The 56,993-nt window shown below is 54.7% G+C and carries 54 protein-coding genes and 8 pseudogenes (1 of these 62 running past the window's edge); 34 read left to right on the forward strand and 28 right to left on the reverse strand.

Translation table 11 applies throughout. The features are described from left to right. Positions 1-109 precede the first annotated feature (109 nt). A complete protein-coding gene (locus ACR0DS_RS12595) occupies positions 110-955 on the reverse strand; it encodes an EamA family transporter (RefSeq protein ID WP_480483616.1) in 846 nt (281 codons plus the stop codon). A gap of 129 nt (positions 956-1,084) precedes the next feature. Here ACR0DS_RS12595 and ACR0DS_RS12600 point away from each other — a divergent pair, with 129 nt between their 5' ends. Further along, positions 1,085-1,534, forward strand: coding sequence for a group II truncated hemoglobin (locus tag ACR0DS_RS12600; RefSeq protein WP_480558950.1), 450 nt, complete (start codon positions 1,085-1,087; stop codon positions 1,532-1,534). Between the two features lie 69 nt (positions 1,535-1,603). Here the strand turns inward: ACR0DS_RS12600 and glnT are convergent, their stop codons facing one another. The 6 genes from glnT to ACR0DS_RS12630 all read right to left on the reverse strand — a co-directional run bounded on the left by glnT (position 1,604) and on the right by ACR0DS_RS12630 (position 7,725). After that, positions 1,604-2,932, reverse strand: a complete 1,329-nt coding sequence (gene glnT / locus ACR0DS_RS12605) for a type III glutamate--ammonia ligase (RefSeq protein WP_480558952.1) — start codon at positions 2,930-2,932, stop codon at positions 1,604-1,606. Between the two features lie 81 nt (positions 2,933-3,013). Beyond that, positions 3,014-4,342 (reverse strand): FMN-binding glutamate synthase family protein, encoded by a 1,329-nt coding sequence (locus ACR0DS_RS12610; protein WP_480483619.1) that lies wholly within the window; start codon positions 4,340-4,342, stop codon positions 3,014-3,016. A 20-nt stretch (positions 4,343-4,362) separates the two neighbouring features. Beyond that, positions 4,363-5,046 carry a protein GlxC gene (locus ACR0DS_RS12615; protein ID WP_480483614.1) on the reverse strand — a complete coding sequence of 228 codons (684 nt, stop codon included), beginning with the start codon at positions 5,044-5,046 and terminating at the stop codon, positions 4,363-4,365. Between the two features lies 1 nt (position 5,047). Further along, entirely contained in the window at positions 5,048-5,977 is a 930-nt protein-coding gene (locus ACR0DS_RS12620; protein WP_480558954.1) for a class II glutamine amidotransferase, read from the reverse strand. 147 nt (positions 5,978-6,124) lie between these two features. Beyond that, on the reverse strand, positions 6,125-6,340 hold the full coding sequence (locus tag ACR0DS_RS12625) for a hypothetical protein (protein ID WP_480483612.1): 216 nt from the start codon (positions 6,338-6,340) through the stop codon (positions 6,125-6,127). 11 nt (positions 6,341-6,351) lie between these two features. After that, positions 6,352-7,725 (reverse strand): ammonium transporter, encoded by a 1,374-nt coding sequence (locus ACR0DS_RS12630; RefSeq protein WP_480483611.1) that lies wholly within the window; start codon positions 7,723-7,725, stop codon positions 6,352-6,354. Between the two features lie 340 nt (positions 7,726-8,065). Between ACR0DS_RS12630 and ACR0DS_RS12635 the strand changes: the two genes are divergently transcribed. From ACR0DS_RS12635 to ACR0DS_RS12655, 5 genes are read left to right on the forward strand one after another with little or no spacing between them, the layout of a single operon-like run. Further along, complete coding sequence (locus ACR0DS_RS12635) at positions 8,066-9,211, forward strand: aminomethyl transferase family protein (RefSeq protein WP_480558956.1); 1,146 nt, start codon at positions 8,066-8,068, stop codon at positions 9,209-9,211. A gap of 55 nt (positions 9,212-9,266) precedes the next feature. Beyond that, complete coding sequence (locus ACR0DS_RS12640) at positions 9,267-9,863, forward strand: dimethylamine monooxygenase subunit DmmA family protein (protein WP_480487939.1); 597 nt, start codon at positions 9,267-9,269, stop codon at positions 9,861-9,863. After that, positions 9,860-10,822: a PDR/VanB family oxidoreductase gene (locus ACR0DS_RS12645; protein WP_480508325.1), complete on the forward strand. Its 963-nt coding sequence runs from the start codon at positions 9,860-9,862 to the stop codon at positions 10,820-10,822. The genes ACR0DS_RS12640 and ACR0DS_RS12645 overlap by 4 nt, the downstream gene beginning before the upstream one ends. Positions 10,823-10,835: 13 nt before the next feature. Next, positions 10,836-11,903, forward strand: a complete 1,068-nt coding sequence (locus tag ACR0DS_RS12650) for a heme-dependent oxidative N-demethylase family protein (RefSeq protein ID WP_480558958.1) — start codon at positions 10,836-10,838, stop codon at positions 11,901-11,903. 28 nt (positions 11,904-11,931) lie between these two features. Beyond that, positions 11,932-12,429 (forward strand): GNAT family N-acetyltransferase, encoded by a 498-nt coding sequence (locus ACR0DS_RS12655; RefSeq protein WP_480483606.1) that lies wholly within the window; start codon positions 11,932-11,934, stop codon positions 12,427-12,429. Here ACR0DS_RS12655 and ACR0DS_RS12660 read toward each other — a convergent pair. The 7 genes and pseudogenes from ACR0DS_RS12660 to ACR0DS_RS12690 form a co-directional block, all read right to left on the reverse strand. Then, complete coding sequence (locus ACR0DS_RS12660; protein ID WP_480483605.1) at positions 12,407-13,036, reverse strand: helix-turn-helix domain-containing protein; 630 nt, start codon at positions 13,034-13,036, stop codon at positions 12,407-12,409. The two genes, ACR0DS_RS12655 and ACR0DS_RS12660, sit on opposite strands and share 23 nt — an antisense overlap. 550 nt (positions 13,037-13,586) lie before the next feature. Further along, a pseudogene (locus ACR0DS_RS12665) lies at positions 13,587-13,718 on the reverse strand (IS481 family transposase); the annotation flags it as partial. Positions 13,719-13,988: 270 nt separating this feature from the next. Beyond that, positions 13,989-14,588 carry a short chain dehydrogenase gene (locus ACR0DS_RS12670; protein WP_480483604.1) on the reverse strand — a complete coding sequence of 200 codons (600 nt, stop codon included), beginning with the start codon at positions 14,586-14,588 and terminating at the stop codon, positions 13,989-13,991. Then, positions 14,585-14,947, reverse strand: a complete 363-nt coding sequence (locus ACR0DS_RS12675; protein WP_480558960.1) for a MerR family transcriptional regulator — start codon at positions 14,945-14,947, stop codon at positions 14,585-14,587. The genes ACR0DS_RS12670 and ACR0DS_RS12675 overlap by 4 nt, the downstream gene beginning before the upstream one ends. A gap of 197 nt (positions 14,948-15,144) precedes the next feature. Continuing rightward, the gene (locus tag ACR0DS_RS12680; protein WP_480558962.1) at positions 15,145-15,855 is read right to left on the reverse strand and encodes a transporter substrate-binding domain-containing protein; all 711 of its coding nucleotides are present in this window, start codon (positions 15,853-15,855) and stop codon (positions 15,145-15,147) included. Next, positions 15,852-16,217 (reverse strand): MerR family transcriptional regulator, encoded by a 366-nt coding sequence (locus tag ACR0DS_RS12685; protein ID WP_480558964.1) that lies wholly within the window; start codon positions 16,215-16,217, stop codon positions 15,852-15,854. Before ACR0DS_RS12685 ends, ACR0DS_RS12680 begins: the two co-directional genes overlap by 4 nt. Before the next feature lie 321 nt (positions 16,218-16,538). Further along, positions 16,539-17,450, reverse strand: coding sequence for a PLP-dependent cysteine synthase family protein (locus ACR0DS_RS12690; RefSeq protein WP_480558966.1), 912 nt, complete (start codon positions 17,448-17,450; stop codon positions 16,539-16,541). Between the two features lie 126 nt (positions 17,451-17,576). On the opposite strand from ACR0DS_RS12690, the gene ACR0DS_RS12695 reads away from it, so the two are divergent. Together ACR0DS_RS12695 and ACR0DS_RS12700 are read left to right on the forward strand one after the other, a co-directional pair. Further along, positions 17,577-17,954, forward strand: coding sequence for a winged helix-turn-helix transcriptional regulator (locus ACR0DS_RS12695; RefSeq protein ID WP_480539157.1), 378 nt, complete (start codon positions 17,577-17,579; stop codon positions 17,952-17,954). 87 nt (positions 17,955-18,041) lie between these two features. Next, positions 18,042-18,170, forward strand: a complete 129-nt coding sequence (locus ACR0DS_RS12700; RefSeq protein ID WP_480616754.1) for a hypothetical protein — start codon at positions 18,042-18,044, stop codon at positions 18,168-18,170. Between the two features lie 148 nt (positions 18,171-18,318). Here ACR0DS_RS12700 and ACR0DS_RS12705 read toward each other — a convergent pair whose 3' ends face one another. From ACR0DS_RS12705 to ACR0DS_RS12730, 6 genes are all read right to left on the reverse strand, one after another. Next, positions 18,319-18,996, reverse strand: coding sequence for an aspartate/glutamate racemase family protein (locus ACR0DS_RS12705; protein ID WP_480483598.1), 678 nt, complete (start codon positions 18,994-18,996; stop codon positions 18,319-18,321). 7 nt (positions 18,997-19,003) lie between these two features. Continuing rightward, complete coding sequence (locus tag ACR0DS_RS12710; RefSeq protein ID WP_480483597.1) at positions 19,004-19,726, reverse strand: ABC transporter ATP-binding protein; 723 nt, start codon at positions 19,724-19,726, stop codon at positions 19,004-19,006. A gap of 3 nt (positions 19,727-19,729) precedes the next feature. Then, a complete protein-coding gene (locus ACR0DS_RS12715; protein WP_480558968.1) occupies positions 19,730-20,512 on the reverse strand; it encodes an ABC transporter ATP-binding protein in 783 nt (260 codons plus the stop codon). Then, positions 20,509-21,480, reverse strand: coding sequence for a branched-chain amino acid ABC transporter permease (locus tag ACR0DS_RS12720; protein WP_480483618.1), 972 nt, complete (start codon positions 21,478-21,480; stop codon positions 20,509-20,511). The genes ACR0DS_RS12715 and ACR0DS_RS12720 overlap by 4 nt, the downstream gene beginning before the upstream one ends. A 19-nt stretch (positions 21,481-21,499) precedes the next feature. After that, positions 21,500-22,369, reverse strand: a complete 870-nt coding sequence (locus ACR0DS_RS12725) for a branched-chain amino acid ABC transporter permease (RefSeq protein WP_480483595.1) — start codon at positions 22,367-22,369, stop codon at positions 21,500-21,502. A gap of 97 nt (positions 22,370-22,466) precedes the next feature. Next, positions 22,467-23,654, reverse strand: a complete 1,188-nt coding sequence (locus tag ACR0DS_RS12730; protein ID WP_480483594.1) for an ABC transporter substrate-binding protein — start codon at positions 23,652-23,654, stop codon at positions 22,467-22,469. Between the two features lie 228 nt (positions 23,655-23,882). Here ACR0DS_RS12730 and ACR0DS_RS12735 point away from each other — a divergent pair, with 228 nt between their 5' ends. Continuing rightward, on the forward strand, positions 23,883-24,593 hold the full coding sequence (locus ACR0DS_RS12735; protein WP_480483593.1) for a GntR family transcriptional regulator: 711 nt from the start codon (positions 23,883-23,885) through the stop codon (positions 24,591-24,593). A 57-nt stretch (positions 24,594-24,650) separates the two neighbouring features. Here the strand turns inward: ACR0DS_RS12735 and ACR0DS_RS12740 are convergent. Beyond that, a pseudogene (locus tag ACR0DS_RS12740) lies at positions 24,651-25,330 on the reverse strand (IS6 family transposase); the annotation flags it as partial. 83 nt (positions 25,331-25,413) lie between these two features. Further along, positions 25,414-25,617, reverse strand: a pseudogene (locus ACR0DS_RS12745) (transposase); the annotation flags it as partial. A gap of 72 nt (positions 25,618-25,689) precedes the next feature. On the opposite strand from ACR0DS_RS12745, the gene ACR0DS_RS12750 reads away from it, so the two are divergent. The 4 genes from ACR0DS_RS12750 to ACR0DS_RS12765 all read left to right on the forward strand — a co-directional run bounded on the left by ACR0DS_RS12750 (position 25,690) and on the right by ACR0DS_RS12765 (position 28,160). Further along, the gene (locus ACR0DS_RS12750; RefSeq protein ID WP_480558970.1) at positions 25,690-26,010 is read left to right on the forward strand and encodes a hypothetical protein; all 321 of its coding nucleotides are present in this window, start codon (positions 25,690-25,692) and stop codon (positions 26,008-26,010) included. Positions 26,011-26,093: 83 nt separating this feature from the next. Continuing rightward, a complete protein-coding gene (locus ACR0DS_RS12755; protein ID WP_480558972.1) occupies positions 26,094-26,768 on the forward strand; it encodes a phosphatidylserine decarboxylase in 675 nt (224 codons plus the stop codon). A 12-nt stretch (positions 26,769-26,780) separates the two neighbouring features. Continuing rightward, positions 26,781-27,527 carry a CDP-diacylglycerol--serine O-phosphatidyltransferase gene (pssA, locus tag ACR0DS_RS12760; RefSeq protein ID WP_480558974.1) on the forward strand — a complete coding sequence of 249 codons (747 nt, stop codon included), beginning with the start codon at positions 26,781-26,783 and terminating at the stop codon, positions 27,525-27,527. 9 nt (positions 27,528-27,536) lie between these two features. Beyond that, on the forward strand, positions 27,537-28,160 hold the full coding sequence (locus ACR0DS_RS12765) for a class I SAM-dependent methyltransferase (protein WP_480558976.1): 624 nt from the start codon (positions 27,537-27,539) through the stop codon (positions 28,158-28,160). A gap of 104 nt (positions 28,161-28,264) precedes the next feature. Here the strand turns inward: ACR0DS_RS12765 and ACR0DS_RS12770 are convergent. Further along, a pseudogene (locus ACR0DS_RS12770) lies at positions 28,265-28,733 on the reverse strand (DDE-type integrase/transposase/recombinase). Positions 28,734-28,994: 261 nt separating this feature from the next. Then, positions 28,995-29,678, reverse strand: coding sequence for a DnaA N-terminal domain-containing protein (locus ACR0DS_RS12775; RefSeq protein WP_480483588.1), 684 nt, complete (start codon positions 29,676-29,678; stop codon positions 28,995-28,997). A gap of 469 nt (positions 29,679-30,147) precedes the next feature. On the opposite strand from ACR0DS_RS12775, the gene ACR0DS_RS12780 reads away from it, so the two are divergent. The 7 genes and pseudogenes from ACR0DS_RS12780 to ACR0DS_RS12810 form a co-directional block, all read left to right on the forward strand. Then, a complete protein-coding gene (locus tag ACR0DS_RS12780; protein WP_480483587.1) occupies positions 30,148-31,455 on the forward strand; it encodes an AAA family ATPase in 1,308 nt (435 codons plus the stop codon). Next, entirely contained in the window at positions 31,452-32,561 is a 1,110-nt protein-coding gene (locus ACR0DS_RS12785) for a ParB/RepB/Spo0J family partition protein (RefSeq protein WP_480558978.1), read from the forward strand. The genes ACR0DS_RS12780 and ACR0DS_RS12785 overlap by 4 nt, the downstream gene beginning before the upstream one ends. Positions 32,562-33,092: 531 nt before the next feature. Continuing rightward, positions 33,093-33,325, forward strand: a pseudogene (locus ACR0DS_RS12790) (IS6 family transposase); the annotation flags it as partial. A 68-nt stretch (positions 33,326-33,393) separates the two neighbouring features. After that, the gene (locus ACR0DS_RS12795) at positions 33,394-34,038 is read left to right on the forward strand and encodes an IS110 family transposase (RefSeq protein WP_480483585.1); all 645 of its coding nucleotides are present in this window, start codon (positions 33,394-33,396) and stop codon (positions 34,036-34,038) included. Further along, a complete protein-coding gene (locus ACR0DS_RS12800; protein ID WP_480483584.1) occupies positions 34,038-34,418 on the forward strand; it encodes a transposase in 381 nt (126 codons plus the stop codon). The genes ACR0DS_RS12795 and ACR0DS_RS12800 overlap by 1 nt, the downstream gene beginning before the upstream one ends. Positions 34,419-34,650: 232 nt before the next feature. Further along, positions 34,651-35,100: pseudogene (locus tag ACR0DS_RS12805) on the forward strand (IS6 family transposase); the annotation flags it as partial. A 92-nt stretch (positions 35,101-35,192) separates the two neighbouring features. Further along, positions 35,193-35,324, forward strand: a pseudogene (locus ACR0DS_RS12810) (IS110 family transposase); the annotation flags it as partial. A 315-nt stretch (positions 35,325-35,639) separates the two neighbouring features. On the opposite strand, the pseudogene ACR0DS_RS12815 reads toward ACR0DS_RS12810, so the two are convergent. After that, positions 35,640-35,786 (reverse strand): annotated as a pseudogene (locus ACR0DS_RS12815) (IS6 family transposase); the annotation flags it as partial. Positions 35,787-35,863: 77 nt separating this feature from the next. On the opposite strand from ACR0DS_RS12815, the gene ACR0DS_RS12820 reads away from it, so the two are divergent. Beyond that, entirely contained in the window at positions 35,864-37,717 is a 1,854-nt protein-coding gene (locus ACR0DS_RS12820) for a caspase family protein (RefSeq protein WP_480558980.1), read from the forward strand. A gap of 25 nt (positions 37,718-37,742) precedes the next feature. Here the strand turns inward: ACR0DS_RS12820 and ACR0DS_RS12825 are convergent, their stop codons facing one another. Then, on the reverse strand, positions 37,743-39,659 hold the full coding sequence (locus ACR0DS_RS12825; RefSeq protein ID WP_480483582.1) for a CHASE2 domain-containing protein: 1,917 nt from the start codon (positions 39,657-39,659) through the stop codon (positions 37,743-37,745). After that, on the reverse strand, positions 39,656-40,306 hold the full coding sequence (locus tag ACR0DS_RS12830; protein WP_480558982.1) for a DUF928 domain-containing protein: 651 nt from the start codon (positions 40,304-40,306) through the stop codon (positions 39,656-39,658). The genes ACR0DS_RS12825 and ACR0DS_RS12830 overlap by 4 nt, the downstream gene beginning before the upstream one ends. Positions 40,307-40,528: 222 nt before the next feature. On the opposite strand from ACR0DS_RS12830, the gene ACR0DS_RS12835 reads away from it, so the two are divergent. Together ACR0DS_RS12835 and ACR0DS_RS12840 are read left to right on the forward strand one after the other, a co-directional pair. After that, the gene (locus tag ACR0DS_RS12835) at positions 40,529-42,304 is read left to right on the forward strand and encodes a caspase family protein (RefSeq protein WP_480559117.1); all 1,776 of its coding nucleotides are present in this window, start codon (positions 40,529-40,531) and stop codon (positions 42,302-42,304) included. 134 nt (positions 42,305-42,438) lie between these two features. Further along, complete coding sequence (locus ACR0DS_RS12840) at positions 42,439-44,136, forward strand: caspase family protein (RefSeq protein ID WP_480483579.1); 1,698 nt, start codon at positions 42,439-42,441, stop codon at positions 44,134-44,136. 397 nt (positions 44,137-44,533) lie between these two features. Here the strand turns inward: ACR0DS_RS12840 and ACR0DS_RS12845 are convergent, their stop codons facing one another. Beyond that, positions 44,534-45,187, reverse strand: coding sequence for a GntR family transcriptional regulator (locus ACR0DS_RS12845; RefSeq protein ID WP_209506749.1), 654 nt, complete (start codon positions 45,185-45,187; stop codon positions 44,534-44,536). A gap of 208 nt (positions 45,188-45,395) precedes the next feature. On the opposite strand from ACR0DS_RS12845, the gene ACR0DS_RS12850 reads away from it, so the two are divergent. The 11 genes from ACR0DS_RS12850 to ACR0DS_RS12900 form a co-directional block, all read left to right on the forward strand. Further along, on the forward strand, positions 45,396-46,478 hold the full coding sequence (locus tag ACR0DS_RS12850) for a Gfo/Idh/MocA family protein (protein ID WP_480483578.1): 1,083 nt from the start codon (positions 45,396-45,398) through the stop codon (positions 46,476-46,478). Between the two features lie 100 nt (positions 46,479-46,578). Continuing rightward, a complete protein-coding gene (locus ACR0DS_RS12855; protein ID WP_480483577.1) occupies positions 46,579-47,589 on the forward strand; it encodes a sialic acid TRAP transporter substrate-binding protein SiaP in 1,011 nt (336 codons plus the stop codon). A gap of 30 nt (positions 47,590-47,619) precedes the next feature. Then, positions 47,620-48,195: a TRAP transporter small permease gene (locus ACR0DS_RS12860; protein WP_480483576.1), complete on the forward strand. Its 576-nt coding sequence runs from the start codon at positions 47,620-47,622 to the stop codon at positions 48,193-48,195. Continuing rightward, positions 48,192-49,487: a TRAP transporter large permease gene (locus tag ACR0DS_RS12865; RefSeq protein ID WP_170753386.1), complete on the forward strand. Its 1,296-nt coding sequence runs from the start codon at positions 48,192-48,194 to the stop codon at positions 49,485-49,487. The genes ACR0DS_RS12860 and ACR0DS_RS12865 overlap by 4 nt, the downstream gene beginning before the upstream one ends. Continuing rightward, positions 49,487-51,373 (forward strand): bifunctional sugar phosphate isomerase/epimerase/4-hydroxyphenylpyruvate dioxygenase family protein, encoded by a 1,887-nt coding sequence (locus ACR0DS_RS12870; RefSeq protein WP_480558984.1) that lies wholly within the window; start codon positions 49,487-49,489, stop codon positions 51,371-51,373. The genes ACR0DS_RS12865 and ACR0DS_RS12870 overlap by 1 nt, the downstream gene beginning before the upstream one ends. 1 nt (position 51,374) lies before the next feature. Next, a complete protein-coding gene (locus ACR0DS_RS12875; protein ID WP_480487954.1) occupies positions 51,375-52,247 on the forward strand; it encodes a shikimate dehydrogenase in 873 nt (290 codons plus the stop codon). Then, the gene (locus tag ACR0DS_RS12880; RefSeq protein WP_480558986.1) at positions 52,244-53,059 is read left to right on the forward strand and encodes a citryl-CoA lyase; all 816 of its coding nucleotides are present in this window, start codon (positions 52,244-52,246) and stop codon (positions 53,057-53,059) included. The genes ACR0DS_RS12875 and ACR0DS_RS12880 overlap by 4 nt, the downstream gene beginning before the upstream one ends. After that, positions 53,049-54,236, forward strand: a complete 1,188-nt coding sequence (locus ACR0DS_RS12885; RefSeq protein ID WP_480558988.1) for a Gfo/Idh/MocA family protein — start codon at positions 53,049-53,051, stop codon at positions 54,234-54,236. The genes ACR0DS_RS12880 and ACR0DS_RS12885 overlap by 11 nt, the downstream gene beginning before the upstream one ends. Further along, positions 54,226-54,900: a hypothetical protein gene (locus tag ACR0DS_RS12890; RefSeq protein ID WP_480558990.1), complete on the forward strand. Its 675-nt coding sequence runs from the start codon at positions 54,226-54,228 to the stop codon at positions 54,898-54,900. The genes ACR0DS_RS12885 and ACR0DS_RS12890 overlap by 11 nt, the downstream gene beginning before the upstream one ends. Next, positions 54,893-56,083 carry a Gfo/Idh/MocA family protein gene (locus ACR0DS_RS12895; protein WP_480483570.1) on the forward strand — a complete coding sequence of 397 codons (1,191 nt, stop codon included), beginning with the start codon at positions 54,893-54,895 and terminating at the stop codon, positions 56,081-56,083. The genes ACR0DS_RS12890 and ACR0DS_RS12895 overlap by 8 nt, the downstream gene beginning before the upstream one ends. 152 nt (positions 56,084-56,235) lie before the next feature. Continuing rightward, positions 56,236-56,993, forward strand: the 5' portion of a protein-coding gene (locus ACR0DS_RS12900; RefSeq protein ID WP_352996563.1) for a sugar phosphate isomerase/epimerase family protein. 157 nt of this gene lie beyond the right edge of the window; 758 of the gene's 915 nt are visible here — the first part of the coding sequence; the start codon lies at positions 56,236-56,238; its stop codon lies beyond the right edge, outside the window.

Below are 56,993 nucleotides of genomic sequence, written 5' to 3' on the forward strand. Positions count from 1 at the left end.
CATCGCCTGCCTGCTGGCCAACACCCTCACCGCCTGCTGCCGCGCAAACAAACTCCCAGAACCAGAAGGTCTGACCGCCTGATAAACACGGGGGCCGGAGGGGGGCGTTTCAGAGTGCAAGGTACCCTATACCTGCAAATGCAACACAACACCCAAGCCACTGCTGAAGAGCCATTTTTTCCTTCAATATGGCCCAGGCCAGAACTACGGTTAACAACCCAAAAACGGATGCCGAGACCGAGGCAAATTGTGCATTGGGCAAACCACCCGCTGAGACCACGCAAAGGATGGCAACTGCATCCAGAACACCCATCACACATAACAGGGGCATCGCTTGGGGTCCGGGCCAAATTGCTTTTCCAGATGCCACAGCAACCATCCCCAGAGTCAGGATTGCCGCCAATCGGCTGACCAGCGAGACCGAGTACTCGTTGCTAAGCTCGGTTGCATATTGTCCTAGGGCAAAGGCCGCCGCGAAGCCGACGGCCGCAACCAGCGACAGCAGTATTGTTGGGCCTGTTGCCGGATACACCACCGCATCCCGTTCGGACTTGGCTGCGACCACGGAAACCCCGATGCCAATCGCAATGACGGCAAGCCAATGCAGCGGGCTGATAGTTGCACCCCGCCATATGGCCAGCAACACCGACAAGACCGGGTAACTCGCGACAAGTGGCGCAACCAACCGAACCGGGCCACGCTGAAAAGCGGCATACATGCTGATACCCGCCAACAGATAAAACCCGCCCGCGGCGACAGCGGTGAACACTGCGGCACCAGAAATCGAGTCAAATGTACCCAGCGTCACCGTCAGACCAAACTGAAGCACCGCGCCCGATATCAGCACGACCATCAGCGATGCGATCACGCTGACAGACTGGCTGACATAACGTACTGCCAGATCGTGTATCCCCCAGCAAAGTGCCGCGACCAGGCCAAGCGCCAGAGCAGTCATTTTGTCATCACCATCATCGGCTTAGTTTCAATCCGCTTGAGACCATGCATACGTCAAACTGTCACTGGTGTTAAACTTATTTTCCTGATATGCAATAATATTGAAGCCAAAGGCAGTAAGAGGCAGCACATGACGTCTGCATTAGAGCAACTTGGCGGTGAGAGCCGGCTGCGCAGTCTGGTTGAGCGTTTCTATGATCGGATGGAAACGGATCCGGCAGTTTATTCCTTGCACAGGCTGCACTTTCGCGGCCATGGGCTGAACCATACCAGACAGGCCCAGTTCGAATTTCTCAGCGGTTTTCTGGGAGGGCGGACCTATTACCGCGAACGATTTGGTCATATGGACCTGCGCGAAATTCATGCGCATGTCCCTATCCGCGAAGCTGATGCCGAGCTTTGGCTGGAGACGTTTGACGCCGCGCTGGCGGATTGCGGCATGTCCGGCCCGGTTGTCGACAGGATGCGCGTGACGTTGCGCAGAGCGGCGCTCATGCTGGTCAATGACGTACCTGACTGGCGGCTGGAGGCGGATGCGGGCGCAGATGCCCGTGACACACAGCGTGAAAAGAGCGACTAACTTCGCGTGGCCATCGCAGAAACAGGGCCGCCTATGGCGCGGCCCCGATATGCAATCCTGCAATCCGACTTAGATATCGAGCGTGTTGTCTTTTTCCCAACGCGAGAAATGGGAAACAAAAGAGTTCCATTCCTGATGCTTCATTTTCAGGAAAGCTGACGAGAATTCGGCACCCATCATCGCCTTCAGCTCTTTGTCCTTGTCGTATTCGCGCAGCGCATCAAGCATGTTCAGGGGCAGTTTCGGTGCACCGCGTACCTTATGGCCTTCGGCATACATATCGATGTCCCAGCGCTTGCCGGGATCGGCTTTGGACCGGATACCTGACAGCCCGGCCGCGATGATGACGGCCTGTAGCAGGTAGGGGTTGGTTGCGCCATCGGGCAAGCGCAATTCGAAACGTCCGGGGCCGGGAACGCGCACCATGTGCGTGCGGTTGTTGCCGGTCCACGTCACCGTGTTTGGCGCCCAGGTTGCGCCAGACATCGTCCGTGGCGCGTTGATGCGTTTGTAGCTGTTCACCGTGGGGTTGGTGATCGCCGCCAGTGCCGAGGCGTGTTTCATGATCCCGCCGAGGAAGTGCTTGCCGCGTTCTCCCAGACCAACCTCGCCGGTTGGGCCGTCACCCTCTCCTGCGAATACATTGGTTTTGGCGGCATCACCCGGCGCATCCCAGACCGAGATATGGGCGTGGCAGCCATTGCCGGTCAGTCCTTCGACCGGTTTCGGCATGAATGTCGCCCGAAGCCCGTGTTTTTCCGCGATCGATTTTGCCATGAACTTGAAGAAGGAATGCTTGTCTGCTGTGCGCAGGACATCATCAAATTCCCAGTTCATCTCGAACTGGCCGTTGGCATCCTCGTGGTCGTTCTGGTACGGACCCCAGCCCAGGTCCAGCATGTAGTCACAAATTTCGCGCACCACATCATAACGGCGCATCACGGCCTGTTGGTCATAACAGGGCTTTTCGGCTGTATCAAACGGATCACTGATCTGTTCGCCATCCGGGGTCATCAAAAAGAACTCGGCCTCGATCCCGGTTTTGACATGCATGCCCTCGCTTGCCGCTTCGCCAATCAGGCGGCGCAGAACATTGCGCGGGGCTTGCGCGACGTCCTTGCCTTCCATCACACAGTTGCCCGCAACCCATGCCACCTCTGGCTTCCATGGCAGCTGGATCACCGATGACGGGTCCGGCACCGCCAGCATGTCAGGATGCGCAGGGGTCATATCCAGCCAGGTGGCAAACCCGGCAAAACCAGCGCCATCTTCCTGCATCTCGGCAATGGCTTGCGCTGGCACCAGTTTGGCCCGCTGTCCACCAAACAGATCGGTGAACGAGATCATGAAGTATTTGACGCCTTTTTCTTTTGCGAAAGCTGCGAGATCTGTCGTCACGATTGCTTTCCTTTCCCTGTTGAATTTTCGGTTTTCAAAGCAAGAACGCGGCCCCCATTCAGGAGGCCGCGTCGCATATGTTCAGAACCCTTCCTTGCCCGGGTACCAACTGGTTCCCGCTAAGGGCACCCGCGCCATCGCGGCGGCCTCCATGGTCAGGGCACACAGGTCCTCCGGCTCGAGGTTGTGCAGGTGGTTGTGACCGCAGGCGCGCGCAATGGTCTGCGCCTCTAACGTCATGACCTTCAGGTAGTTGCGCAGCCTGCGACCCGCTTCGACGGGGTTCAAGCGCGCGGCAAGCTCTGGGTCCTGCGTTGTGATGCCAGCGGGGTCGCGCCCTTCGTGCCAGTCATCATAGGCCCCTGTGGTCGTGCCCAGTTTCTGATACTCGGATTCCCATTTGGGATCGTTGTCGCCAAGGGCCACCAGAGCGGCGGTGCCAATAGCGACCGCATCGGCCCCAAGCGCCAATGCTTTGGCCACATCTGCACCTGTTCGTATGCCACCCGAAATGACCAACTGAACTTCACGATGCACACCTAGATCCTGCAACGCCTGCACGGCGGGGCGGATACAGGCCAGTGTGGGCAAGCCAACATGTTCGATGAACACATCCTGCGTGGCAGCTGTGCCACCCTGCATCCCGTCCATGACCACGACATCAGCCCCGGCCTTTACCGCCAGTGCAGTATCATAATAGGGGCGCGTCGCGCCGACCTTGACATAGATCGGCACCTGCCAACCGGTGATTTCGCGCAACTCAAGGATCTTGATCTCCAGATCGTCCGGCCCGGTCCAGTCCGGATGGCGACAGGCCGAACGCTGGTCGATGCCTTTGGGCAGGGTCCGCATTTCGGCCACACGGTCGCTGATCTTCTGACCCAGAAGCATCCCGCCACCGCCGGGTTTAGCGCCTTGCCCGACCACGACTTCAATCGCATCCGCCTTACGCAAATCATTCGGGTTCATGCCGTAGCGCGAGGGCAGATACTGGTAGACCAGCTTGGATGAATGACCCCGTTCTTCCGGGGTCATGCCGCCATCACCGGTTGTGGTCGACGTGCCCGCAGCAGATGCGCCACGGCCCAAAGCCTCTTTGGCAGGACCAGACAACGCGCCGAAACTCATACCCGCGATGGTGATCGGAATGTCCAACTTGATCGGATTTTTCGCAAAACGTGTGCCTAGCGTTACCGAGGTATCGCAGCGTTCGCGATATCCTTCCAGCGGATAGCGCGAGATGGATGCGCCCAAAAACAGCAGATCGTCGAAATGAGGGACCCTGCGCTTGGCTCCGCCACCGCGAATATCATAGATGCCGGTCGCAGCAGCGCGTCGGATCTCGGCATTGATGGGGTTGGAGAACGTCGCCGACTGGATCGGCAGGGTGCGGGGGATCTGATCGTCCATATCTTTCATACCCTTCTTCCTCAGTATGCGGCGGCGTTGTCGATGTCGAAATTGTACAGCTGCCGAGCCGAGCCGTAGCGTTTGAACTCTTCCGGTTTGGCATCACAGCCCGCCCGGTCCAGCAGGTCTTTCAGTATCTCCAGATGTTCGGGACGCATTTCCTTCTCGATACAATCGGCACCAAGACTTTTGACCGAGCCGCGCACGAACAGCCGCGCCTCGTAGAGTGAATCCCCCAGCGCATCGCCTGCGTTTCCGCAGACCACCAGGTTTCCGGCTTGCGCCATGAAGGCGGACATGTGGCCGATATTGCCGTGCACGACGATGTCGATGCCTTTCATCGAAATGCCGCAGCGCGAGCTTGCATTGCCCTTGATCACCAGCAATCCGCCATGGCCGGTCGCGCCGGCATATTGGCTGGCGTCACCATCGACGATGACCTGACCGGACATCATGTTCTCTGCAACACCCGGCCCGACGGACCCTTCGACCTTGATAGTTGCCTGCTGGTTCATCCCCGCGCAGTAATACCCGGTCGATCCCTTGACCGTCACCTCGATCGGCGCGTCCAGCCCAACGGCAATCGCATGGCTGCCCTTGGGATTTACAATTTCCCAACGGGTCTGGTTGGTCTCGGAATTTTGTGCCTGCAAGCAAGAGTTCAATCCGCGCAGCCCGTCTGCCTCTAGATCATAGGTCTGCATATCAGGCGGCCTTTTCGTGGGTTGTGGGGCTGTCGTTGTGCGACCAGAAATAAACGGTGGACGGTTCAGGTTCCCAAACTCGTGCATCTTCGATGCCGGGCAGGTTCACTAGGGCGCGATACTCGCTGCCAAAAGCCACATACTGATCGGTTTCAGCCATCACGGCTGGTTTACACGCGATCGGATCACGCACGACGCCAAAGCCGTCCTTGGTTCCCACGACAAAAGTGAAGAAACCGTCCAGATCATCGATGCTGGATTCCAGAGCCTCGCCCAAGGTGGCACCATTCATCATCTTCCAGGTCAGGTAGGCTGCGCCAACTTCGGTGTCGTTCTCTGTCTGGATCGTTACACCCGCGCGGCGCAGTTTGCGGCGCAACGAGTTATGGTTGGACAGCGACCCGTTATGGACCAGACATTGGTCGGACCCTGTATTGAACGGGTGGGCACCCATTGTGGTCACCGCAGATTCCGTCGCCATGCGGGTGTGTCCGATGCCATGCGTGCCGCTCATTCCGCTGAGGTTAAAACGCTCGGCAACATCCTTCGGCAGGCCGACTTCCTTGTAGATTTCAAGGCTGTCACCACGGCTCATCACCCGGACCGACGGGCGGATCTCAGCCAGAGCGGACCGTGCAGCTTCGAACTGACCGGCGGGAACTTCCAAAACGGCGTGTGTGTCGTTGTTTCTTTGACCAACAGATGTGCCCAGGCTTTTGCCCAACTCGTCCGCAAGGTCGACAAAATCGGTTTCGGGGTTGGGGGACTGAACCGTAATCTTGGTTTTACCCGCCGATTCTGCGCCATAAATCGCAATACCGGCACTGTCGGGGCCACGATCTGTCATCGTGATCAGCATGTCTGTCAGCATATTGCCCAGTTGAGGAGCAAGGGACTGATCTTTGAGGAATAATCCAACAATTCCGCACATGGCTGGCAGATCTCCTTGTGTGTTTCGTTATGATTCGACGGTACCAATTATTCTGCAGGATATCAATAACGGTAGGAAAGTTTTTTTCCTGTCAGGCAATGGACGCATCCATTGATCTTGCGCCCATTGCCGGTTCTCAAAACCGGATCAATAACGATCCAGCTGTGCTTTTACTCTGTCTTCGTCTCCTGCGTGGCGGGCTTTTTCAAGATGCTCGCCCTCGCGGACAAATTGGATACGGTGCCAGCCGATCCAGAAGACGACGCCGATGATGACCATCAGAATTTCGTACCCCTGGAAGGGATAGACCGGGCCGACTTCGGCAAGATCAACGGCCCAACTTGTATATCCGATTGTAGACATAACGTTCTCCTCTATTTCGCGGCTGCGCCGCGGGCGGCCAGCTCTTCTTTGTCAGCCGCGATAATCGCTGCTTTGGCATCTTCGTAGGCATGGTGTTCGGCGTAATCGAGGCCCTGAAGCTCAACCTCTTCCGGTATGCGAAGAACACCGGCAGCCGCTTGCAACTTGGCCACGATCCAACCAGGCATGAAACCCAGAACAAAGAACATGATGACTGCACCGGTGACCTGTCCGACCGGATTGATCGTCGCATATCCTTCGTAAGGCGAAGACGGGACACCCCACAGGACAAACCCAGCAATGATGAGGCCAATAACACCTGAGTACCCGTGCACTGCAACCGCCCCGACAGCATCATCCAGCTTGAACCGGCGTTCGACCCAGTAGTGCAGCTTGTAGACAATCACGACACCGATCGCGCCGATGATCATCGCCTGGATCGGGTGGTACAGGTCATTCCCTGCGGATGCTGTGATAACACCGGCCAGCCCGCCCGAGAACGTCCAGAAGGCATCGCCTTTTGAAACCACATACGCCGCCATCAATCCACCAGACAGAGACATCAGGAAATTGAAGGTAATCGCCGAGAGAGTCGTCGGAGCCAGATAGATGTTTGTTGCCGTCCAGGTCACGCCAGTGATCTGCCCGTCAATCGCCTCGGGAGAGATCACCGGAACGTTGCAGGCAGCGTAGAAACCCCAGAAGCCGGTGTAGATCAGGAAAATCCCGATCGTCAGCATCCACGGATTGTGAGGTGGAATATCCCGAGGAGTTCCGTCCTTAGCAAACTTGCCAAGGCGAGGACCCAGAACCATGATCACACCAAGCGCATACCCACCCGCGATCGCGTGAATAACGCCGGATGCATAGGCATCATGATACCCCAGAACACGCACCATCCAGCCGGCATAGTGCCAACCCCATGCGGCATCGATGATCCAGAAGACCGACCCGATCAGCACCGCATGTACCCAAAGGGCAGAAGATCTGATCCGCTCGATCACCGAGCCGGAAACGATCGAGGCCGCGGTCCACGAAAACAGCAAGAATGCGGCCCAGAAGACCCCTGTGATTCTGTCGCCAAGGTTGGTGGCCATTGTGTCGGCCCAAGGCAGATTCGCGGCACCCGCTTCTGCATCCAGACCGCCCCAGAACGGAAAGTTTGGAAAGGCCCAATAGATCCACCATCCAAAGAAGAAGAACGTGACCGTCACCAGCGGGATGATCATGATGTTTTTCATCAATGTGTGCATGTGGTTACGCGCTCGGCTTGCGCCGACCTCGTACATGCAAAAGCCCACATGGATGAGGAACATGAAGACGACCGTTACCCAGTAATAAAACTCGGTAAAGACCGTCGTGAGTGCGTTTAGATTACCATCCACTTCGTAGTCTCCCTGTTGTTGCAGCAGGAGGTCCGCCCGCGCAGAATTTCCTGCTGGGAATATTTATCTACTCAGAGGACATTTTCATTTGCGACCTGTCAATAGATATGTGGGGCAAACACCTTTTAGGCCTGTCCGCGACCTACGCTTTGGCACACCAAAAACGGACCTAAACATTTGACAAACAACTAACAAATTCCTTTCTCAGGAGTGTTTTCAGGGTGCAAAAATTGCAGGCAAATATTCCCAGCAGGAAAATTTTCTGCACTCAGGTGTTGATTTTCAATCCAACATCGGCCTCAATGTGGCCAACAAAAACGATCAACGGGAGACCTGAACCATGGCCATTCTTTGGAGGACGTCGGCCCTTGCGCAGCGCCATGCCGAGATCGGCGGCGAGCTTGAGGACTGGAACGGAATGGGGACCGCTTGGTTCTATGACCACAGCCCTGAACGTGCCAAAGCGGACTACGAAGCCATCCGCACCAAAGCTGGTCTTATGGATGTGTCCGGTCTGAAAAAGGTTCATGTGGTTGGCGAGGATGCCGCCTATGTTATTGATCGCGTCACCACGCGGAATGTGGAAAAAATCATGCCGGGCCGATCGACCTATGCCTCGATCCTGAATGCTGAAGGCAAGTTTGTTGATGACTGCATCATCTATCGTCTGTCGGTGAACACGTGGTTGGTGGTGCATGGCACCGGAACAGGTATGGAGCAGCTGACATCCGTGGCGGCAGGCAAGAACTGCTCGGTCATTTTTGACGACGACATGCATGATATGTCGCTGCAAGGGCCAGTCGCCGTTGATTTCCTGGCAAAGCATATCCCCGGCATTCGTGACCTGGCTTATTTCGGCATCATGCAGACTAAGCTTTATGGGTGCCCGGTGATGGTTTCGCGGACCGGGTATACCGGTGAGCGTGGGTACGAGATTTTCTGTCAGGCCAAACATGCTGTGCATCTGTGGGACAGCATTCTGGCTGACGGCAAGGACATGGGCATCGTACCAGTCCAGTTCTCGACACTCGATTTGCTGCGCACCGAAAGTTACCTGCTGTTCTATCCGGGCGATAATTCGGAAACCTATCCGTTCGATGGTGAGACATGTGGCGATACGCTGTGGGAACTGGGTCTGGAATTCACTGTCTCGCCCGGCAAGACCGGCTTTATCGGCGCCGAGAACCATTATGCCTCGAAGGGCAAGGAACGGTTCAAGATCTATGGCGTCAAGTTGGACGGCACGACACCAGCGAACGAGGGCGCGGACCTGCTGCAAAACGGCGAGAAGGTCGGTGTTGTCACCTTTGGCATGTATTCCGAAATCAACGGGCATAACGTGGGTATCGCGCGGATGCCGGTTGCCTGCGCATCGCCCGGAACCAAGCTGACGGTGCGCAACGGAGATGGAACGGAAATAGCGGCGACTGCGGAAGAGATGCCGTTCTACGATCAGGATAAATCGATCAGAACCGCAAAGGGCTGAGTTTCAGGGGGCGCAACGGGCATACCGTGGCGCCCTTTTCCTATTTGAGGGTACAATGTCAAAGTTCGAATTTCCCAAGTCAATCACAAGCCGACCGATCTGGGGCACGCTGGAAGCTCGCAAGGGTGACCATCATCTCATGATCGCAGAAGCCGAAGGCGCAGAAGCCGTTCTCGACATCGCGACGCCTGATCTGATGGCCAAAACGCACCTGATCTATATCCCCAAAGGGACGGACTACTCGGAAAGGTTGCAGGCGCTGAACCCCGCGCAGTTCTACGAAGGACCTTCCTATGCGGCCGCGCTGCAACGCATCCGCCGCGTACTGGAGGACGCGCATATGGGACTGCAGGTCTATCTGAGCGGTACTGAGGGCATGATGGGCCAGGCCATGAACGAGGTGACAGCAGTCGGCCTGCCACACACGGCAATACAGACCGAGCATCGCGGTTCAGTTGCACGCCGGATGCAATGTGTGCACTGCAAAGGCATCACCGAAGATGTCGAGGTTGATCCATTTGTCTGCTCGCATTGCGGGCTGAATCTGTTCGTGCGCGATCACTACTCCCGCCGGCTTGCCGCCTATCAGGGTGTCCGCGTCGACGCCGAAGATCATGGCAACGTGCCCGAGCCGAAAGGGATTTACGAATGAGCGGTGCCGAGAAAATTCAGGTCAAAGTGACCGAAATCACCCCGCTGAATGAACTGGTGACGCGGTTCCGGTTCGAACGCATCGACGGCGGTCAGTTGCCAACATTTTCCGGCGGGGCGCATACCGTTGTCGAAATGAAGGATGGCGGTATCACACGGCTTAATCCTTATTCCCTGATGTCCGACCCGTTTGATCAGTCATCCTATACGATCTCGGTCCGCCGTGATGATGAAGGCAGGGGCGGTTCTTTGTTCATGCACCGTCAGGTCAAGCTGGGTGATGAAATGACCATCAGCTACCCGGTCAACCTGTTCTCGCTTGACTTGCGCGCCCGCAAGCACCTGTTTCTGGCCGGTGGCATTGGCATCACGCCCTTTCTGGCGCAGATCAAGCAACTCGAACTGCTGCACGGGCACTGGGAACTGCATTACGCGTGCCGCAACACGGCATTGGCGTCTTATGCCGAGCAACTGACAGACAGGCATCCGAATGAAACCCATCTGTATTACGACGACCAAAACCAGCAGATTGATCTGAAAAACCTGCTGAGCGGGCAACCCTTGGGAACGCATGTTTATGTCTGCGGTCCCAAGGGCATGATTGATTGGGTGCGCAACACCGCTGCTGCCGAGGGCTGGCCCGAGGATTGCGTCCATTACGAAGAGTTTCTGGCACCGCGACCCGGCAAACCGTTCGAAGTGCGGTTGGCCACATCGGACAAGGTTATTCATGTGGGCGAGAATGAAAGCCTGCTGGAGGCGATCGAACGTGAAGGGGTGGATGCTCCGTATCTGTGCCGCGGCGGGGCCTGTGGCCAATGCGAAACAGTTGTGCTGGATCATGATGGCAATTTCGTTCACCGCGACCACTGGCTGACCGATGAGGAAAAGGCAGCGGGCAAGAAAATCATGCCCTGTGTATCGCGTTTCGAGGGCAAGTCCCTCGTGCTGGACCGCTGAGAGGAGGCCCAACATGACCATTCAATTCAACGACGAGTCCTTCCGCGACGATTATACGTTTCATAACTCGGACTGGGCGATAAATCGCTTTCCGTTTCCGTTCCACGAAGACAGCTACATGTATTCGGTCAACATGGAACAGCATCGCGGCGGGCCCGAAGGGTCAGTCTATGAAAAGCGGTTCGATGTGGACGAACATTACGTTTCGGAAATGAAAGACCGCGCCATCGTTCTGGATCAGGACCCGCTGCGTTGCCAGTCTTTGCCACACATGACATTGGCGGGTTGGGACATTCTGGAACTGATTATGGTTTGCAAGTCCGAGGATTACCCGGATCTGTTTGAACTGCACCGCAACGGCAACCAGTGGCGCTGGATCAACAAACCATTGGGGATTGATCACAGCTTTACCTTCATGGATGAAACCACCCTGCCCTGCGGGCCGATGGAATATATCACCCGTCAGGCCCAGGGTGACTATGCGGTGCTTGATCAACGTGACGACATGCTGTGGATGGATGCCGGAATGGTGACCACCCAGGCCGACTGGAGCCTGGATTTCGACATTGGCATGAACTTTTTCGAATGGCACGCCCCGGTACCACTGGCCCACGAGATGGGTATCTTTCAGCGTGCGCTGAAATTCTTGCTGAGTATTCAGCAGGGCGCACCCGCACGCCGCCTGAACTGGACCATGACGGTCAACCCGCTTTTGGATACCAGCCCGGAGAACTACCATAAATGGGGTATTCAGAAAACCACACTGACACCGGAGAATATTGGCCAAAAACAACATCTTCGGGTCGAGTTGCAGACATTCTTCCGACTACCGCGTTCAAACGCGCTGTTATTCCCAATCCGCTGTTATCTGTGTAGTTTTCAGGATCTGGTGACTGTACCGAAATGGGGTCGTCGCCTGCATCGTGTTGTTCGTGATCTGCCAGTGGAACTGGCAACCTACAAAGGGTTCATCGACAACCGGCCGCTGATGCTGGACTATCTCAGCCAGTTCGACGACGGGTTGCCCACCTCGCCCGGGATCTGGCCGGATCTGGAAACGGAACCCCCCTTGTCAAAGTAAACCGGCAATGTCAGGTGTCTTGGCTGTTATGACTGATCCAGACAGAACACCGTGGCTCATCCCGAGCGATGACTTCGCTCTGTATGACGCTCTGGCGCTGCTGCGCGAGTCCTTTCGGTACATGGATGCTCGGATCGACCCTCCGTCGTCCATCCATCGTCTGAACGTGGACGGAATGCTTGCGCATTGTCAAAGTGGCGGAGAAATCTGGGCCATCGGCCGACCGCTTTTCGCCTGCATGTTTCTAACGCCCAAGCCCGACAGCTTGTACCTTGGAAAGCTGGCAGTGAAGGACGGATTGCGAGGACAGGGTATTTGCCGGTCCTTGGTGGATCATGCTGCAATCCGCGCAGCGCAGCTTGGCCTGCCCGCGCTGGAACTGCAAACGCGCGTGGAGCTCACTGAAAACCATCGCATATTTTCCAGGCTTGGGTTCACGATTGTCAGCACGGGCAGCCATGAGGGGTATGACAGACCCACAGATTTCCTGCTGCGCAAGCCGATCAGTTTGTCTGCGGATAGCTGATCACTGAAAGATAGCGTGCCGGCAGATTGACCAACCGTTCCGGGCCGTGGGGTGCGTCGGCGTCAAAGAACAGGGTATCGCCGGGCTTCAGGGGATAAATCTGGTCCCCGTGGCGATAGTCTACCTCGCCTTCAAGCATGTAAATCGTCTCAATTCCGCCATGTTGGAACGTTGGGAACACATCGGATTCAGCAGTCAGTGTGATCAGGTAAGGTTCCACGATTACACCTGATCCATTGGCGCCGATATGCCCAAGCAGGTTGTACTGATGGTTGGCGCGAGTTCCCTCGCGCTCCAGTTCGACCCCTTCACCAGCTTTCGTATGAACCGCCTCGCGGCGTTCTTCAAACTGACGGAAAAAGCTAGTCAGAGGAACCGAGAGCGCATCCGCCAGCAATTGCAGGGTTGTCAGAGAAGGTGACGTGTTGCCGTTTTCGATCTTCGACAACATGCCGATTGACAACCCAGTTAGCTGAGCCAGGTCTGCAACCGTGATGTTCTGCTGTTTACGAAACGCTCGAACCTCGCGACCAATGGCGACTTCGAGAACTTTTTCCCTGTCACCCGAACGAACCGAATGCGGGTCCTGACTCAGATTTATCGCCATGTCTTTGTCTTTTTTTTTCAATTTCACTCTTTCAACGTCTTGCTACACTTGTCCAAACCGGTTCTGCAACCAGGCGCGGTGCAATAGCCCATCCAATTCGGACCACAATAGCACCAAGCTTTCCTGATAGTAAAATAATCATGCTGACAGAGAATATGAGCACACTGTTCAATCGCAGGAACCGTTCCGCTGCACGCAGGTGTTTTGCCAAAACGCTGGACTGCCAGGTTTCACTGCATCAATCTGAAATCTCGGCTAAATCGACCCAGCGATTTACTTGGGTCGATTTCAGTACTGCGCCACAGAATCGCATTTCGTAGCGACCGTCTTCAAATGTCGCCAGTTGCGTAAAGTGCGACATGCTGCCTGTCGTCAGGGAATTTGGGACAGTTGGCCGCCTGAACTAAGAGAGGATCAGGCTCACCTGGTTGTTTTGATTATGCGGCGGATTCGAGGTGGAGCAAGCGCCGGGTTTCGATTGTCTTTTGTTTGGTCCTTCCTCGTTGTCTTAGTATGGTCTGCCCGCGTCCGAAGTAGACATCGGCCGGGGTTAGGTGTTCAGTTTCGGCATCTGGTGGATTGGATTTAGGATGGATCGATCTGGTTTTGATGTCCAGATTTTGCAGATGTATTCATATGGTGCGAGACCGCTGAGCGTCTTCAGTCTGAGGGCAAAGTTGTAGGGGTCAATTGCGGAAGAGTGTGGAATCCAACGCTAAGAAAACAATGACGCCATTGCGGGACGGGGCGAAATGACACTCTGAGCGATTTCGTGTTGCGCGCGCTCACAGCACCTGTATGCCGCAGGGACGGAAATTTCGGCGCCGCGGTGCAGCGCGGAGACCGGCCATTCATCGACTGCGCAGCAATTTTCGGACACCCAATTTACGAGTCGCGGACGAGAGTCCTATTTCGCTGCGGTTGCACCAACGTCCGGTCGCACGACGGGTTTCTAGTCAACGATCACCACCTGCCCTGTGAGAGCACCCTCGACACATTTCGCATATGCCAATCCAACATGATGGGATGAAACCGGTTTGTGGCCGTGAAACCATGCGCCGTAACGTGGCGCGGACACGTCCAACATGCCCGGACTGACAACATTGACTCTCAACCCGCGCGGCATCTCGATTGCAGCGCTCTTTACGAAGCCTGCCAATGCTCCGTTAGCGGTTGCCGCATTTGAACCCATTCTGATCGGATCGCGATCAAGAACACCGCTTGTCAGAGTGAAGGAACCTGCATCCGAAATGACGTCCAGCCCAGCCAGGACAAGGTTCACTTGCGCCATAACCTTTTGCTGAAGACCCACCATGAAGGTCACTTGGGTCATCTGCGGCAACGGGGCAAAGGTCGCGTCGCCTGCACAGGACACCACAGCATCGAAATTGCCGAGGCTTTCATACAGTGATTTCACCGCGTTTAAGTCACTTGAATCGACCCGATGGTCCCCACTTGAACGTCCCACTGTGACGATTTCATGCCTTTGCCGAAGCTCCTTGCAGGCAGCTTGTCCAATATCACCACCTGCTCCGACTACGATAATTCTCATGCCTGATCCTTCAATATCTCATCATAGCGTTTCAGTTTTCGATTTAGGATCACGCGGCATCGGTCCAGATCGGCCTGTCGATCTTCCAGGCGGCGGCTATGTGCCAAAAGGGCAGCTTTGCGCTCAGGGACTTTGCCGTCGCCGGATGCGTAAAGCTCCGCAAAAGCCCGCATTTCTGCCAAAGGCATACCTGTCGAACGAAGGGACGCCAGTAACTCTAACCAATCGGCATCTGTCTTCGAGAATTTGCGCTTGCCATCCGCGCCGCGTTGGACGAATGGACACAACCCCGATTTCTCATAGAAACGAATTGTTGAAGCGCTGAGTCCGGTGCGTTCTGCAACTTCTGAAATCATCATGCGATCTGATCCTCTCGCCCAAGTCCCTACCTACCTGAAGCTACTTCAGGTCAAGCAACTTCTGCAGAAACTCTCAAAAGCCGCCATTCTCGCATCGCGCAGCTTCGGCCACTCTGGCTCGCTGCAAAGCGCTTGGGCAGTATCGATGCGGACAGACAGGACTTGGCGCGCCGCGGCCAAGGTCAGCTTTCGACGTATCAGGCAGCCACCATATCAACTTCGGCAGCCGAGAATCCAAAAGAAGCGACCATGTTCCGATGGGCATCGGTCCCAAGGAATTGCGAAAGAACTGCGTCGACTTCGTTCCGCAGGTTTGTGTCGTTCAAACCAAACGCGAATGACCCGAACGCAGGAGGTTTTTCTGAGTTTGGCACAAGGATCAGCTCCAGATCCCATTCCGGGTTCTGCTCGATAAATCCACCATGCGCTCGGCCCACGCTGGCATAGGCATCGGCGGTGCCTTCACAAACAGCTTGTGCGGCCTCGACATATGTTTCGAAAATCATGATGCGCTCTGCGCTGACGCCAAATTCAATCGCCGAGCGATGCTGAAACTGGTCCCGGATAACCGCCAAACGGATATCAGAATTGTCGGCAACCGATCGATATCCGCTCAAACCCATCTGATTGCCCCCAGCCACCAGGAGCCCGTCGGGTTGCGCCCAGATCGGGCGGCTGAACAATGCGCTCTTCCTGCGTTCTTCCGTTCCAAAAAGACCGGTCGTCATGCGCCATCGGCCATCCCCGACCCCGGGCAAGAGTTCAGCAAATTTCGTTTCTACCATTTCAAAACCGGCAATGCCAAGTTGCGCCATTACATACCGCGCGAGCTCAACGTCACAGCCCGTGACGTGGCCTGTTGCATCGACGTAGTTGAACGGCGGTTCGATCAGGTAGGCAAACTTCATTGGTCATCCTCTTTGGCGTCCGGGCCATAGCTGGCGATCTTGATGGCGAGGATGCTTCCGCATTTTTCGAGAGTTGCGCGTTTGGCTTTCAGCGTTGCCGCGTGATCCGACAGGATTTTTCGGCGTTCTTCGACACCGGCATCGCCTGCTTTGGCAAGCGTCGTGAACCGACGCATTTGCTTGAGTGGCATGCCGGTTTCGCGCAGCCAATAGAGCAGAGTCAGCCACTCGACCAAACGAGGCGTAAACCGACGATGTCCATCGGTGCCACGCTCGATCTCTGGCAGCATTCCCGACTTCTCGTAGAACCTTATAGTATGTGCGGATAGCCCACAGGCCTCCGCCGCTTCAGCAATTCTCATCTTCGCAAATGTTCCTCTGATCTCTGGGTAGCGAGTTAGAGCCACTCTAAGTCAATAGCGACTATTGAAAAGCCGGCATTCGTGCAGAGTGCGGCATCTGTCAAACTGGGCTCTGGGCGGTCATCGAAGGCGGAGCAGCATCTGAATTAAGAGAGATCTGTGGAGCCATCGAGGACGGCCCAAACCAATCTCTCAGCGCAACCCCATACTCTGCGGTCGCTGCCCGAAATTCAGACATTCGCTGCAGGCACGAAAGGTAGGATCACCGCAGGGTCAGCAGCGCGAACAAAGCTGGCATCGACAATTCGTGTTTGAGATCCACTACCGATGCAAGTCTCCGTTCAAGTAGCGCAGACCGGTGTAGATGATCACGGTCACTACGGTTTTGCCCGGTCCAAGTTCCTTGGCCTTTTTCAGGGCCGCCCAGATGTTTGCACCTGACGTCACACCGCCAAGCAAACCTTCCTGGCCAGCGAGCGCCCGGGCCCCCCTATAGGCGTCTTCATCCTTCACTGGAATAACATCATCGATGAGGTCCCTGCGCAGGATTTTCGGCACGAAGGATAAGCCTATCCCCTCGAGCTTGTGCGTACCACTGGTGTCACCTCCTGAGAGGTTGCGCACGTAGTAGGGCTCCACGGCGACAATTTCGGTGTTGGGATTGTGCGTCTTCAAGACCTCGGCATTGCCCGAAATACAACCGCCACCGCCCGCAGCCATGACGAAGGCATGTACGGGAGTGTTTACTTGGCTCAGAATTTCCTGAGCCATATCGTGATACCCCAGCTTGTTATCTATGTTGTTCACCTGATCCGGCCAAAACGTGCCCGGTTCACCGGACAGTTCTTTTGCGCGCACGATCATCCGGTCGAGTACATCAGCAGTCAGCACGCCGCCCTCGGCGTGGACAATTTCCACTTCCGCGCCGAACGCTCTCATCGTTTGTAGCTTTTCCTCGGAGAACCCGTTTGAAGACACAAAGTAGGCCTTATACCCGCGAGTGGCACAGACCATCGCCAGCGAGCTTCCGGTGCTGCCACCAGTGTACTCGACAACGCGCCCACCGGGCTTCAACTCTCCGCGCCGTTCGGCCCCTTCGATCATCGACAAGGCCATGCGGTCTTTCATACTGCCCGTTGGGTTGGCCCCTTCCCACTTCACATAGATGTCGGCGTGATCGGGTCCTGTCAGATGGGACAGTTTGATGAGAGGGGTATTGCCGATGGTGGTCATTTTGGAGCCTTTCGCGGACTGTCATCACCAGTGGCTTCCATAAGTTAAGTCACATTCAGAGTCAAACTTCCATTTTTTAAGTAACTGCGCTAAGTTCAACAAATTGACAGCTAACATGAGGACGGAATGACCCAAACAGAGCACGAGTTTCGTTCCCGATGCTCGATTGCGCGCAGCCTTGAGATCCTTGGTGACAAATGGACCCTGCTGGTGGTGCGAGATCTGTTGTGGCACGGAAAACATACATTCCAGGAATTGCAGAACAGTGAGGAACACCTGCCCCCAAACCTTCTGTCTCAACGACTAAAGCGGTTGATGGAGTGGGGGCTTGTGGAGCGGGAGGCCTATCAGGTCAGGCCTGTGCGCTATCGTTACATGCTTACCGACCGGGGGCGAGCGTTAGAGCCAACCTTGTTGGGGATCATGAACTGGGGGCACTTGCACTTAGGGGGAGGACTGTTCGACCCAACGCTTGGCAAGACAGTGGCTGGAAGATCGGTCTGAGTTTCCAAACACATTCGTCCTGGGTTCGTAGCAGACCTAGGAGCATGCGCGTCAACTAGATCCCAGAGTTTGCGACACATCCTCGGCATGTCCGAAGCAGAATATCAACGGCTTCTCGATCTGAACAGCGAATGGCGTTTCGGCAACAACTATCTGCTGACGATTCTCCTGGCACACTTAGACGATGTTGTGGACAGGAGGCTTGGAGCACCGTGATGGCGGACTTCATCGACGAAAACGGTCAGCTGGAAAGCGGCAGATTGCGTTAGCTGATGATGAGGCCCGGCCGATAGTGTTGAAAAACTCTAATTTTGCCCAAAAGTGGTGGAATAGTTAGCCGTAGAGAGCCAGTCGAAGACCCCGGCTAGGCATAAGAACACAGTTTCGACGTCGTCAATCTGGATTTGACCAAGGCTTCGGCAAAGGTGACGGCACAGGCAACACCATCAACAACTGGTAAACCAAACTCCTCGGATAATTGTGACATCAAGTCTGTCATTCCGGCACAACCCAGAACGATGGCTTCAGCTTTGTCCTCGTCAATGGCGGCGCGAATTTCAGCCCGTATCTTATCTATTGTCGCCGGATCGTTTTCCTCAAGCTTCAGAACCGGCACGTCCGATGCCCGAACCCGGGCGCATCTGCGATCCAGGCCATATTTCAACAAATTTGTTTCCAACCCAGCCAGAGATCGGGACAGCGTAGTAATGACGCTGAATTTTGGACTGATCATGGAGGCCGCGTGATAGGCGGCCTCACCAACACCAACGACCGGAGCCGAGGTGATGCAACGTACAGCGTCGACACCTGTGTCATCGAAACAGGCCACTACGATGCCATCCACATCCGGATGCTGCTTGACCACATCCAACAAGCCCGGAACACAAGTAGAGACATCCAGATAGCCCTGTATGCTGGCGGGACCGTCTTGCGAAGTGGCAGCAATAATCATGGTTTCAGGATGCGCAGCCGCCCGCGCTGCCTCTTCTATCTTTCGCGTCATGGAACTGGTGGTGTTGGGATTGACGACTAGAAGTTTCACAACGTCCTCACATTTCTCCGCCCAGATAGGCGGCTTTGATCCGGGGATCGGTCAACAGCTCTTTGGAATTGCCCGCGATCACCACATTCCCAGTGGTCAACGCATAGGCGCGGTGCGAAATCGAAAGCGCCATGCGCGAGTTCTGTTCCACCAGCAGCACAGACACACCTTCGTCCCGGTTGATAGCTACAATAGACCGCGCAATGTCTTGCACCAGTTTGGGCGCAATTCCCAACGACGGCTCATCCAGCAACAGAAGGCGTGGCTTTGCCATCAGAGCGCGCCCGATCACCATCATCTGCTGCTCGCCACCCGACAAGGTTCCTGCCGACTGGCTGTAGCGCTCTTTCAGGCGCGGAAACCGTTCCAGAACCGAATCCAGAGTGCGCTGAACATCCGCTTTGTCCGAGCGGGTAAACGCCCCCATGAGAAGATTGTCTTTTACCGACATGTACGGGAAGACGCGCCGCCCTTCGGGCACCATAGCGATGCCTTTCGAGACGATCTCGGCCGGGTTGGTTCCGGCAATCTGTTCGCCCTCGAACGCGACCGAACCGGATTTGATCTTCGCCAGCCCAGTGATCGCCCGCAGGATCGAGCTTTTGCCTGCCCCATTGGCACCGATCAAAGCAACCGTTTCGCCTTGCTCAAGATCAATCGATACCCCTTTAAGGGCATAGACGTGATCGTAGTAAAGCTCGACATCCTTGAAATCTAACATCTTGGTCATGGCTCAGATCCCAATCTCGTCGTCGGCGCTGCCCAGATAGGCTTCGATAACTTTTTCGTTGTTCTGGATTTCTACCGGTGTGCCCTCGGCGATCATCTCACCGAAATTCAGCACGACGATCCGGTCCGAGATATTCATCACCGCAGGCATGTCATGTTCTACCAGTAGAACGGTCACCCCCCGGTCATCTCGCACCTTGCGCACCAGATTGACCATTTTCATGGTCTCGTCATGGTTCATCCCGGCGAAGGGTTCATCCAGCAGCAACACCTTGGGATCGGTTGCCAGACCAATCGCGATCCCCAACGCCCGCAGGTTGCCCTGTGGCAGGTTTGAGGCCTGTTCGTTTGCAATCTCGGTCATGCCGAGGAATTCGATCAGATCGTCGGCATATTGCCCGAAGCTGTCGACATCTTCATGCGCCGTTTTTGTGCCCCAGAAATACCCGGCCAACGAAGCACGGGCCCGTAATTGCTGAGCGACAATGATGCTTTCGCGCACTGTCATGGATTTGAAGATCGTCGTTTCCTGAAACGTACGGACAACGCCCCTGCGGGCCACTGCGTGTGGTTTCAGGTTTGAAATTCTCTCGCCCTTGAACAGCACCTCTCCGGTCGTGGTCGGCAGGAAGGATGAGATCATCTTGAACAGCGTGCTTTTGCCCGCACCGTTCGGTCCGATCACCGACAGGATCTCGTTTTCATTGACGTTGAACGAGATGTTGCTGTTCGCGGTCAGGCCACCGAATTTCTTGGTGACATGGCGGACTTCCAGAAGATGGCTCATTTGTCCTCTCCTTTCTTGCCAGGCAGACGCAGGCTGAGCAGCCCGTTGGGCAGGAACAGCATCAGGATGATCAGCAAGCTGGAATAGGCCAGCAGCTGGAAACGACCCAACTCGAACAACAGGTCCCAGCCAAAATACAGGACCAGCGTGCCCAACATCGGGCCAAACACATATCCCAGACCACCGAGGAAGCAATTCAGCATGAAGTTCACACTGTCGGCGACCTGAAAGCTGGACGGATAAACCGATTGCGCGATCGATCCGAACATCGCACCGCCAATGCCGCCCAGAAAGGACGAGATGGCAAAGACGATGACCCGGATATACGAGATGTTCACACCTATGGAGCTGGCCAGTTCCTCATTCTGCTGCATCGAGCGGCAAAGGTGGCCAAGGCGCGAATTCACCAGCCGGTACATGGCGGCAAAGGTCAGGACCATCAGAACACAGGCGGTGTAGTAGAAGGCCAGTCTTGGGTTCTCCAGTGTTCCGAAATCGGGTATCAGAGGGATACCCAGGATCGACACCCCGCCCGGAAGCGGGATCGAGGTGATGCCCTTGGCACCATTCGTGACAGGCAAGGCAAGCGCAGTCAGGGTGACGACCTGTGTCAGCACCAGCGAGATCATTGCAAAATACACGCCCCGCAGCCGCAGGATCGGCAGACCGATCAGAACCGCCACACCGGCTGCAAAGAGGCCCGCAAGCGGCAGGGACAGCCAGAACGAAATGCCAGCCTTGGTCACCAGAATGGCCGAGACATAAGCTCCGATCAGGGCAAAGGCGCCCTGCCCTATGTTAATGCGGCCGATATAGAAGGTCAGCCAGACACCGGCACTGGCGATCGACAGCAGCGCTACCGAGGTCAGCGTGTAGTACAGGTCAGACCGTCCGGAGGCGGCGACAAAGCTGGGAACCGCGATGAAGATGGCCAGCAGGAAGACCGCCACACCGGCCCATTGGATCATTGAAAATTTTGGCACTGCGTTATCCCCACGGTTTGCCCATCAGGCCCTGCGGGCGGATGGCCAGGAAAATCATCAGCGAGACGAAGATCAGCAGATAGGTGATATCGCCATATTGCGAGAGCACCGCTAAACCGATGGCTTCCATGAAGCCAAGGATGATACCGCCTGCGATTGCGCCGGAAATCACACCTGCGCCGCCGATCATGACCATCATGAAAGCCTTGATTGAGGTCGGTCCGCCCATACCCAGATTGACGCCGGTAATAGTCACGAGCAGACCGCCGACCAGACCAGCCAGCATTGCGCCCAATGCAAATCCAATCATGGAGTAGCGAGCAACATTGACTCCCATCAGTTGGGCAGCGGTTCTGTCCTGCGCCAGCGCACGCAGGGCGCGGCCGGTTTTGGAATACTGCATAAACAGGATGAAAGTGACGATCGACAGAATAGCCAGCACGCAGATCAAAATACGGTCATATGGCATGATCAACTTGAAATCCCAGTTGAAAACCCCGTTGACGATCTTGGGCACACCGCGCTGTTTTTCTCCAAAGACCAGCAGGATGACCGCGTCAAACAGAAACGCCAGTCCCGCCGCCAGCAGCATTGTGCTTTCTTCGCGCGATGACCGTCGTATGACTGGGGCGAACAGAAACCGTTCTATCAGCGCGCCGAGCACGGCCAGAGTGATACAGGACGCCAGCAGCGCAAGGATGAAAGGCCAGCCAAGTTGTCCGTAGAAGGTGTAGGTCACAAAGCCGCCGAGAACGTACATCTGTCCGTGAGCAAAATTCAGTACGTTCATCAGGGCAAAGATCAGCGTCAGACCCAAGGCGATCATCGCATATTGCGCGCCCAGATAGATGCCGTTTGCTAGTATCTGTTCCATGATAGTCCCGCGTTAGGTTCGGGTTTCCCGGGCCGATCATCAGCCCGGGAGTTTGAGTGGCTCGTTAGGCTTTCGCCTTGTCTTGGGGAGTTCTGCCTCAGTCGACTTCAGCGACAAAGAGTGTTTCAAACTCTCCGTCCTGGTAAACATTCACTACCAGCGGGACCGCAATCTGACGCTTTTGTCCGAAGGAGGTTGTTCCGACGTACCGCATCACGGCGTCGCCCTTCATGAAAGGGTTCGGTGCTTCGAACGTGTCCATCGTGGTCTGGAACGCCTTGACGTCGTCAATGCCCGCCGGGTTGGCGTTCAAGGTCGCCAGAATATACTCCAGCGCATAGACCTTGGTATTCGATTCATCGTTATATTCGCCGAACATATCAGTGTAACGCTTGACGAATTCCTTCATGTCGTCCGATGCGATTTCAGGCGTCGATGCACCGCCGACCGAGATGAACCCGTTGGCCAGATCGCCCGCACCTTCGCGCAGAACCGTCGCATCCTGCGCGGTTTCGGTCGAGATGATGCCCTGATACCCCAGTTCGCGCGCAGACCGGATCAACTGAGGTGCATTGGCCGGCGAGACGCCGGACAGAACCAGCAAATCAGGCTGCGTGCGCATTACAGGCGTCAGAACCGGGGTAAAATCTGTCGTGTCCACCTGATACGTCACGTTGTCAGACACAACTTCAAGACCCAACGCATTGGCCGCTGCGATCCCTCCATCCCGCTGGCTCAGCGGATCAGACTCGTTGGCAGCAACAAAGGCCACGCTCTTTACGCCTTTTTCGTCGCGCAGGTATTCGTAAATCGCCGGGCCGGATTGATAGTTCGCAACCATGCCCAAAACCGCATTGGACGCCGGAGCGGTATAAAGCTCTTTCGGGAAGGCATATGGGAAATACATGATCCCTTGAGCCTCGGCCACAGGGCGCACGGCGGCAGCGCCGTCATCCACATTCGGACCAACCACATAGTGGATGCCTTCCTGTGCCATCTTCTCCATGCCCGCGATTGCGCGCTTGGGGTCTTTCTGGTCATCGAACGAGACGATTTCGATATCGTAAGTGGTATCACCGATCTTGTAGCCGCCGGATTCATTGATCCAGTCAGCGCGTGCTTCCATCGAGCGCTGGTTCGAGATGCCCCAGGCCGCTGCCGGACCTGAAGTCACACCAACAAAGCCAATCTTGAGAACCGGGTTTTCCGCCCAGGCGGTGGAGCCCAGAACGGATATGGCCAGCGCCAGGGCCGCCGATGATTTCATCAGATTTCTGCGTTTCATTTTTTCCTCCCTATTGAGGTTTGGGCGCCTCTTTCGGGCGCTTGCAAAGGTCATTGAGTCACAGGTCGAATCCCGGTGATGCTGCCAAGCTCAACATTGTTAACAATCTATGTCAACATTTTTTAATGAATGACAGTGTTGATATTGTGAACAAATACTCAATATATTGTCAGTCAGAAGCCGTGCGTCTAAGAAAACGCACAAGAATTCCAGTCGAATTGAAACCAGATGACAGACGCACAACAAATACTCGACACCGTCCAATCTGATCCGGATGAGCAATTGATCGTTGATCGAATTTATTCCGCGGTAATGGAACAAAAGCTGGCGCCACGAACCAAATTGAGCGAACAAACCTTATGTGAGACCTTTGGCGTTGGTCGAATGCGCGTCCGCCGCGCATTGTTGTTATTGAGCAGCCAAGGCATTGTTGAACTTCATTCCAACCGCGGTGCCTTCATTGCTTGCCCAAGCCCCGAAGAAGCCCGAGACGTGTTTGAGGCCCGCTTGATGATCGAAACCGGTATCGTTCGGGATTTGACGCGAGAAATTAGCAACGCGGGGGTCAAAGCGTTGCGGCTTCATATCAAAAAAGAAGATGAGGCTAGGGCAAGGAACGACCAAACAGAAATTATCAGGCTCTCTGGTGAATTTCATGTCGAGTTAGCTAAATGCCACAACAACGCAGTACTCACTCGCGTCGTCAGGGAACTGGTGACCCGGTCTTCTCTGATCGTGGCGCTGTTCGGAACCAACAAGGACTCATCTTGCCCCGATGATGAGCACGCGTCGATCATCAATGCGATCGCGAGTGGTGACCCGCAAGCTGCGGTAGACAGCATCCAACACCACCTTTTTCACGTTAAAAACAGCCTGGATCTGGAAAAAACCCAAAAGGTTGAACCCGATCTGGCCAAGATACTCACCGGGCGCATGTAATTGGATCTGTTGCAAACTTTTGGAATGGCCAGAGTAGCGAATAACCGGACACACCTTTCCTGCGATCTCTGCAAATAGCTGAAATCCCGACGTCGTAGCGTTGGGGAACAGCTGCTTTCGGATCATGTTTGCGACCTCGATGCCGTCCAGACTAGCCGATGCGGACCCGAACGATTTGAACCCGCACATGTGCCGCACGCGACGCTTGATAAACCGGTGATCCTGCTCGATCAGGTTATTCAAATACTTGACCTGACTGTTTGAATTTTGTCGAGGCAACCAAACCGATTAAAGATTTTGTTCACCTCTCGAATGCCCGCTGCGTTGTTTCCGCTTTTGTCGATGACGATCTTGCTCGCGACTCCATTTGAAGACAGCGCTTTGGCAAAGAACCTGGCTGCCGCTGGAGGGTTCCTCCGCTCAGACAGCATTAAATCAAGGGTCTTGCCGTGCTTGTCGACAGCTCGATAGAGGTAAACCCACGCGCCTTTCACCTTGATGTAAGTTTCGTCCATTCTCCACGAACGATCACAAGGTCCTTTGCGGCGACGTGCTGCCTCAGCGATCGCACCAGAATACCGTGTTACCCATCGGTTTAGCGTGGCGTGGTCCACTAAAACAACGCGCTCGGCCATGATTTCTTCCAGATCCCGGTATGACACACCGAATCGGACATAAAAAAACACCGCGAACAGGATCACGTCCTTCGGATATTGCGCGCCTTTGAAAGAAATCATGAACCAACTTTCGACTGATTATACCGAAAGTCATTCACCCGCAGCATCTGACCTCGTCAACAGCCAAATGTTTGCAACAGATCCGTTGAATGCCGTCTTGGAACCAGCCCGAGCCAGGCGGCGAAGTCGCGCCCTCGCGGGAACGTTTCCGGCGGCGGGGCGAGGGCCACCAGCGCAGTTGCGATGAGCGGACCAATTCCAGGCACCGTCATAAGGCGGCGTGCCGTTTCATTTGACCGCGCGCGGCGGGCAATCTCGGCATCCAGTTCTTTGATCTGACCCTCCAGTTGGTTCAACATGCTGATCAGCCTTTCTAAGCACTGGCGCAGGCCTCCATTCAGGTTGTTTGCAAACCCACAATGGCACACCGAGGCCAGCGGGGGCCTCTACACCTTCAGAACCGTACAGGATTTCTCAAATGGGGCGATTTCTTTGCCGACCCGGTGGCAGAACTGGTCGATATGGAACTTAGAACGCTCTGTGGCGGGATCGTCCGGTGGTCCGGCAGATCTCACGAATTGATCGCATTTGAAGAAGGCGGACTTGTACGAAGCCTCGATAGCTTCCAATCGGGTCAGGTCGAAGACTTGGTTGCGGAATTTGGCCTCAACCCAGCTGAAGTTACCGAAGTGCGCGGAGATTCAGACGATCAAGCCCTTTGGATCAGATATCTGAAATAATGAATCGTCTGCACCCGCTACACTTGCGTTCCCCAGCAATCCACTTATGAAAGTGCCATCAATTGACCTAGGGAAAGCTTGCGATGCGCATGCGCGATACGTTCATCAAACCGATGCACCCTGAAGGCATTCGGTTTGTCGCGATCTTTGCCGCCATCACGGTCGGTCTGTTTCTCCTGTCCGACATTCTGGGCTGGATTGGCGTCGGCCTTACGGTCTGGTGCTACTATTTCTTTCGCGACCCCGAACGCGTATCACCGACAGGGGAAGGCTTGATTGTCAGCCCGGCGGATGGGGTGGTTTCGCTAATCGAAGCGGCAGTGCCGCCGAGTGAGCTTGGGATGCCAAACACGCCCCTCACTCGTGTCAGTGTATTCATGAGCGTCTTCAATTGCCATGTGAACCGCACGCCCATTGAAGGTGAGATCACCGCCGTTGCCTACCGCCCCGGCAAGTTTTTCAACGCATCCCTAGATAAGGCCAGTGCCGATAACGAGCGCAACAGCCTGCGTATTCGAATGAGGAATGGTCAGGACCTGGCCGTGGTCCAGATTGCCGGCCTAGTGGCCAGACGGATCGTCTGCTTTGTGAAATCTGGCAACGCGCTTCAAACCGGAGAGCGATTTGGATTGATCCGTTTCGGATCCCGGCTGGATGTTTATCTTCCAGATGGCGTGGAGCCGCAGGTGCGTGTCGGGCAAACGATGATTGCCGGCGAAACCATCCTTGCCAGTTTGCACACACCCAATGAAAAGTAGGTGGCTGGATCAGTGACAGAACCATCCGAACAGGAAGAGACCGGGTTTGCGCTGATTCATTTGCTGCCCAATGCACTGACAATAACAGCCATTTGCGCGGGCCTGTCGGCAATCAGATTTGGCGTTCAGGGAAACTACGAGCTTGCGGTGCAGTTGATTATAGCCGCTTGTGTGCTGGATGGGTTGGATGGGCGCATTGCGCGCTTGCTCAGCAGTGACAGCAAAATCGGGGCAGAACTGGATTCGCTCGCGGATTTCTTGAACTTCGGCGTTGCCCCGCCGCTTGTTCTCTATTTCTGGGCTTTGCAGGATGTACCCAGTGCTGCATGGCTCGCCGTGCTGTTTTTTGCGGTGTGCTGCGTTATGCGCCTTGCTCGGTTCAATGTGGGCAGCAAGTCCGAGACCTGCGAACATGACAGCGCTTATTTCGAGGGGGTTCCAGCCCCTGCAGGGGCGCTGCTGGTCATGTTGCCAATGTATCTGTCCTTCGCTTTCGCGGATGCGCCCGCGCTGCCCAGTATATTGATTTGCCTCTTCATCGTGATCATTGGTCTTTTGCTTATCAGTCGCATACCGACCTGGTCTTTTAAAACCACGCGGATTTCACGCGAGAACGCGAAGTTTTTTCTCATCGGTGTCGCTGTTGTTGGCGCCGCGCTGCTGACCTTTGCCTGGGCCACGCTGATCGCGCTTTGTGTCGGATATGTGGGACTGGTCGCCTGGGCGTGGATTGACAGGGAAGCACGTTCTAACCGTTAAGGATACGATATGGACATCAAAGCCGTTCAAACCTCTTACGCTCGCTGGGCACCCGTCTATGACAAGACGTTTGGGGCCGTCACCAATGTCGGGCGGCAGCATGCGGTTGACTATATCAACAGACATTCTGGCAAGGTTCTGGAGGTTGGCGTGGGCACCGGGCTGTCACTGGAACATTACGGACCCAGGACTCAGGTGACCGGAATAGACTTCAGCGAGGACATGCTGCAAAAAGCACGCGGCAAGGTAAGAGATTTATCCCTGAGCCACGTTGCGGAGCTAAGGCAAATGGATGCCCGCGCACTTGATTTTCCGGACAACCATTTCGATACCATTGCGGCGATGCATGTGCTGTCCGTCGTTCCAGAACCGGAAAAGGTAATGGCGGAAATTGTGAGGGTCTGTAAACCCGGCGGCAGTGTGGTGATTACGAACCATTTCAAACGAGAGCGAGGTCTGCTGGCAACCTTGGAACGCGCGTTTGCACCAATTGCTAACACAATCGGTTGGCACTCTGACTTCGAAATCGACACGGTATTACAAGAGCAAGCGCTAACTGTCGAAGAGCAAAGAGCCCTACCACCGATTGGGATGATGACCTTTCTGGTTTTGAGAAAGTCAGTGGTTGCATAGTGGTCTAATGAAAGTTTAGCGCCTACTAAAACAGGAAGCCGAGCAGAATGACAGGTATTGCCAAGTTGATGACCTGAGCATGTGAGGTATTGGCGAAGACAGGATCAAGCGGTCATTTCCGCAGTGTACTCGTCCCAGAGGTTGAACGCGTCGGAACGAGCGTGGCGGTAAGAGTTTGCGGTGAGTTGATAGCGGCTGGGGCGGAAGACCAGGTTGATTTTGTCATGCGCAGACAGAAATCTCTGAGCCTTTAGGTCAGACTTGAACCGGCCCATGATCTTTTCTCGTTTGCGGGTTGGTCGGTGCGACACTTCGATGGCGTTATTCAGACCTTTGTGGGCATGATGGTCAACCTCTGGTGCAAGTATTTTGATCGGCTTGATATAGCTGCGCAATTTGTCGGTGATGACGACCCTGGGTTCGCCAAACTTGGCAACCGGCCCGAGCAGCCAACAGATCCTCAACGTCAGCTGTGCTCAACCCAAAGCGATGGTAAGCCCAGACCGCGTAGGCAATGATCTCACGAGAAAAGCGAAAACTTTTCAGGAGTGGCATGATCGTTGGGATGTTCATTGGCGCGACATAGCTGGATCATTCAACGTGAACAACTTGGCAATACCGTCGAGTTAGGTTCTTTCGCAAACTTCTCTGAGATCTGCATACATGAAGCTGGAGGGACGATTGTCCAGCCAGTTGGCTGAACTGCTGAAAAAGACGGAATATGGGCGTGAATTGACCTTTGCTGATCTTCTTGAAGACTGTTCGGAAACTACTCGATGGGACCGAACATGAGATCACGTACGTTCGACAATTGGGCAACAAGGCCGAAGACAGTTACTCAGCTGCGTCCACGCGAACCGTCCTGATGCTGGGATCAATACGGCTGTAGGCGGCCAGAAGTCGCGCCGACCACTTCTGCGAAATATAATCGGCCATGAATCGTGACGGTGCGATAAGGACAACACGCCCCCCTGCCCTTTCAGCTTCGGACAGATGTTGAAACCAGCTTGCCCACAGTTCCGGATCGCGACCGTGTAGAATCGCCTGTACCTGCGACCACACATCCCCAGCTGGGCTGTCAGGGGCACTGGGTTTGGTTGCAAAGGGTACGACATTCGTTTCGGGTTCCGGCACGTCAGTCATCCGGGCTTGAAAGTCCGATCCGATAACAGACCACACCTCTTCGGTGTCAATCAGGATTTGTTTCAGATCGATCTCGTACACGGCTACACGACCCCGCGCTGAGGGCCGTTTTACCGTTACCCAACCTAATGTGCGAAATCTGGACATTTCGCGCTTTACGGTTCTTTCGTTCACTGCCCACAGGCGCGAAATTTCTTCCCGCCCAATGGATAATTCGTTGTTGCGCCAGTTATACCGGGTCGTAATCAACGCAATGATACGCAAAATACTTCGTTGTCGGTGCTTGTCGCCTGACAGCGCATGAACGGTCAGAGCAGATAGTATATCATATTTCAAAGCCGGCGCATTTCGCCCGACCGGTTTCGCAAGCTGCATATCCGTTCTCACCGCTCAGTCTGCCTCTGGCGGGTGTGTCCCGCCAATCTCGCGCCGTTTGCCAACGCTTTTCGTCATCTTGGCCTAATTAGCGTCCAAAGCTTCGATTCTGTCAAGCCAAGACTGGAACATCGCGTGATCTTGCGCAGATCAAACTCAAAAAACGAAAAGAAATTTGGTGAAATATTGGTGATGGGGGTCATTCTGTGTGTCCCCTTATTGGGTCTTTGTGTCCCCCTATATGTGGTTATTTCCTTCGGTCCGTCCCCCTAAATACTGGCTGGATAGGGCTGTCTTGATCGTTTTGTTCCACCTGGGGCGGTCGAATCGCTTCGGGTGTTTTTGCGCCTTGTTTTCTTACCCGTGGGTAAGATCGTACTCTCATCATAATTTCTTTTGCTTAAAGTGCAAATCAAGCGTAAATAAGAAACGAGCAGAAATTTACGTTCCAAACTAAGAGACCCGAGGCATGTACACGCACGAAGACCTGAACGCATTGCGCAATCAGTCCCTCAAGTTGCAGGGGTGGATTCGCCAGCAGACCTTTAGCCCTGAGATGGAGAAAACGCTCCGCCGGTTTTCCAGCTGGGAAGTGTCCGAACTGATCTTCCGGGTGAACCAGTCAACCTTTCGCGGAAAGCTTGCAGCCGATCCTTCCCTGCCCGGTGGAGAAGTTGAGCCCGACGGGCGTCAGCGCTGGTTCAGCCTGGAAGAGGTGAACGAACTTCGGCGACGGCTCAAGATTAATCGCAAGTCACTGATGCCCCCTCGCCCTGAAGGCAAGCGCGCCATTCGTGCGGCTGTCGCAAACTTCAAGGGTGGCGCGGGAAAGTCGACCGTGGCGCTGCATCTTGCCCATGCAGCCGCCCTGGATGGGTATCGGGTCCTTGTGGTGGATTTCGACCCTCAGGCAACACTAAGTCATTCGATGGGGCTGACGGATGTGGCAGAAGATTATACGGTCTGGGGGATCATGGCGCGTGACCTCATTCGTGAAACAGAACGCATGAATAACCGCCCCGCCGCTGCAGAATCGGGAACCGCCCTGCCCCGCCGGGAGTTGCCGCCCGCGATAACAGATATGGGCCTGGGCGATCTGCGAATTGCTGATTTCATCAAGAAGACCTCCTGGTCGACGATCGATGCGATACCTTCCTGTGCGAACGCAGCCTTTGTTGAATTTGCGTCGGCCCAGTACCGGCACCTGAATCCCGAATGGTCCTTCTTTGCGGCGGTGTCCCGGTATCTGGACCAGATTCCGGATGACGCTTATGACCTCATTCTGTTCGATTGCCCGCCCGCAATCGGATACCAGTCTATGAACGCGGTCTTTGCCGCAGACATGCTTTATATCCCTTCGGGTCCTGGCTATTGGGAGTATGACTCGACCACGTCGTTCATCGGCCAATTGGCAGAAGCATTGGAAGATCTGGCCTATGGGTTCGACAAGACCTTACCCACGGGTAAGATTGGGTTGCCCAAAACCTTCTGCGAGTTGCGGTTCCTGTTGACGCGGTATGAACCGGGCAATGCGCTGCATCTGGCGATGTTTGATGCCTTTAAGAAGGTATTTGGCGAGCACGTCGCACAGCACCCGGTGGAAATGACCCGTGCGGTGGAGCAGTCTGGACGTTTTCTGAGCTCGGTCTACGAAATGGACTACCGCGAAATGACTCGCGAAACCTGGCGGCGCGCCCGCTCAACTTTCGACAATGTGTATGAGGAATTCCGGGGCGTAATGTTATCGGCCTGGGACAAGGTGGAGGATGACGCATGAGCCGCAAGCGGAGAATGTTCGATATTGATTTACCGGCTATGGATGACATTCCTGTTGGTAAGGTGCCGGATAAAGTTTTCGAAAAACGACGTGGCCCAATGGCCGCTGCAATTTCGGAAAATGCCGACGCTTTGCGTGATCAACAATCGACAGAGCAATCCATCCGTGCAGAAAACGATCGTCTTGCACACGAACTGGTTCGGCTGAGAGCCGAAGGTTTGGTGACAGAACGAGTGGTGCTGAACGACGTTGTAACGGAAAAGCTGACACGAGATCGCAAACCCGGTCCCGATCCAGAACTGGATGAACTAAAGGACTCTATTAGGGAGATCGGCTTGTCCAACCCGATCCGCCTGGAGCGCAGGTCGGACGGGCTGTATGAATTGATCCAGGGCATGCGCCGTTTGTCTGCCTATCGTGCCTTGTACGATGAGACCGGTGACGAAACCTATGCCAGAATTCCAGCGGGGATTTCTGATGCGGGTGATCTGGACAACAGTTATCGGCGTATGGTCGACGAGAACCTGATCCGAAAGGATATCTCATTTGCGGAAATGGGCGCCCTCGCCCGTGCATATTCCGAAGACCCTGCGAATGACTGTCCGGATGTCGACAAAGCGGTCTCCACGCTGTTCAAATCTGCCAGCTACACAAAGCGCAGCTATATCCGGTCTTTTGCCAGTTTGCTGCTGATGCTGGACAAAGTTCTGACCCACCCGAACGACATTCCGCGAAACGTGGGTGTTGAGCTAAAGCGCAAATTTGACGCGACGCCAGGTCTGGTTCGCCAGGTAAGCGAGGCACTGAAGAGTGAGCCTGATCGGGATGGCGCGCGTGAAGTCGCAATTCTGAGGTCATTTCTAGGTGAGCCAGAAGCTGTGTCCTCGAAGAAGACGGAGGCCGCCAGTGCAGGTAAACCACGCCGCGCGAAAACAACTTTTCAGGTTTCGGGCAGGGCAGGGATCGCGAAATGTGCTGCTTCTAGTGGAAGGATCGAGGTGCGGTATGATCTGGATTTTACCCGCGTTGATCGAAGCAAACTGGAGGCAGCAATTGCCGCGCTGCTCGATGCGCTTCCCGAGGAAGATGATCTTACCCACGGGTAAGATCACGAACTAGCAAGTCAGGTGAAGGCGTCGGAAAGGTTTCGGCGCCTTTTTTGTTTTGCCGCGCAAAGGGTAGGGGCCTTGAGTGACATTGTCGGGTAAATCCACTGTCCAAGCTGAACCGGAGGGCGCGGGGCCATGGCGTGAACGGGGTAACCGGCATATCAAAGCTTGCTGTCAAGCCAAGTATAAAGTTTCTCAACATATCGATTATGGACATAATCTGCTTAGGCATGTATCTCCGTTCTGTCGAAAACAGGCGGCGCCGGGAGCGTCGCGCTTACCCCGCCGACCCGCCGAACGTCAAACTTACCTAGTGCACAAGCATCGTTGCGATGTTTACAGTCGAAGATCAGTCGGTTGTGATTTGAGGCATATGTAGTGTTAGCGACTTGCATAAACTACAATATATGCCAACAGCTCTGGCTTGGCACCCAAAAAAGATGTGTCGCAACCTCTGGGGTCTGGTTGACGCGCGTGCGTGATCCTCGGTTTGTACTCGTCGGATAGTTTTGAACAGGTTGTTTGAGCATGATCTCATTGAACGGCTGTCATTTCTCAAGGATGCAGTTTTGTACGCTGTGTACTTCTACCTGCGTTACACGGTGTCGTATCGGGACTTAGAAGAAATCCTGGCGGAACGCGGCGTTCAGGTGGACCATGCCGCTCTCATCAGGTGGGTCGTGAGGTATTCACCGATGATCGCAGTAAGATCGCAATTGAAGAAACGCCCAACGCCGAACTCTTGGCGCATGGACGAGACTCTGAGTAATTGACCAGCAGCTCTCTTGGCCGGTGCATGATGGCATCGGAACAAAGACAGGAGAGTAAAATGGAACAGTGTTTTGTCGGATTGGATGTTTCGAAAGCTGAGACGTCTATTTGTTTATGCGACGAGAACGGTGATCCGGTGTTTGCTGCGAAGAAAGTCACCGAACCGGATGTCATTTTCCAAGTGCTGCGCAAACACCTTGGTTCCCTCAAATGCGTCGTCCTCGAAACCGGTCGAATGGCGAACTGGCTCTATACTGAGCTCTCGGATCGGGGATTGCCGATTGTTTGCATCGACGCCCGTCAGGCTCATGCTGTTCTCAGCCAGATGCACAACAAGACTGATGCCAATGATGCCGCCATGTTAGCAGAGCTGGCGCGCACGGGGTTCTATCGGAAGGTAGAGGTTAAGAGCCGGCTCGCCCAGGAGCGGCGGGCATTGCTGAAAGCTCGGGAAGTGGCATTGAAATCCCGCGTGAATGTCGAAAACACAATCCGCGGTCTTTTGGCCAGTTTCGGGCAGCGGTTGCCAAGGCATCTGCACACATACGAGGAACGGGTCCACGCGATCCTGAAAGATCGGCCAATCTTATCCAAGATCATCCTGCCTTTGCTCGACTTGCGCACAACCGCGCTGCGGCAAGCGGCAGCTCTGAGTAAAGAAATGGCGCGCCATGCGAAAAACGATGAAGCCTGCAACGTTTGATGACGATCCCTGGCGTTGGCCCGGTGAGCGTTGTGACCTTTGTGGCAACAATCGACAACCCGCATAGGTTTGTGAAATCCAGATCGGTCGGAGCCTATCTCGGGCTGACTTCCCGGCGCTACCAATCGGGGGACATCGACTATGGGGGGCGAATATCGAAACGGGGCGATCCTATGCTGCGTTCTACGCTCTATGAAGCGGCCAGCAGTTTACTGAACCGAGTAAAACCGGGCAAAGGATCTGAATTACAGAGATGGGCTCGGGCTCTCAAAGCCCGTACCAGTCACAAGAAGGCGGTTGTCGCCTTAGCCAGAAAACTTGCGGTCCTTATGCACGCCATCTGGACAAACGGATCAACCTTTCAAATGAAGGAGGCATAATCAGCGTAACAGCGGATAAACCGAACACGAGTTGCCGTACCGACCAACACGGCAGGCTGTCGACCGAACCCGTGAGATCTACATGCGGCTATTTAACCAGACCGCGCATGAGACCTTTGGGGGTTGATGCCTTGAACGCCGAGATGGAGCTCCAACAGAATGACTTCGGAAAGAACCTTGCAGGTGGTCGATACTGGAATAAAGTCACCGAGAGCTGCTGCTCAATTAAAGAACCTACATCAAAGTTAAAGGCGCGTGGGTTTACCTCTATCGAGCTGTCGACAAGCACGGCAAGACCCTTGATTTTATGCTGTGTGAGCGGAGGAACCCTCCAGCGGCAGCCAGGTTCTTTGCCAAAGCGCTGTCTTCAAATGGAGTCCCGAGCAAGATCGTCATCGACAAAAGTGGAACCAACGCAGCGGGCATCAAGGCCATAAACAAGATGCTAAAGGGCTTTGGATGTCCGATACCAATTGAGATAGTCAGGCGGAAGTATTTGAACAACATTGTGGAACAGGATCACCGCTTCATCAAAAGACGAACCCGTCCGATGCTCTGCTTCAAGTCCTTTGCTTCGGCTTCAGCCACTCTCGCAGGCATCGAAGTCGCGCGCATGATCCGCAAAGACCAATTCACACCTGGACTCTGTCCCTTTCAACAATTCAAAGAACTGGCCGCTTAACTCATCAGGTCAGATGCATTTCTCCGAACTGCAGGAAACTTCGCAACAGCGTTGTTATGTGGCGTTCACGTAAGAGAACGGAAACCGATCCCTGGCTTGCCCGCATGATCGAACGCAAGCCGCCACTGCTGGTTCGCGTGGCCCTTGCGAACATGATGGCGAGGATCGTTTGGGCCTTGATGAACACAGGGGAAGTCTACCGGGCTCCGGCTGCCAACGCGTAAGGCGTCTGTGGCCGCGAGGCGGCGGAAACGGAAGAGGACAATGGACGGTATGGCATAAGGATCGTGAGACCGGGTCGGAAAAACCAGCTTGCGACAGAGTGCTTTGAGCACGTGGTTCTGAATTGGACCGGATCCGCTAACACCATAGGGGCCAGCGGCATGTGCAAACGCCGCGCAACAGGCCGAACACATGTCAGTACCCGAACCGATGCAATTACCGGCCAAAATTACCTCTTGCGTTTTGGGCGTCTACACATGTCGCAAACTTAAATGAGATTAGCATAGTCAGTGCTGACGAGCCGATTATCCAGCCAATCAGGCAAACTGTTGAAATGGAGAGAGTCCAGGTGTGAACTGACCTTTGCAGACCATGTTGACCAGTTCGATACCAGCCAAGGCAGATGCTGCTGAAGTGAACGACATGAATCCCAGCGTAGGCCTGATCCTTCGTTTGATGAAACGGGAAGTTTTAGCGCAGTTCATACGAAAAAGTTGGCGGCACACCTGGCAAATTCTTTGTAGCCTTATCGCGATTCGATGTGGATTATGTTAAAGTAACTGCGGCTTTCGTGGACGAAGTTATTATGCTAGTACACCTTGTTTTTCTAGGTTTCTTGCGGCTTAGGTCTAGCCTCATCGCTATTGTGATGTTCGGACCTGCTATTGTACTGGCGGACGTATCTGATGTCAGACGTATGGCGCTTGTCATAGGAAATTCGCAGTATGAGTACGTTTCGAATATTCCGAACTCGGCAAATGACGCCCGGGATATAGCAGCAGCGCTTGGTCGGATAAGTTTTAATGTCACCGAATTATACGATCTCGACTATCGCCAAATGCGGCTGGCCCTTCGGGATTTTTCCGACAAGGCTGCGACGGCCGACGTGGTATTGGTCTATTTTGCGGGTCATGGCATCGAAATAGACAACACCAATTACCTGATTCCCACCAATGCGGAACTCAAAAGCGACAAGGATGTGGAATTCGAGGCCATACGGCTGGACTCGGTACTAAATTCGGTATCGACGGCGAAAGGTCTCAAACTTGTTCTTATTGACGCCTGCCGAAACAATCCGTTCCTTTCTGATATGGAGCGCACAACCGCGACGCGGTCGATCGGGCGCGGATTGAGCAGTATTGACCCCGGAGGTGTTCTGGTCGGCTATTCTGCACGCGGTGGAACTTTGGCTTTGGATGGAAAAGGTCGCAACAGCCCATATGCCGAAGCGCTGCTTGAACATATTGAGGTTCCCGGGCTGGAACTTGGGAAATTGTTTCGCAAAGTCCGGGATTCAGTCTTTAAACTTACCGATGGGTACCAAGAGCCCTTCACTTATGGTTCATTGCCAGGGCGGGATATTTTCCTTGTCCCTGCAGCGGCCAAGGTGCCTTCCATTTTAAAAGAAACGCCTGCGCCTGTTGCCGAGTCCTCGCCTGAAGATGAGCGTGAAAAATCTGCCCAACGCGTTCTGCGCGAAGCGTTAAAGTTGGATGATCAAACGGTCAAGTTGGGCGCTTTGAAGATGATCGCGCAGCTCTATCCAAATACACGCGCTGGTCAATATGCGGCTGACGTAGCCGATGTGCTCAGCCGTTCACAACCGATTAAGAACAACGCCAGCGTGCCTACAGAGTCTGCTGCCGCGTCCCAAAGCCCGATCAACACGACGAACCAGGAAAACGTCGCGGGGCAACAACCAGATCCAGCCCTTGTGGCAGAAAAGGATCTTAATCTCAGCCAAAACGACTATCGCAACATTCAACGTGGTCTGAATTTCCTAGGGTATTCAGCCGGGCCTGTTGATGGGATATTCGGTACGCGCTCTCGTGCGGCACTAAAGCAATTTCAGAGCAAAAGCGGTTCGACCAGAACGGGGTATCTGACAGCGCAAAGCCTTGCTGTGTTAAAGAACGTCGCAAAGCCGCCACCCTCGGCGCACAGCGAGGAACAAACGAGCGGCGAAACGCTTGCTGCCTTGCCGAAGACGACCCAAACCGGCGCAGTAGCGAACAGCTACCATGGGGATTACTCAATCGTGGTCAGAAGACGACCCAATCCAAACTACAATGACCCTGAGCTTGCTAAGGATCGGCCCAAAATAGTGTTGCAGATGGTGTACCGGAAGTCGTCCGCCGGGTTTCAGATGATCAGCGCTCAGGATCTGACGGAAGGTGGTGAAAATCGACCAAAACGATTTCGCGCATCGTTATCAGAAAAGGGGCGGTTGCGTATTTCGGGAAATACAGGGTACCTGTTTGGTAAAGTAAGAATTGTCCCCTTCTCAATTACTCAGAGAATTCCTGCAGACTTTTCCAAGGGGCAAACCCTCCACTCCAACCAAGGCCAGTTCGACAAAGCCTTTTTCATGGATGTGACGATAACAAAACGTTGAAACTCACAACACGAAGTATTCGCAGCTACTCGGGTACGCGCCTGTTGAGTTCAACTACTTGAATTTCTGTCTCGCCATCATCGTGAATGAAACTCGCAGCCACTGGCCATCGTCGTTCAGCGTCCACAGTTTTTGCCGTCGCCATGGTCATATAAATGGGACGAAACCCATCGGCATCCGGTGCTAGGGTCTTGATCCAGCTTTCCAGGCGTGCAGCGACATTTATCGTATCACCGATGACGTTATAATGCATGGATCCGCTGACACCCAGTGTGCCACCGATTGCTTCTCCGCTGTTCAGCGCAATCCGTAGCTTGTATGCACGTTGATTTCGAAAAGTGTTATTAAGTGATGCCACGGCTTCGCGCATGGCGTTGGCACAACGTAGTCCGGCCTGCGCGTCCGATTGCCTTTGCTCGTGTGTTTCGCTTGGAATTGGCGCGCCAAACACAACCAGTATGCCGTCTCCTGTATATTTCTCGACAAACCCACCATGCGCGCGAGCGATTTCACCCAGCCGATCAAGAATTCGCGCGATCCACGTCATAAACTCGTCTGCATCCATCGCATTCCCGGCGAGGGTCGACCCTTCAATATCCGCAAGCAGCGCCGTAACATACAGCTGTCGAGATCGGGGCTTTCCACCCGACATTAGATTTTTGCGCTGCTTCCAGATCTCAGCTGACAACTCTTCGGACAGATGAGATGAAAAAACCTGTGCGATCGCGCGTCTTTGGTTGCGCGAAAAGCCTGAGATGATCCCAAAGCCGAAAAGAAACCCGAAAGTCCAGCCCAGCAGAGAAGGCGCGACAGGCATTAACAACGCGAACTGTTGAAACATGGACAACGTAATCGTTAGCAGGACGCCACCTATCCCAGCCAGCAACACCGCATTGCCGGTGACCCTGACGAAAACAGACACGCAGGCACCTAAGAAGACCGAAGCGAGGATGATGAACGCAGGGAACTGACCGTCCAACGCGCGCAGCGGAGAGGCTTGGCCGTTGAAGTAGTCAATCAACTGTTGAACGATGGCGGCATGAATTTCGGCACCAAAGGTAAAATCTGACCCGGTTGATCGGTTGAGTGGTGTTGAAAAGTAATCTTTTACGGAATGACTGGTAACGCCGATTATCACGGCATTTCCCTCAAAGCGATCCAGCCCAGTGTGAGTCAGAATCTCTGCGGCGGGAACACTGCGCGTGATCGGCAATGCATTTTTGTAATCAATGACGATTTGATAGCCTGACGTATCCACGTTGCGGAACAGGTTTGCACCCGGGGCCAAGGGTTCTACAACTGTATCGCCAAACATCAAATAGCGCGGATTGTCGGGAGCGCTTTTCAATGCGGGTTGCCCGGTATGGGTCGCGGCCAGATGCATAGGCAGTGACAGGGAAATACCATCGTGCGTATTTACTAACAACAAGGCGCGTCGGGCAACGCCATCAGGGTCAATTGGAATATCAGCGAACCCAGTGTGCGTGCCCGGCGGCGCTGAAATGCCAGCAGTCTCGCTATCCTGCAATTTCGAGATCACGAAAACTCTGGGATCGCTCAGCACCTCAAGTAAGGCGTCCCGACCTTCACCTGCCGGAACGTCCCTGTAAATGTCGACGCCCACCGTAGTTGCACCAGAGGCGAGCAAGGTGTTTACAATCTGTGCCAATTGCCGATCGGGGACAGGCCAACCCCATTCGCTCAAATCTCGGTCGGTGATGGCAACCAGATAAACGTCTGCTATAGGTTCATCCGCCGCAAAGGCCGATATTGTCCAATCGTATTGGAGAAGCTCAAGTGACTCGAGCATGCCTTTTTTCCGGAGTTCGACCAGAGGCATGCCGACAATCAGTGTAATGACACAGACCAACACCCAGCGTTGCCAAACCGGCATGAGCGATGACGTTCTCTGCCATGCATGCTTTTGACGCTTCGATGTCACTGACCTACGCCAGCTGAGTTCAGCAATTGTTCGAGTTCGGCTGGGTTCGTCGCCTGCACACGGCCGCTGAGGCCTATATCCACAAGTTCAGAGAGCGCATCGAACCACAGACCAGCTGCGGCCGGGGTGTCGGATCTAAATTCTTCCGGCAAACGCTCGATCAATCCTGATGTTCGTTCGACCACCGCGTCGGTGTTTGGATCGAGCAACTCGAGTTGCAAAAGATAAATTCGGTCGGTGTCCAGCACAATATTTGACCTACTGAGGTCCAGACCGTAATCGCCGGGTGGGAAAGGGCCACTGATGTGTAACTCTGTTGCAGTCATCCCGGATGGGCCCAGTTTGACGATTACATTTCCTCGATGGCCGCGAGTTAGCCGCCAGATCAACGGCGGAAAGGCTTGAGTTGTTAGCCCACCGTCTGCTGGAACCAGTAGCAATAGGTCAGAAGCGGCATCCGAAGGTATATTCCGGGTGCCTGCGCCCATTCGATCTTTTGGCGTACCTATTTTGGGAGGAACAAACACAATTTCTGCGGACGTGTCGGTGTTTTTCTCATCGCCGGAAGCTAGCGCAAAACCGCTGAGAAAAAGGCCTGCAGCGAGTACGAAGACAAAAACAGCTATTGATACCCAATTCCACGACACAAGACGCCTCTCGAAGAAAACTGCAAGTGTATCCGCTTTTTGAAGGTTTAGCGTAGGCTTGAAACTACGTTGAGTCCAGTTCCTGCTCTGTCTCGCTTCAGCTGATCCTAAGCTCGGTGGTCAGGCAATTTTATGCTAAAATAAGGATCTGTTCGGTTCAGAGTCGAGTCTGTGCTCATGGTTCCTGAAAGCAAATGGCGAAGCGGCGCCTCGTGTTTGTTGGTGGTTTGTTTGCTCTTGATCTTGCCGCTTGCGGCAGAGGCTAAGGGCAAGCGCGTCGCGCTTGTAATAGGTAACTCCGCCTATCAATACGTCCCGGACCTGCGCAATCCGGCCAATGATGCTGAGGACATATCTAAGGCGTTACAGCGCATTGGGTTTGAGGTTACACAGCATCAAAACGTGAGTTACACCGATATGCGCATTGCATTGCGCGACTTTGCCGAAGCCGCAGCCGAAGCGGAAGTGGCGCTTGCGTATTTCGCGGGCCACGGAATCGAAATTGAGAACACAAACTATCTGATACCCGTGAATGCCGCGCTAAAAAGTGATCGGGATGTAGAATTTGAAGCCATTCGTCTGGACGCTATCGTGAATGCCATTGCTGGCTCGTCGGCTCTAAGTATCGTGATTGTTGACGCATGCCGAAACAACCCGTTTTTGGCCCAAATGAAAAAGGCCTCGAGCACTCGTTCAATCGGGCGCGGTCTGGCCGCAGTTGAACCAAGAGGAGTCGTGGTCGGATACGCGGCCCGAGGTGGGACTCTGGCGCAGGATGGCGACGGCCGGAACAGCCCTTACGCGCAGGCGTTTCTGGAACATGTTGAAGAACCGGGAGTGGAACTTGGTAAACTGTTCCGCAAGGTGCGCGACCGCGTGGTCGCACTGACCGACGGGTATCAGGAGCCTTTTGTCTATGGCTCACTACCGGGCGAGGACATTTTTTTGGTCCCCAAGGTAGAACAGGCTTCATTACCCGTCCCTGACCTTCAGGAGTCTGACGAACCAGTCTTGCGGCCGCAGGTAACTCAGAAAAACGCGCTGGCCGCAGCTATGAAGGTGAACACAGTCAGGGGGTGGGATTTGGTCGCCAGATCCTATCGCGCTGCAACGTTATCCGAGCCCGAAATACTAAAGCGGATGGCCCAGATCACACCTGCCTGGACCAGAAAAAGCGGGCGGCTCGATGAGATAGAAGCCGCGCTCTTGCCGGGCCCTGCTCAGAAGAAGGAAGTACAACAAAGTCTTAACAACTCAGGCTTCGACGTTGGTACACCTGACGGAGTTTTCGGACCGCGGACCCGATCAGGCATCAAGGCGCTTCAGGCCAACATCGGGTTAGAACCAACCGGATATGCCGATCTTGCTGTCCTGTCCGGCTTGGGGATCAGACCGCTGGCGGATGATGGCGCGAGTTTTATCAGCAATCCCTTTGCTGTCCGACAGGATATATCCGAACTGGAAGTGTTAGGTGAATCCGAAGAGGTCACGCAAATTCTTGGCTGTTTGGGCCTGCGTAAAAGCGTCTATGGTACGTTTCGCGGAAACCTATATATTGCGATGGTTTATTCAGGCAGTGTGCAGAGTGCGCGCAGCGAGGCGCAAAAATGTGGCTTGGATTTGGCCGCAATAACATCGGCTGCAGAGAATGCGTTCATCGTCCGGATGATTTCAAGTGACCCGGCTTTCTTTGAATTGGGATACGACAGCAAAACGAAAATCAGCTACAAGGCCGGACCCTATTTCGGGTTCAGAAAGGACCCCAAAGAAGACGGTGCCATCATCGGATGGCGATGGTTCAGCGGAGAACCCGTGAGCTACACCAACTGGTTGCCATCCAAGCCAAACAAAACCCACGGCAAAGGCAGAAAATCATTTGCCCAATTTCAGTACGAAGCGCGAGGACGGCGCGACCTTGACGATGTGACCCCAACAAAATGGTTCGATGGCTCTGGATGGAATGCGCGTTCCGTGGTCTTGGAAGCTTCTCTGAAATAACGCGCTCTGCCCAAAGGGTTTCAGCGAAGCTATGTTTTTTATGAGGATACGCTGGCAATCGGATCAGCATATTCGATTCAATCAGGTTATGTGGTAATGTTCAGGCGTCTCAACTTGTTCCGATCGGGGGCAGTTTGTTTAACAGTTCATTTCAATATCCTTTCAGGACATTCTTATGGCTGATAGGCTTTGCGATTTGGTTCTCGGTTTCGCATGTTGCGCACGCGGACACCAAACGGGTCGCATTGGTGATTGGAAATGCCGAGTATCAACATGTCGCCAATCTTCCAAATGCAGGCAATGATGCCTCGGATCTGGCCAAAGCCTTGCAACGGATCGGTTTCACGGTTTGGCACAATCAGAATCTAGATTACCGTGGTCTCCGCATTGCGTTGCGCGACTTTGGTCGAGCGGCGAAAGATGCGGATATGGCCATCATCTATTTTGCGGGTCACGGGATTGAGATCGAAAACACAAACTACCTTATTCCTGTAAACTCAGAACTGCGCAGCGATCAGGATATCGAATTTGAAGCGATACGGTTGGACTCCGTCATCAGTTCTTTGTCGGGTGCCGATGGGTTAAAGGTCGTTTTGATCGATGCGTGCCGGAACAACCCATTCCTGAGCACGATGGAAAGAAATGGCGGCACACGCTCCATCGGTCGCGGATTGGGTCGTATTGACCCCAGCGGAGTATTAGTAAGCTACGCAGCCAAGGGTGGAACGTTGGCTCTTGATGGAGAGGGGCGTAACAGCCCGTATGCCACAGCGCTGCTAAAGCACATCGAAGAGCCTGGGCTGGAACTAGGTAAAATGTTCCGCAAGGTCCGCGACACCGTATTTAAGTTGACAGATGGGTTTCAGGAACCTTTCACCTACGGTTCTTTACCGAGCCAAGATATCTACCTAGTTCCGGTGGCAGCGCCCATGCCGCCGGAAGCCAAGCGTGTCGGGTCTGACAACCGTGAAATCTACGCTGACTTTGAGTTGGCTCGTTCACTCGGAACGCTGGATGCAATTGAGTCCTTTCTAAACCGTTATCAGGAACAGAATGATCACTTTGCGGTAACTCTCGCCCTTTCGCTTCGGGATGATCTGCGTGAGAAGGCAAGGCAACAAGCTGCTCCTGACGACAACCCCAGAACGAACGAGACGGAAGTCGCCGTTGCGGCTCCGCCGGACAATCCGACTGAGGAAGCACAGACACGCAGCCTAGTCCGTGACATTCAGAGCGAATTGAACCGCGTCGGATGCAGTGCGGGCGCGGCGGACGGCGTTGCAGGTCCTCGCACTAGAGCGGCATATACTAGATACCGGAACGCCCGAAAAAACCTGGGGCTTCCGGCGGAAGGTCTGAACCAACAACAGACCCTTATTGCGCTTAAGAAAGAACCGGGTCGCGTTTGCAAGGAAGTTGCGGTTGCTGTAGGTTTAGACGGTGATTACGTCATCTCCATTCGGCGTAGATGGGATGATGACTATTGGCAGACTGCAACGCGCGGCGACGAATCCTACTACCCCGGAAAAATCGAACCACTCGCGTCATTGCGGATCAATCGGAAAGGCAGCAAAGTGACTCTGGTGTCCGCCCAAGCGTTTACCGGAGGCGGTCCGTGGTTCAAGGATTTCCAGGGGTCATTGGATGACAACGGTCAACTGAAACTCCGTTTCACCCTAAGCTCACATTTTGGTCCACCGGTGACGCCCTACAAGGTTCGAATTGATGTAAAATTGCCTCAAGGACTGCAACCCAACCGACGCCTCGTGTATGAGCCACGACGTATCGACGGTCAGTTTTTCCTGAATTTCCTGGTTAGACGTGCGAACTAGCTTCCAACGGAAATCCCAAGATGACGAGGGTCGACAAGAGCGGCATGAATACCAAGCTGCGTGCCGTTTGCGCCAAAGTTGCAGAGACCGATTTCCTCTACTACGAAGTCGGCCATCGGCTTGAGAGCCGTTGAAAATAGAATTTCCACTAAATCAACTGAAGTAGCTGCATGTTGTTGTAGAACTCCGTACCCTGCCATGAGGTCGGTGATATCGGAAGGTGGTGGGCGGGATCCCAGCGATCGGCAGCTATGCGGGCTGCACCACCAGCATTCGGCTTCGACGCCAAAGGTCCGGTATGGGGCGCTCACAAACTTCTCGATTTAGATGTGGAATCTTGAGGTATTCCCTGCCAAATCGACCTGAAGACGTCGAGGTACACAATCAGCATGCCGCCTTACATAGCCTCCAACGTGTGGGCGAGGCCATTTCTGATGTGATCTTCCAACAGTTTCTTGGCTGTATCAGCGTCTTTGGCCAACGCGGCATCGAACATTCGTTTGTGTTCTTGGGCTGCAACCTCACCTCGGTAGGTCAGTACGAGCATCTGATAACGAAGGTACTTGTCATAAATGATTGAGTGAAGGGATAAGAGGTTCTTGGAATTACAGGCTGCAATCATCGCTTGATGAAACTCTGAATCGTACCTCTTCCAGGTTTCCTTTTCAGAGTCATCACCCTTGAGAAGCCGTTGCTCCATCAAATGCAGCTTATGATGCGCAGCGACCAGGTTGCCTTCCCAGTCCGTGTCGCCATTCGCAATGGACAACTCCAACGCGTGGCATTCCAGCAGAACGCGCAGTTCTGAAATCTCGGTCAGGTCTTCTCGTGAAACTGGCGTGACCAGGAAACCCCGTTGCTCAGGAGCTTCGACAAATCCGTCGCTGGCGAGCCTGTTCAGCGTTTCACGAAGTGTCGAAAGGCTTGCCGAATAGCGTTCCTTCAAGGCGTCCAGCTTCAGTTTGGAGCCGGGCTGCAGCTCCCCGAAGATGATGTCCCGCTTGATGCGCTGATAGGTGCTTGCACCTATCGTAGACGGCTGTTTCGCCATGCGTTTCACCCGATATTTTTAGTTTCCTCGTTCAATTAGCATTTTTTTGAGACATCAGCAATCCAAACTGATGTATGGTATAAATAATAATATCATACATTATTGCGGAATCGCGAAAACCCCAATACGGTCGTGGCCAAATTGGGCAAGGCAGCCTGATCGCAATCAACGGTTTCGGGATTTTCCGGACCCTCCGGAAGGAAGCAAAGTGTCTAAGAACTTTCGCATTGCCATTGTCGGCATTGGTCTTGTTGGACGCCGCCACGCAGACGCTATCCGAGCGTTGCGCCATGTTGATCTCGTTGCGGTAGTCGACCCCAGTGATGAAGGTCGTGCTTACGCCGTTGAGCACGGGGTCGCATGTTACGAGACCCTCGAGAAAATGTTTGCAAATCAGACGCCAGACGGAGCTGTTCTTGCGACCCCGACCACGCTTCATGTTGAACAAGGCCTCACGTGTGTTCGACACGGTTGTCCTGTTCTTGTCGAAAAACCGATCGCCGTAGAAGCCACCGCTGCACTTGAGCTTGTTCAAGCTGCGGAGAAGGCCAATGTGCCACTGATGGTCGGTCATCATCGCAGACACAATCCTCTGATCAGGTCGGCTAAGGAAGCAATTGTCGATGGAAAGATTGGAAATGTGCGCGCTGTGCATGCGAATTGCTGGTTCTATAAGCCAGACGAGTATTTTGATACTGCGCCCTGGAGAAAGAAACCCGGTGCAGGGCCCATCTCGGTCAATCTTGTCCACGATGTGGATCTGCTGAGGTACCTGGCCGGAGAAGTTGTGACCGTACAGGCTCAGTCGGCTGCATCGCAGCGGGGCTACGACAACGAAGATGTTGCTGGTGCGCTGTTGACATTTGAAAGCGGGGCGATAGGGACCATAAGTGTGTCCGACAGCATCGTTGCTCCATGGAGCTGGGAGATGACGTCTCAGGAATATCCAATCTATCCTTCGACCACAGAGAGTAGCTATATGATCGGTGGCTCTCATGGTTCGTTGTCCGTTCCCGATCTTCGCCTGTGGAGTTACCAGAGTGAGCAACGGGACTGGTGGACGCCTATCTCATCGACCGCGCTGAAGAAGGGTGCGTCTGACCCTTTGGTCAATCAGCTCAGGCACTTTATTGAAGTAGCCCGGCACGAAGCAGTGCCGATTGTGTCTGGATGGGAAGGTTTCAGAACGCTTCAAGTTATTGAAGCTATTCAGAATTCTTGCAGAACAGGTGAAACGGTCAGGATCAAAAACTTACAAAAAACACCAATGGTAGATATGACAGTAGTATAAAATATCAGATATTTTGCAAAAAATCTTGCAAAATTTCCAAAATAGGGCAAAACTCTGAATCGCAAAAAAGAAGCATCATGATGTCTCAGGGAGGAGCAAAGTGATTACCAAACTTACCCGCCGGGCTGCTGTATCAGCCCTTGTTGCAACCGGTGTTCTGTTTGGCGCGACAAGCGGTGCGCTGGCGGAAGACAAAGTGCAACTTCGCCTCGCAACATCAGGATCGGAGACCGACCAGCGCTCGGTCGCTATGGCCGAGGTTTTCGCGCCGATGGTCGCTGATTTTGCAAGCTACGAGCCCAGCTATAATGGAACCATCTTTGCCCAAGGCACCGAGTTGGATGCCATCAGCCGGGGTAACCTGGAAATGTCGATCACCTCGGCGCAGGAACTGGCACAGTTCTTCCCCGAGTTTTCGATCTTTACCGCAGGTTATGTCCACCAGGACGCCGCGCATCAGGTGGCTGTCTTCAACGATCCCTTGATGGATGCCTTTAAGCAGAAGGCCGAAGAAGAATTAGGCGTCAAACTGCTGTCGGTCATGTATCTGGGCCGTCGTCAGGTGAACCTGCGCCAGCCCAAGGATGAGCTGACAGTCACGACACCCGCAGACTTGGAAGGCGTGAATCTGCGGATGCCGGGCACCGACGCATGGCAGTTCCTTGGCAAGGCGCTGGGTGCCGCGCCGACACCGATGGCCTTCTCCGAAGTCTATACCGCGCTGTCGACCGGTGCCGTTGACGGGCAGGATAACCCGTTGCCGACCGTCGTCGACGCCAAGTTCTATGAAGTGACCAATCAGATCGTCCTGACATCGCATCTGGTCGACCTGAACTATATCGCCATCGGCAAAGAAGTTTGGGACGGGCTGACACCGGAACAGCAAGCCAAGGTTCAGGAAGCTGCGGACGCAGCAGCTGAATCAGGCCGCCAGAAGCAGCTTCAGAAAGAAGAGGATCTTGTCAGCTTCCTGAAAGAGCAGGGCATGGAGATTTACGAACCCGATCTCGCTGCGTTCCGCGATCAGGTACAGTCTATGTATCTGGACAGCGAATTCGCTGGCTCATGGCCCGAAGGCGTTCTGGATCAGATCAACGCTCTGGGCAACTGAACCCAGTAAGACAGGGGAGGGAGAACCATAATGAAGGCCTTTATGAAGGGGTTCTCCCGACTGACCGAAGCGATTGCCGGCGGGATGCTGGCGGCAATCTTCCTTATCTTCCTTCTCCAAATTCTACTACGGTACTTCTTCACCCCAGCAGGCTGGACGCTGGAACTGATCGGCATTCTTTGGGTCTGGGTGATTTTCTTCAGCTGCGCTTTCATCGTGCGCGAACGGGATCACGTGAAGTTCGACATCATCTATCTTTCGGTGCCGATGCGCGTGCGGCAGGTCTTTGCGATGCTGGCGGCCGCAGCGATCGTAGTCGGTATGCTCTACAGCTTCCTTCCGACGTGGGATTACATCGACTGGATGAAAATCCGCAAGACATCGACTGTCCGCAATCCGTTCTCCGGTGAGAAGATACCGCTGCGCACAGTATTCTCGATTTACGCGGTATTCATGCTGGTCGTCGCAGCGCGCTACGCGTGGCTATTCTTCGACGTCATGCGCAATGGCCCACCAAAGACAGAGTTGGAACTGGTCGTTGGGTACAACGTGGTTGACGATCATCCCCGTGTCGACGTCGAAAAGGATGAGGAAGTTAAAAAATGAGTTTTGAACTTCTTTCCTGCCTGCTCGCTCTCTTTCTTCTGGCAGGCATCGGGACACCTATCGGCTATTCCATCCTCCTGGCCTCATTAGTGTACCTGGGCACGGCCGGACTGGACGTCGCCCTCGCGGGCGAGAAGATCCTGCAAGGCTTTTACAAAAGCACGATCCTGCTTGCCGTGCCTTTGTTCATCGTCGCCGCGAATATCATGAACGCTGGATCGATCACGGACCGTCTTTTGAACTTCTGCGTCGCTGCTGTCGGTCGTTTCAAGGGCGGCCTCGGGCACGTAAACGTGGTAGCGTCACTGATCTTTTCGGGTATGTCCGGCTCGGCCGTCGCGGATGCTGCGGGGATCGGGAAGATCATCATTGAAATGATGACCAAGGATGGCCGCTACAGCCGAGGCTACGCAGCTGCAATCACGGCGGCGTCGGCAACGATCGGCCCTATTATTCCGCCCTCTATCCCGATGGTTTTGTACGCGCTCGTTTCCAAGGCCTCCATCGGGTCGCTGTTTCTCGCCGGTATTCTGCCGGGCCTGATCATGGGCGTCGTCCTCATGGCGATGAACTATTATCTGGCTGGAAAGCGGAACTTTGCATTGGAAGAACCTGTTCCACTGCGCGAGTTGCCGGCTAAAACCGCCAACGCATTTCCGGCACTGCTTATGCCCGCAATCCTGCTCTACGGCATATATGGGGGCGTCACCACTCCGACTGAAGCTGCCGCCGTAGCTGCATTCTACGCCCTGCTACTGGCAGCGTTGTTCTACCGAGCGCTGACCTTTCGCGGCCTTTATCAGGTGTTCGTCGACAGCGCGCGCTCTTCCGCAGCCGTCGGGGTTGTCATTGGTGGCGCGTTCATTCTGAACTTCATCGTCATCCAGGAACAAATACCGCAGTCTATCTCGGCGCTGCTGGAGGGTTCCGATGTTAGCCCGATTGTGTTCCTGATCCTCGTAAACCTGCTGATCCTCGCGCTGGGATGTGTGTTAGACGCAACAACGATCATCCTAGTGATTGTGCCCCTGTTCATTCCAACCTGCGAGGCGCTTGGGATTGATCTGGTGCATTTCGGGGTGCTTGTCGTCGTGAACTCGATGATCGGTCTGATCACGCCGCCCTATGGCATTCTGCTCTTTGTGATCAACGCCGTGACGGACATTCCGCTACGCGAAATCATCTCGGAAATCTGGGCCTTCCTCGCGGTTCTTATCTTCGCCCTGGTGATCATGATACTGATGCCTGATTTGGTCCTGTGGTTGCCGCGTATGTTTGGATATCAGGGATAATGTGCCTCTCGGTTTCGACAACGTCGATCCCCGGTGATCTGGCCGAAAAACTAAGCACTATCGCTGACGCGGGATTCGGGGGTGTCGAATTACACGAACCGGACTTGACCGCTTTTGACGGGCCGCCATCGCAAATTCGGAACATTGCATCAGATCTCGGCCTGAAGATTTGCCTGCTGCAACCTTTCCATAACCTTGAAGGTCAGTCTGGCGGCGGACGGGAACGCGCCTTTGATCGACTGAAGCGCAAACTCGACCTGATGAGCGAGTTGGGTACGGATCTGCTGCTAATTGGGTCCGCATTCGAGGTCGATGCCGCTGCGACCGAAGAACAGGTAATCGCAGATCTTGGCGAGGCGGCCGAAATAGCAAAGGCAATGGGGTTGCGTCTGGCTTATATGGGCTTGCCATGGTCGGATATTATTCACTCGGATGAACAGGCGTTAGGCGTCGTTGAAGCTATCGACAGCCCTTATTTGGGGTTGGCCTTGAATTCCTTCTTCTCGCTTGCCGACGGGTCCAAACCAGCCCGCCTTCGGGACATTCCCGGAGATCGGCTGTTCCATGTGCAGCTATCCGATGCACCCCGACTTGAGATGGATATTCGCAGGCTCAAACGGCACTTTGGGCTTCTGCCGGGGCTTGGGTCGCTGAACCTTGCGGGCTTTGTGCGGGTGTTGTCCCGCGCTGGGTACAAGGGGCCTTGGTCTATTGCGCGTGTCAATGAAGCAGCTCCTCAACCCGGTGGCCTGACACTGGCCCGAGACAGCTACAGGTCGCTGGTGAACCTGTTAGATGAGGTTTCCCGGACCGAACCGGGAACAGATTTCGGCATCCCGGACCTGCCGGAACGCGTCTATGCGTCAGGCTTCGAATTCGTCGAATTTACAGCCGACGAAACAAGCGGCGCGCAGCTGGCAGATATGCTGTCAACAATGTGTTTTCGAATGGAGCGAAAACACGTAACCAAGTCCGTCGAGCTGTGGCGGCAGGGCGCGATAAACATCGTTGTGAATACCGAAAAGGAAGGTTTCGCCCATTCGGCGTTCCTGGGTCACGGCCCCTCCGTGTGTGACATGGGGTTGCGTGTCAAAGATGCGGATCAGACGGTTCAGCGAGCGACCGCGTTGGGCGCGCCGAATTTCTCACAGCCGGTAGGGACTGGGGAACTGGACATCCCGGCCATCCGAGGTGTTGGTGGCAATGTTGTCCATTTCATAGATGAGAAATCCGATCTGCATCGGGTTTGGGACATCGAGTTCGAGCCAGTCGCCAAGACCAAAGCGATCCAGCCTGCCGGTCTGCGCCGCATCGACCATCTGGCGCAGACGATGCGTAACGATGAGATGCAAAGCTGGCTGCTCTATTACATTTCGACTTTTGAGATGGCAAAATCCCCGATCGTGAACGTTGCCGACCCTTCAGGTGTTGTGCAAAGCCAAGCCATCGAAAGCCCCGAGGGCGAAGTGCGTTTAAACCTGAATGGTGCAGTTGGGCGTCGAACACTGGCGGCTTCATTCCTTGAAGACGGTTTTGGCGCCGGTGTTCAGCACATAGCCTTCCAGTCGGACGACATATTTGAAACCTCAGCCCAATTGCGGAAGTCCGGCTTTCCCAACCTGTCCATCCCAGAAAACTACTACGCTGATCTGCAAGCGACATTCGGGTTAAGTGAAGACCTGATCGCCCAAATGCGTAGGGATAACATTCTCTACGATCGCGCAGCGGGTTCCGAGTATTTTCAGATCTACAGCCGACCTATCTTTAACGGCTTCTTCTTTGAAATTGTTGAGCGCCGATCTGGCTACTCCGGCTATGGCGCGCGCAATGCTGCGTTCCGATTGGCGGCCCAAGCGCGACACCACATGGCGGAAGGAACAACCTGAAATGAAGGCGGCACTAATCGGCCAAGGTATTGCTGGCTCCATGACGCCTGAGATGCACGAGGCAGAAGGTCGGGCGCAGGGTATCGATCTGAGCTACGGTAGGATCGACACTGCAAAAGAGCCATTTCGTGGAATGTCGGTCGCTGATTTACTGCATTATTCCGTTGAATTAGGCTGCGCGGCGGTCAACGTGACGCATCCCTACAAAGCATCAGTCATTGATCATCTTGATGAGCTTTCCAAGACTGCTGAGGAGCTTCAAGCTGTCAACGCGGTGGTTTTTTGTGACGACCGAATGGTTGGCCACAACACCGACTACATAGGTTTCCACAGTGCCTTCGGAGATTCTTTGGGATCATCGAAGACTGAAACGGTTCTCATGTTTGGTGCTGGTGGCGCGGGCAGTGCAGTCTCTTTGGCTTTGCTTGATTCAGGTGTTCGAGACCTGGAGATTATTGATCCTGACCTCCGCCGAGCGCAGGCGCTGGTCAGTCGACTAGAGGTCTTGCGCCCTTATGCAAAGATTCAGGGTTCCCCTTCGATTTCGTTGGATCGGATCGAACTTGTGGACGGAGTGGTCAACGCAACACCACTTGGAATGGACAAGTACCCCGGAACAGTCATTGAACCATCCCTGTTGCGGCCCGATGCATGGGTGGCAGACATCGTATATTTCCCGCTTGAGACACACCTACTGAGCAGGGCCCGCGCAACTGGGTTGAAAGTGATGAATGGTGCTGGAATGGCGGTTCATCAGGCTGCAGCGTCTTTTGAGATCTTCACCGGCTGCACCGCCTCAATCAGTCGCCTTCAAAACGTTTTCGATTCACTTCGTCAGCAGCGCATGCGCGAGTTTAGAGGTGCAACGGTATGACAAACGACGAGCACGCAATCCGCCAATGGTGGCGCACATCCATCATTGACATGAAACCCGGCAAGATCGCGTTTCGTGGCAACGCAATTGAGGATCTGATCGGGAACGTTTCTTTCCCGCAGATGATCTGGCTGATGGTGCGGGGCGATCTGCCCAGCGACGCACAAGCGCGTCTGTTCGAAGCCGCTTTGGTCGCAGGCGTGGATCACGGCCCACAGGCCCCCTCAATCGCGGCGGCGCGCATGGCTGCCACCTGCGGGGTAGGTCTCAATAATGCGATGGCGACTGCGGTGAACATGCTGGGCGATGTGCATGGCGGAGCAGGCGAACAATGCGCCGAGCTTTACTATGATATCTCGGAACGCATGGATGCTGGGGCATCGCTGAATAATGCTGTTCAGGACGGTCTGGACAGCTGGCGCGAGACGTACGGCAAGATCGTCTCGGGCTTTGGCCACCGTTTTCACAAGCCCGTCGACCCGCGCGCGCCCCGGCTGATGCAACTTGTTCGTGATGCGGCAGATGAAGGCACTGTTTCGGGTCGCTTTGCTGATATCGGAGAAGAGGTTCAGGCTGAACTCGGCCGTCAACGCGGCGGTCGGCCAATTGCCATGAATATTGATGGCGCGACAGCTGTGATCTTCTGCGAACTTGGCTTTCCCGCGCCCTTGTCGCGGGGGCTGTTCTGCCTGTCCCGCTCGGTCGGAATACTCGCCCACGCTTGGGAGCAGATGAACCAGGGTGGCCGCAACAAAGGGCCCATGCCCCCGAATTACTTACCTCTCTACGAAGACAGGAATGATGACACGTGAGACATCGAAATCCTTCCGGGTCGGCCTTATCGGTTGTGGTCGTATCAGCGATATCTATCTAAAAACGCTATCCAAATTCTCAAACGTCGAGGTCGTGGCTTGTGCAAGCCTTGATCCTTCGGAAAGCCGCGCCAAAGCGGATCAATACGGTGTCGCCCAGGCCTGCACACCAGATGAAGTGTTTGACGATCCGACGATTGACTGCGTTCTGAATCTGACAATTCCGGCGGCGCATGCGGAAATCAGTTTGCGCGCGTTGGAGGCCGGCAAGCACGTCTATTCCGAGAAGCCGCTGGTTATGAATCGAACGGACGGAAAGGCGATCCTGCACACTGCCACTGAAAAGGGGCTACTGGTCGGTTGCGCACCCGACACGTTTCTGGGCGGTCGTTGGCAGACCGTTCGGCGCTTGATCGATGAAGGCGCTATCGGGAAACCAACAGGGATTTTTGCCCATGTCGGGACCCACGGGACGGAGCGCCACCACCCCAACCCGGATTTCTACTATATGGCGGGTGGTGGGCCATTGCTGGACCTTGGGCCGTACTACCTGACCGCTATGATCTACTGCCTTGGTCCCGTTGACCGCGTTGCCGGAATGGCTCGGCGCACGTTTGACAAAAGGATGATCGAAAACGGCCCTCGCAACGGCGAATGGATGAATGTCGAGGTGGACACGCACTCCCTAAGCCTGCTGCAGTTCTCTTCCGGAGCAATAGGGTCGATGACCATGAGCTTCGACGTCTGGGACAGCGAAACTCCGCGGTTCGAGATCTATGGTGAAAACGGCACCATCAGTATCCCTGACCCTGACCCGGTTCATGGCGCCAACATGTTTCAGGGGGATGTCTGGCTGAAAACGCGGGAGACCTCACGCTGGTCTCATCAGCCCCGTCCAACCGGTCGTGAAGACTGGCAGGTTGTTGAAAACAGACATGGGTTTAACGAAGATAGCCGCGGGCTCGGTCTTTTGGACCTCGCCCTGGCGGCACAAGAAGGACGCCAACCCCGTGCAAGTGGAGCGCTTGCTTACCACGTTTTCGAGGTCATGGACGCAATTGAGCGGGCACCGAAATTCGGTGCCTATCAGACGATAGAAAGCCGGTGCGCGGCTCCGGAGCCTTTGCCGGTCGATTTTCTGAACGGTGAGAGGAAGGAGTCGGCCCATGCCGATTGAGACACTCGACTTTGCCCAGCCATTCTTTCGCGTCCAGCACATAACTGACGAGCGCAGAATTTCTATCGAGGGTCGCGCCATCGTCCTTAACCTTGGGGGGCGAAATCTCTCTGTCGAGGATCAGACCATTGCACCGCTTTCCTCTGTGATCGTGCAAGACAGCACGCTTAGCGGCGTGGAACGTGCAGTCATTGTCCACGGTTTCGACGCCCATTCCAATGACAACGAGTTGTTCGCATGGGTGAAAGATACATGGCCATCTGCTTTCGATGTTCGCCAAGAGGAGCGTCTGCGTGGCGTCAGCCACTACATGTCGCCGAAGGTCTTCGTGGGTAACGTTGGACTGACCATGTACCATTCCGGCTCGGTCCCTTTGAATGCCGGATTGCATAAGGATCATCCGTTCTGCCCGGTACCTGGGTTTCGCGAAGTGCATACGCAGATCGTTGGCTTCGGCAAAATGCAGCAATGTCGCGAACGGGATGTCGAGACCCTGTATCTCGAAGAATTCATGGCCCCGGGCGCGACCCACAAACCTATGTATGACGCCGAAGGCAATTATCCCTGGCATCAATACGAGACGATCACCCCCGGTATCTTCATGGCGGTGGAAATACTATCCGAGGGCGAACTGGTCCCGGAAATGGAGGTTGAGAATGGCTGAGAGACTTTTACCCGAAGACCTGAAGTTCGACGGCCCTTTCCCCCGCTTGTCTCGCCGTTTGCGGTTGGGCGTTGTTGGTGGAGGACGGATCTCTGTCACGCAAGCATCATCCGCGCGGATGACCGACCGGTGGGAGGTCGTCGCAGGAGCACTCAGTTCTGACACAGCGCGCAGTAAGGCGCGTGGGGCCGAGTGGTTCCTGCCGGCCGAACGGTGCTACGCGTCTTTCGAAGAGATGGCACAGGCCGAGGCGGCACGCACGGATGGCATAGATGCCGTCATGATCACGACCCCGAACCACGTTCATTTTGAAGCGGCCAAAGCGTTTCTGGAAGCGGGCATTGACGTGTTGTGCGACAAGCCCCTGACCAACGAAGTCGCCGAGGCCGAGGGGCTTGAGGAGATTACCGCGCGCACGGGACACATCTTTGCTGTCGGTTATGCGATGTCATGTTTTCCGGTGATACGGCAGGCCAAGCAGATCGTGGCCGACGGGGGCATCGGCAAAATCAACCAGATCCATGTCGAGTTCATGCAAGACTGGATGACGCCCGAAGATGTGGCCGATGCGCCTCATGTAAAGTGGCGGCTGGACCCCAATATTTCTGGTCCAACCAGCTGTGTCGGCGATATCGGCACCCATGCCGCGCATCTCGCCAGTTTTGTTTCCGGCCTGCCCTTGACCGACCTGCGGGCCGAGTTTCATGTCTGCGGCGCGCCAAAGCCTTTGGAAGACACGGTGTTCATGTTCACCCGTTACCAAAATGAAGTCCCCGGAACCTTGATGGCAACACGCCTTGCCCCCGGAAACCGGGGTGGGTTGCGCCTGCGCATATTCGGGAACGAAGGAGGCCTCGAGTGGGACCTAGAGAACTCGGAGCGGCTGAAATTCAATCGGTTTGGTGAACCGGATCATATCATCAGCCGAGGTCTCGGGCATGGTATCGGACCCGGCGCAGAACGTTTGATCCGTACCGCGCGCGGCTTCCCTGAAGGGATTATCGAAGCTTGGGCCAACCTCTATACGGAACTTGCGATGGCCGTAGCCGCGCGTCGGGATGGCGTAACCGTTCCGGCCGATTGGCTTGCTTATCCCAGTGTCGAACAAGGCGCAGACGGTGTTCGATTCATTGACGCCTCTGTGCGCTCTCACCAGTCCGGAGGGGACTGGGTCACTCTCTAAGGGTCTGCCTACACGAATGTAATACACGCCCGGGGCGTTGCCCGGGCGTTTTCATTTCTGTTAAGTATTGAAGTTGATATTTTAAAAAATATCAGATATTTTTGACTACGTGTGATGAATTTTAGATTCGCAGACACGTGGAGCTGTCGTTCATGGTGAAACCCGAAGAGGCTGGCGCAAGCCCCTCTCTCTATTCCTTGGCGCATCTGACGCTGATTGGCTGTACGCCGCCCGAGTTGGTCTATATCGCCGCACGGGCCGGTTACGATGCCGTCAGCCCCCGATTCATTCCGATGCATGTGCCCGGCGAATTCACTCAATCCCCAATCGACAAGGCACAGGTGCAGGCCACCAAAACGGCTCTCTCTACCACCGGATTGAAGGTCCTTGATGTCGAGCTTGCACGCATCACCGAAGATGTCGATCCACGCAGTTTTGAGCCTTCTCTTGAGATTGGCGGGGAGTTGGGCGCCAAACGCATGATTATGAGCGCGTGGACAAACACCCGCGATGATCGTGATTTTCTGATCGACGTCTATTCCGAAACCTGCGAACTGGCAGCGCCCTACGGATTAACGGTGGACTTGGAGTTCCCGAGCTTCTCCCGCTTGCGCACGCTGGATGAAGCACTGGACATTGTCCGCGCCTCTGATCAGCCCAACGGCGGTATTCTGGTCGATACGCTCTACCTGCACCTCAGCCGCGTAGATCTTGGTGAGCTGTTGCACGTTCCCTCGGACCTGTTTCACTTCCTGCATATCTCTGATTGCCTGCCCGGCATCGCCGATACGCGTGAGGGCATGATCCAACTGGCCCGCGATGCGCGGCTATATCCCGGTGAGGGATGGATCGATTTCACAGGCATCATCGAACGGATGCCACCCGTCGACTATTCCATCGAACTGCCCAA

This window comes from Ruegeria sp. AF5, assembly GCF_056541905.1.

Excerpts from the sequence above, each read along its gene's own strand:
- ACR0DS_RS12595 (WP_480483616.1), bottom strand. The coding sequence starts at position 955 with ATGACTGCTCTGGCGCTTGGCCTGGTCGCGGCACTTTGCTGGGGGATA.
- ACR0DS_RS12600 (WP_480558950.1), top strand. The coding sequence starts at position 1,085 with ATGACGTCTGCATTAGAGCAACTTGGCGGTGAGAGCCGGCTGCGCAGT.
- ACR0DS_RS12610 (WP_480483619.1), bottom strand. The coding sequence starts at position 4,342 with ATGGACGATCAGATCCCCCGCACCCTGCCGATCCAGTCGGCGACGTTC.
- ACR0DS_RS12615 (WP_480483614.1), bottom strand. The coding sequence starts at position 5,046 with ATGCAGACCTATGATCTAGAGGCAGACGGGCTGCGCGGATTGAACTCT.
- ACR0DS_RS12620 (WP_480558954.1), bottom strand. The coding sequence starts at position 5,977 with ATGTGCGGAATTGTTGGATTATTCCTCAAAGATCAGTCCCTTGCTCCT.
- ACR0DS_RS12625 (WP_480483612.1), bottom strand. The coding sequence starts at position 6,340 with ATGTCTACAATCGGATATACAAGTTGGGCCGTTGATCTTGCCGAAGTC.
- ACR0DS_RS12635 (WP_480558956.1), top strand. The coding sequence starts at position 8,066 with ATGGCCATTCTTTGGAGGACGTCGGCCCTTGCGCAGCGCCATGCCGAG.
- ACR0DS_RS12640 (WP_480487939.1), top strand. The coding sequence starts at position 9,267 with ATGTCAAAGTTCGAATTTCCCAAGTCAATCACAAGCCGACCGATCTGG.
- ACR0DS_RS12645 (WP_480508325.1), top strand. The coding sequence starts at position 9,860 with ATGAGCGGTGCCGAGAAAATTCAGGTCAAAGTGACCGAAATCACCCCG.
- ACR0DS_RS12650 (WP_480558958.1), top strand. The coding sequence starts at position 10,836 with ATGACCATTCAATTCAACGACGAGTCCTTCCGCGACGATTATACGTTT.
- ACR0DS_RS12655 (WP_480483606.1), top strand. The coding sequence starts at position 11,932 with ATGACTGATCCAGACAGAACACCGTGGCTCATCCCGAGCGATGACTTC.
- ACR0DS_RS12660 (WP_480483605.1), bottom strand. The coding sequence starts at position 13,036 with ATGGCGATAAATCTGAGTCAGGACCCGCATTCGGTTCGTTCGGGTGAC.
- ACR0DS_RS12670 (WP_480483604.1), bottom strand. The coding sequence starts at position 14,588 with ATGAGAATTATCGTAGTCGGAGCAGGTGGTGATATTGGACAAGCTGCC.
- ACR0DS_RS12675 (WP_480558960.1), bottom strand. The coding sequence starts at position 14,947 with ATGATGATTTCAGAAGTTGCAGAACGCACCGGACTCAGCGCTTCAACA.
- ACR0DS_RS12680 (WP_480558962.1), bottom strand. The coding sequence starts at position 15,855 with ATGAAGTTTGCCTACCTGATCGAACCGCCGTTCAACTACGTCGATGCA.
- ACR0DS_RS12685 (WP_480558964.1), bottom strand. The coding sequence starts at position 16,217 with ATGAGAATTGCTGAAGCGGCGGAGGCCTGTGGGCTATCCGCACATACT.
- ACR0DS_RS12690 (WP_480558966.1), bottom strand. The coding sequence starts at position 17,450 with ATGACCACCATCGGCAATACCCCTCTCATCAAACTGTCCCATCTGACA.
- ACR0DS_RS12695 (WP_480539157.1), top strand. The coding sequence starts at position 17,577 with ATGACCCAAACAGAGCACGAGTTTCGTTCCCGATGCTCGATTGCGCGC.
- ACR0DS_RS12700 (WP_480616754.1), top strand. The coding sequence starts at position 18,042 with ATGTCCGAAGCAGAATATCAACGGCTTCTCGATCTGAACAGCGAATGG.
- ACR0DS_RS12710 (WP_480483597.1), bottom strand. The coding sequence starts at position 19,726 with ATGACCAAGATGTTAGATTTCAAGGATGTCGAGCTTTACTACGATCAC.
- ACR0DS_RS12715 (WP_480558968.1), bottom strand. The coding sequence starts at position 20,512 with ATGAGCCATCTTCTGGAAGTCCGCCATGTCACCAAGAAATTCGGTGGC.
- ACR0DS_RS12720 (WP_480483618.1), bottom strand. The coding sequence starts at position 21,480 with ATGATCCAATGGGCCGGTGTGGCGGTCTTCCTGCTGGCCATCTTCATC.
- ACR0DS_RS12725 (WP_480483595.1), bottom strand. The coding sequence starts at position 22,369 with ATGGAACAGATACTAGCAAACGGCATCTATCTGGGCGCGCAATATGCG.
- ACR0DS_RS12730 (WP_480483594.1), bottom strand. The coding sequence starts at position 23,654 with ATGAAACGCAGAAATCTGATGAAATCATCGGCGGCCCTGGCGCTGGCC.
- ACR0DS_RS12735 (WP_480483593.1), top strand. The coding sequence starts at position 23,883 with ATGACAGACGCACAACAAATACTCGACACCGTCCAATCTGATCCGGAT.
- ACR0DS_RS12750 (WP_480558970.1), top strand. The coding sequence starts at position 25,690 with ATGGCACACCGAGGCCAGCGGGGGCCTCTACACCTTCAGAACCGTACA.
- ACR0DS_RS12755 (WP_480558972.1), top strand. The coding sequence starts at position 26,094 with ATGCGCATGCGCGATACGTTCATCAAACCGATGCACCCTGAAGGCATT.
- ACR0DS_RS12765 (WP_480558976.1), top strand. The coding sequence starts at position 27,537 with ATGGACATCAAAGCCGTTCAAACCTCTTACGCTCGCTGGGCACCCGTC.
- ACR0DS_RS12775 (WP_480483588.1), bottom strand. The coding sequence starts at position 29,678 with ATGCAGCTTGCGAAACCGGTCGGGCGAAATGCGCCGGCTTTGAAATAT.
- ACR0DS_RS12780 (WP_480483587.1), top strand. The coding sequence starts at position 30,148 with ATGTACACGCACGAAGACCTGAACGCATTGCGCAATCAGTCCCTCAAG.
- ACR0DS_RS12785 (WP_480558978.1), top strand. The coding sequence starts at position 31,452 with ATGAGCCGCAAGCGGAGAATGTTCGATATTGATTTACCGGCTATGGAT.
- ACR0DS_RS12795 (WP_480483585.1), top strand. The coding sequence starts at position 33,394 with ATGGAACAGTGTTTTGTCGGATTGGATGTTTCGAAAGCTGAGACGTCT.
- ACR0DS_RS12800 (WP_480483584.1), top strand. The coding sequence starts at position 34,038 with ATGACGATCCCTGGCGTTGGCCCGGTGAGCGTTGTGACCTTTGTGGCA.
- ACR0DS_RS12845 (WP_209506749.1), bottom strand. The coding sequence starts at position 45,187 with ATGGCGAAACAGCCGTCTACGATAGGTGCAAGCACCTATCAGCGCATC.
- ACR0DS_RS12860 (WP_480483576.1), top strand. The coding sequence starts at position 47,620 with ATGAAGGCCTTTATGAAGGGGTTCTCCCGACTGACCGAAGCGATTGCC.
- ACR0DS_RS12865 (WP_170753386.1), top strand. The coding sequence starts at position 48,192 with ATGAGTTTTGAACTTCTTTCCTGCCTGCTCGCTCTCTTTCTTCTGGCA.
- ACR0DS_RS12870 (WP_480558984.1), top strand. The coding sequence starts at position 49,487 with ATGTGCCTCTCGGTTTCGACAACGTCGATCCCCGGTGATCTGGCCGAA.
- ACR0DS_RS12875 (WP_480487954.1), top strand. The coding sequence starts at position 51,375 with ATGAAGGCGGCACTAATCGGCCAAGGTATTGCTGGCTCCATGACGCCT.
- ACR0DS_RS12880 (WP_480558986.1), top strand. The coding sequence starts at position 52,244 with ATGACAAACGACGAGCACGCAATCCGCCAATGGTGGCGCACATCCATC.
- ACR0DS_RS12885 (WP_480558988.1), top strand. The coding sequence starts at position 53,049 with ATGACACGTGAGACATCGAAATCCTTCCGGGTCGGCCTTATCGGTTGT.
- ACR0DS_RS12890 (WP_480558990.1), top strand. The coding sequence starts at position 54,226 with ATGCCGATTGAGACACTCGACTTTGCCCAGCCATTCTTTCGCGTCCAG.
- ACR0DS_RS12895 (WP_480483570.1), top strand. The coding sequence starts at position 54,893 with ATGGCTGAGAGACTTTTACCCGAAGACCTGAAGTTCGACGGCCCTTTC.